Annotated in this window: 46 protein-coding genes (1 of these 46 running past the window's edge); 28 read left to right on the plus strand and 18 right to left on the minus strand. The window is 64.0% G+C overall.

From position 1 onward, the window contains the following. The 8 genes from HTS88_RS17010 to HTS88_RS17045 form a co-directional block, all read left to right on the plus strand. Window positions 1–528: aminotransferase class V-fold PLP-dependent enzyme (locus tag HTS88_RS17010; protein ID WP_174180412.1), on the plus strand; the 528-nt coding region annotated here is incomplete at its 5' end. Between the two features lie 205 nt (window positions 529–733). Then, complete coding sequence (gene mnmA, locus HTS88_RS17015) at window positions 734–1,870, plus strand: tRNA 2-thiouridine(34) synthase MnmA (protein WP_174180414.1); 1,137 nt, start codon at window positions 734–736, stop codon at window positions 1,868–1,870. Between the two features lie 227 nt (window positions 1,871–2,097). After that, window positions 2,098–3,732: an ABC transporter substrate-binding protein gene (locus HTS88_RS17020; protein ID WP_174180416.1), complete on the plus strand. Its 1,635-nt coding sequence runs from the start codon at window positions 2,098–2,100 to the stop codon at window positions 3,730–3,732. 142 nt (window positions 3,733–3,874) lie between these two features. After that, a complete protein-coding gene (locus HTS88_RS17025; RefSeq protein ID WP_174180418.1) occupies window positions 3,875–4,966 on the plus strand; it encodes an ABC transporter permease in 1,092 nt (363 codons plus the stop codon). A gap of 2 nt (window positions 4,967–4,968) precedes the next feature. Next, window positions 4,969–5,982, plus strand: a complete 1,014-nt coding sequence (locus HTS88_RS17030) for an ABC transporter permease (protein ID WP_174180420.1) — start codon at window positions 4,969–4,971, stop codon at window positions 5,980–5,982. Next, entirely contained in the window at window positions 5,979–7,703 is a 1,725-nt protein-coding gene (locus tag HTS88_RS17035; protein ID WP_246256394.1) for an ABC transporter ATP-binding protein, read from the plus strand. The genes HTS88_RS17030 and HTS88_RS17035 overlap by 4 nt, the downstream gene beginning before the upstream one ends. Window positions 7,704–7,808: 105 nt before the next feature. After that, window positions 7,809–8,216, plus strand: a complete 408-nt coding sequence (locus HTS88_RS17040) for a chorismate mutase (RefSeq protein WP_066277345.1) — start codon at window positions 7,809–7,811, stop codon at window positions 8,214–8,216. A gap of 2 nt (window positions 8,217–8,218) precedes the next feature. Next, window positions 8,219–9,286, plus strand: a complete 1,068-nt coding sequence (locus tag HTS88_RS17045) for a uroporphyrinogen decarboxylase/cobalamine-independent methonine synthase family protein (RefSeq protein ID WP_174180509.1) — start codon at window positions 8,219–8,221, stop codon at window positions 9,284–9,286. A 27-nt stretch (window positions 9,287–9,313) separates the two neighbouring features. Here the strand turns inward: HTS88_RS17045 and HTS88_RS17050 are convergent, their stop codons facing one another. From HTS88_RS17050 to HTS88_RS17075, 6 genes are read right to left on the minus strand one after another with little or no spacing between them, the layout of a single operon-like run. Further along, window positions 9,314–10,027, minus strand: coding sequence for a DUF4166 domain-containing protein (locus HTS88_RS17050; RefSeq protein ID WP_174180422.1), 714 nt, complete (start codon window positions 10,025–10,027; stop codon window positions 9,314–9,316). A 45-nt stretch (window positions 10,028–10,072) separates the two neighbouring features. Beyond that, window positions 10,073–11,365: a DUF58 domain-containing protein gene (locus HTS88_RS17055; protein WP_174180424.1), complete on the minus strand. Its 1,293-nt coding sequence runs from the start codon at window positions 11,363–11,365 to the stop codon at window positions 10,073–10,075. After that, a complete protein-coding gene (locus tag HTS88_RS17060) occupies window positions 11,365–12,360 on the minus strand; it encodes an AAA family ATPase (RefSeq protein ID WP_174180426.1) in 996 nt (331 codons plus the stop codon). The genes HTS88_RS17055 and HTS88_RS17060 overlap by 1 nt, the downstream gene beginning before the upstream one ends. After that, window positions 12,357–13,550 carry a DUF4350 domain-containing protein gene (locus tag HTS88_RS17065; protein WP_174180429.1) on the minus strand — a complete coding sequence of 398 codons (1,194 nt, stop codon included), beginning with the start codon at window positions 13,548–13,550 and terminating at the stop codon, window positions 12,357–12,359. The genes HTS88_RS17060 and HTS88_RS17065 overlap by 4 nt, the downstream gene beginning before the upstream one ends. Then, on the minus strand, window positions 13,547–14,209 hold the full coding sequence (locus HTS88_RS17070) for a DUF4129 domain-containing protein (RefSeq protein WP_174180431.1): 663 nt from the start codon (window positions 14,207–14,209) through the stop codon (window positions 13,547–13,549). The genes HTS88_RS17065 and HTS88_RS17070 overlap by 4 nt, the downstream gene beginning before the upstream one ends. Next, window positions 14,199–15,209: a DUF7847 domain-containing protein gene (locus HTS88_RS17075; RefSeq protein ID WP_174180433.1), complete on the minus strand. Its 1,011-nt coding sequence runs from the start codon at window positions 15,207–15,209 to the stop codon at window positions 14,199–14,201. The genes HTS88_RS17070 and HTS88_RS17075 overlap by 11 nt, the downstream gene beginning before the upstream one ends. A 573-nt stretch (window positions 15,210–15,782) precedes the next feature. Between HTS88_RS17075 and mtrA the strand changes: the two genes are divergently transcribed. The 7 genes from mtrA to secA all read left to right on the plus strand — a co-directional run bounded on the left by mtrA (window position 15,783) and on the right by secA (window position 26,038). Next, window positions 15,783–16,457 carry an MtrAB system response regulator MtrA gene (gene mtrA / locus HTS88_RS17080; protein ID WP_174180435.1) on the plus strand — a complete coding sequence of 225 codons (675 nt, stop codon included), beginning with the start codon at window positions 15,783–15,785 and terminating at the stop codon, window positions 16,455–16,457. A 139-nt stretch (window positions 16,458–16,596) separates the two neighbouring features. Further along, window positions 16,597–18,342 (plus strand): MtrAB system histidine kinase MtrB, encoded by a 1,746-nt coding sequence (gene mtrB, locus HTS88_RS17085; RefSeq protein WP_217432689.1) that lies wholly within the window; start codon window positions 16,597–16,599, stop codon window positions 18,340–18,342. Then, on the plus strand, window positions 18,339–20,057 hold the full coding sequence (locus HTS88_RS17090; RefSeq protein WP_174180438.1) for an LpqB family beta-propeller domain-containing protein: 1,719 nt from the start codon (window positions 18,339–18,341) through the stop codon (window positions 20,055–20,057). The genes mtrB and HTS88_RS17090 overlap by 4 nt, the downstream gene beginning before the upstream one ends. A gap of 225 nt (window positions 20,058–20,282) precedes the next feature. After that, window positions 20,283–21,083, plus strand: a complete 801-nt coding sequence (locus HTS88_RS17095) for a ComF family protein (RefSeq protein WP_174180440.1) — start codon at window positions 20,283–20,285, stop codon at window positions 21,081–21,083. A gap of 144 nt (window positions 21,084–21,227) precedes the next feature. After that, window positions 21,228–21,953 carry a ribosome hibernation-promoting factor, HPF/YfiA family gene (hpf, locus tag HTS88_RS17100; protein WP_104184996.1) on the plus strand — a complete coding sequence of 242 codons (726 nt, stop codon included), beginning with the start codon at window positions 21,228–21,230 and terminating at the stop codon, window positions 21,951–21,953. 32 nt (window positions 21,954–21,985) lie between these two features. Next, window positions 21,986–23,215, plus strand: a complete 1,230-nt coding sequence (locus HTS88_RS17105) for a winged helix-turn-helix domain-containing protein (RefSeq protein ID WP_174180442.1) — start codon at window positions 21,986–21,988, stop codon at window positions 23,213–23,215. An 84-nt stretch (window positions 23,216–23,299) separates the two neighbouring features. Beyond that, on the plus strand, window positions 23,300–26,038 hold the full coding sequence (gene secA / locus HTS88_RS17110) for a preprotein translocase subunit SecA (protein WP_174180444.1): 2,739 nt from the start codon (window positions 23,300–23,302) through the stop codon (window positions 26,036–26,038). 89 nt (window positions 26,039–26,127) lie between these two features. Here secA and HTS88_RS17115 read toward each other — a convergent pair whose 3' ends face one another. Both HTS88_RS17115 and HTS88_RS17120 read right to left on the minus strand, forming a co-directional pair. Next, window positions 26,128–26,625: an Rv3235 family protein gene (locus tag HTS88_RS17115; RefSeq protein WP_174180446.1), complete on the minus strand. Its 498-nt coding sequence runs from the start codon at window positions 26,623–26,625 to the stop codon at window positions 26,128–26,130. 50 nt (window positions 26,626–26,675) lie between these two features. Continuing rightward, window positions 26,676–27,647 carry a LysM peptidoglycan-binding domain-containing protein gene (locus HTS88_RS17120; RefSeq protein ID WP_174180449.1) on the minus strand — a complete coding sequence of 324 codons (972 nt, stop codon included), beginning with the start codon at window positions 27,645–27,647 and terminating at the stop codon, window positions 26,676–26,678. Window positions 27,648–27,743: 96 nt separating this feature from the next. Here HTS88_RS17120 and HTS88_RS17125 point away from each other — a divergent pair, with 96 nt between their 5' ends. After that, complete coding sequence (locus tag HTS88_RS17125; protein WP_174180451.1) at window positions 27,744–28,316, plus strand: hypothetical protein; 573 nt, start codon at window positions 27,744–27,746, stop codon at window positions 28,314–28,316. A gap of 40 nt (window positions 28,317–28,356) precedes the next feature. Here the strand turns inward: HTS88_RS17125 and HTS88_RS17130 are convergent, their stop codons facing one another. Beyond that, window positions 28,357–28,572: a helix-turn-helix domain-containing protein gene (locus HTS88_RS17130; RefSeq protein WP_045729765.1), complete on the minus strand. Its 216-nt coding sequence runs from the start codon at window positions 28,570–28,572 to the stop codon at window positions 28,357–28,359. Window positions 28,573–28,720: 148 nt separating this feature from the next. Here HTS88_RS17130 and HTS88_RS17135 point away from each other — a divergent pair, with 148 nt between their 5' ends. Genes HTS88_RS17135 through HTS88_RS17150 form a run of 4 tightly spaced genes read left to right on the plus strand, consistent with a single transcriptional unit; the run spans window position 28,721 to window position 37,075 of the window. Then, window positions 28,721–29,365, plus strand: coding sequence for a hypothetical protein (locus HTS88_RS17135; RefSeq protein WP_174180459.1), 645 nt, complete (start codon window positions 28,721–28,723; stop codon window positions 29,363–29,365). Beyond that, window positions 29,362–30,669 carry a CpaE/TadZ family protein gene (locus HTS88_RS17140; RefSeq protein WP_174180461.1) on the plus strand — a complete coding sequence of 436 codons (1,308 nt, stop codon included), beginning with the start codon at window positions 29,362–29,364 and terminating at the stop codon, window positions 30,667–30,669. Before HTS88_RS17135 ends, HTS88_RS17140 begins: the two co-directional genes overlap by 4 nt. A 57-nt stretch (window positions 30,670–30,726) precedes the next feature. Next, complete coding sequence (locus HTS88_RS17145; protein WP_174180463.1) at window positions 30,727–35,580, plus strand: NAD-glutamate dehydrogenase; 4,854 nt, start codon at window positions 30,727–30,729, stop codon at window positions 35,578–35,580. A 28-nt stretch (window positions 35,581–35,608) separates the two neighbouring features. Beyond that, a complete protein-coding gene (locus HTS88_RS17150; RefSeq protein WP_104184989.1) occupies window positions 35,609–37,075 on the plus strand; it encodes a sensor histidine kinase in 1,467 nt (488 codons plus the stop codon). A 117-nt stretch (window positions 37,076–37,192) separates the two neighbouring features. Here the strand turns inward: HTS88_RS17150 and HTS88_RS17155 are convergent, their stop codons facing one another. Then, window positions 37,193–37,441, minus strand: coding sequence for a WhiB family transcriptional regulator (locus HTS88_RS17155; RefSeq protein WP_015937605.1), 249 nt, complete (start codon window positions 37,439–37,441; stop codon window positions 37,193–37,195). Window positions 37,442–37,671: 230 nt separating this feature from the next. Here HTS88_RS17155 and HTS88_RS17160 point away from each other — a divergent pair, with 230 nt between their 5' ends. Then, window positions 37,672–38,160 (plus strand): hypothetical protein, encoded by a 489-nt coding sequence (locus HTS88_RS17160; RefSeq protein WP_400511300.1) that lies wholly within the window; start codon window positions 37,672–37,674, stop codon window positions 38,158–38,160. On the opposite strand, the gene HTS88_RS17165 is transcribed toward HTS88_RS17160, so the two are convergent. Then, window positions 38,121–42,341, minus strand: coding sequence for a helicase HerA-like domain-containing protein (locus HTS88_RS17165; RefSeq protein ID WP_174180468.1), 4,221 nt, complete (start codon window positions 42,339–42,341; stop codon window positions 38,121–38,123). The two genes, HTS88_RS17160 and HTS88_RS17165, sit on opposite strands and share 40 nt — an antisense overlap. A gap of 269 nt (window positions 42,342–42,610) precedes the next feature. Here HTS88_RS17165 and glf point away from each other — a divergent pair, with 269 nt between their 5' ends. The 4 genes from glf to HTS88_RS17185 are packed head-to-tail and all read left to right on the plus strand — an operon-like array spanning window position 42,611 to window position 47,420. Next, the gene (gene glf / locus HTS88_RS17170; RefSeq protein ID WP_174180470.1) at window positions 42,611–43,798 is read left to right on the plus strand and encodes a UDP-galactopyranose mutase; all 1,188 of its coding nucleotides are present in this window, start codon (window positions 42,611–42,613) and stop codon (window positions 43,796–43,798) included. Next, entirely contained in the window at window positions 43,795–45,816 is a 2,022-nt protein-coding gene (locus HTS88_RS17175) for a glycosyltransferase (RefSeq protein ID WP_174180472.1), read from the plus strand. The genes glf and HTS88_RS17175 overlap by 4 nt, the downstream gene beginning before the upstream one ends. Then, window positions 45,813–46,694: an ABC transporter permease gene (locus HTS88_RS17180; protein WP_174180474.1), complete on the plus strand. Its 882-nt coding sequence runs from the start codon at window positions 45,813–45,815 to the stop codon at window positions 46,692–46,694. Before HTS88_RS17175 ends, HTS88_RS17180 begins: the two co-directional genes overlap by 4 nt. Then, a complete protein-coding gene (locus HTS88_RS17185) occupies window positions 46,695–47,420 on the plus strand; it encodes an ATP-binding cassette domain-containing protein (RefSeq protein ID WP_174180476.1) in 726 nt (241 codons plus the stop codon). 366 nt (window positions 47,421–47,786) lie between these two features. Here HTS88_RS17185 and HTS88_RS17190 read toward each other — a convergent pair whose 3' ends face one another. Together HTS88_RS17190 and rfbA are read right to left on the minus strand one after the other, a co-directional pair. After that, complete coding sequence (locus HTS88_RS17190) at window positions 47,787–49,784, minus strand: DUF6541 family protein (RefSeq protein WP_174180478.1); 1,998 nt, start codon at window positions 49,782–49,784, stop codon at window positions 47,787–47,789. Between the two features lie 54 nt (window positions 49,785–49,838). Further along, window positions 49,839–50,702, minus strand: coding sequence for a glucose-1-phosphate thymidylyltransferase RfbA (rfbA, locus tag HTS88_RS17195; RefSeq protein ID WP_174180480.1), 864 nt, complete (start codon window positions 50,700–50,702; stop codon window positions 49,839–49,841). 82 nt (window positions 50,703–50,784) lie between these two features. Between rfbA and HTS88_RS17200 the strand changes: the two genes are divergently transcribed. After that, complete coding sequence (locus tag HTS88_RS17200; RefSeq protein ID WP_174180483.1) at window positions 50,785–51,867, plus strand: acyltransferase family protein; 1,083 nt, start codon at window positions 50,785–50,787, stop codon at window positions 51,865–51,867. Between the two features lie 306 nt (window positions 51,868–52,173). On the opposite strand, the gene HTS88_RS17205 is transcribed toward HTS88_RS17200, so the two are convergent. From HTS88_RS17205 to HTS88_RS17225, 5 genes are read right to left on the minus strand one after another with little or no spacing between them, the layout of a single operon-like run. Next, window positions 52,174–53,073, minus strand: a complete 900-nt coding sequence (locus tag HTS88_RS17205; RefSeq protein ID WP_174180485.1) for a glycosyltransferase — start codon at window positions 53,071–53,073, stop codon at window positions 52,174–52,176. 11 nt (window positions 53,074–53,084) lie between these two features. Continuing rightward, a complete protein-coding gene (locus tag HTS88_RS17210; RefSeq protein WP_343045003.1) occupies window positions 53,085–54,179 on the minus strand; it encodes an NAD-dependent epimerase/dehydratase family protein in 1,095 nt (364 codons plus the stop codon). Between the two features lie 25 nt (window positions 54,180–54,204). Beyond that, window positions 54,205–55,092, minus strand: coding sequence for a glycosyltransferase (locus HTS88_RS17215; protein ID WP_174180490.1), 888 nt, complete (start codon window positions 55,090–55,092; stop codon window positions 54,205–54,207). Between the two features lie 3 nt (window positions 55,093–55,095). Continuing rightward, window positions 55,096–55,536, minus strand: a complete 441-nt coding sequence (locus tag HTS88_RS17220; protein WP_174180493.1) for a DUF2304 domain-containing protein — start codon at window positions 55,534–55,536, stop codon at window positions 55,096–55,098. A gap of 3 nt (window positions 55,537–55,539) precedes the next feature. Then, window positions 55,540–56,298 carry a glycosyltransferase family 2 protein gene (locus tag HTS88_RS17225; RefSeq protein WP_174180495.1) on the minus strand — a complete coding sequence of 253 codons (759 nt, stop codon included), beginning with the start codon at window positions 56,296–56,298 and terminating at the stop codon, window positions 55,540–55,542. A gap of 216 nt (window positions 56,299–56,514) precedes the next feature. On the opposite strand from HTS88_RS17225, the gene HTS88_RS17230 reads away from it, so the two are divergent. Together HTS88_RS17230 and rfbB are read left to right on the plus strand one after the other, a co-directional pair. Further along, on the plus strand, window positions 56,515–57,321 hold the full coding sequence (locus HTS88_RS17230; protein WP_343045004.1) for a glycosyltransferase: 807 nt from the start codon (window positions 56,515–56,517) through the stop codon (window positions 57,319–57,321). 9 nt (window positions 57,322–57,330) lie between these two features. Then, window positions 57,331–57,671: the beginning of a dTDP-glucose 4,6-dehydratase gene (gene rfbB / locus HTS88_RS17235; RefSeq protein WP_174180499.1), read on the plus strand. The gene runs 658 nt beyond the window's last position; only the first 341 of its 999 coding nucleotides appear in the window; it begins with the start codon at window positions 57,331–57,333; its stop codon lies off the right edge, out of view.

A 57,671-nucleotide genomic window follows, 5' to 3' on the forward strand; every position in this document is an offset into this window, starting at 1 on the left:
GAACGGGACGTCCGCTCGGGCACCCTGGACACGGCGTCGATCGCGGCCTTCGCCGCTGCCGCTGAGAAGGCCGCCGCCACCCTGGGCACCGAGTCCACACGCATTGCGGGCCTCCGCGACCGGCTGATTGACGGTGTCCTGGAACGGGTTCCGGAAGCCGTTCTGCGCGGTGCTGCCGGAAACGGCCGGCTCCCCGGCAACGCGCATTTCACTTTTCCCGGCTGCGAGGGCGATTCCCTGCTGTTCCTGCTGGACCTGGCCGGCGTAGAGTCATCCACCGGTTCGGCCTGCACGGCGGGTGTACCCAGGCCCTCCCACGTCCTGCTGGCCATGGGCCTGGACGAGGAGACGGCGCGGGGCGCTCAGCGGTTCACCCTGGGCCATGCCTCGGTGGAGGGCGACGTCGACGCCCTCCTGGCCGCGCTGCCTGACGCCTATGCCCGGGCCAGGCAGGCGGGGATGGCCGGGCACGAGTCCAGCATCCAGACCGCAGGAACGCTTGCGCGCCGGGCCGCCAACGGCGGCTGACGGAGCCGTGCCTGACGGGGCTCTGTGCTGAGGCCGTAGAATAGACAGTCAAGGATCGTTTCCGGGAGCCTGCCTGCCCTAAGAATCAGACCAGGAATCAGACCAAGAATCAGCGCCGGGACCCAGCGTCCCCATCCAGCGCAGCCAGCCCGCGCACGTTCGCCAGCACCGGCCCGGAGCCGGGAAAACCCGAGGGAAAGCCACCATGCGAGTTCTAGCAGCCATGAGCGGCGGAGTCGACTCCGCCGTCGCCGCCGCCCGCGCCGTCGAGGCGGGGCATGACGTCGTCGGCGTTCACCTGGCGCTCTCGCGCATGCCCGGCACACTCCGCACCGGAAGCCGCGGCTGCTGCACCATCGAGGACTCCCGCGACGCGTGGCGGGCCTGCGACGTCCTTGGCATCCCGTACTACGTCTGGGATTTCTCCGAACGGTTCAAGGAAGACGTTGTCCAGGACTTCATCGATGAGTACGCCGCCGGCCGCACCCCCAACCCCTGCATGCGGTGCAACGAGCGGATCAAGTTCGCCGCGCTCCTGGAAAAAGCCATCGCCCTGGGGTTCGACGCCGTGTGCACCGGACACTACGCCAAGGTCATCGAGGATGCGGACGGTAACCGCGAACTGCACCGGGCCGCTGACTGGGCCAAGGACCAGAGCTACGTCCTGGGCGTCCTGACGCACGAGCAGCTTAAGCACTCCATGTTCCCGCTGGCCGACACACCGTCCAAGGCCGAGGTCCGTGCGGAGGCTGAACGCCGGGGACTCTCCGTAGCCAACAAGCCGGACAGCCACGACATCTGCTTCATCCCCGACGGTGACACCGCCGGATGGCTCGCCGAAAAGATCGACATGTCCACCGGGGACATCGTGGACGAAACCGGTACGAAGGTCGGCGAGCACCCGGGCGCCAACGCCTTCACCGTGGGCCAGCGCCGCGGCCTGAAACTGGGCACTCCCGCCGCCGACGGCAAGCCCCGGTTCGTCCTGGAGATCCGCCCTAAGGAAAACAAGGTGGTAGTGGGCCCGGAGGCCCTGCTGGCCATCGACGAGATCCGCGGCATCAAGGTCTCCTGGGCAGGACTGCCCATCGCCGAGGTGGGGACGGGCGCGGAGTTCGACTGCCACGCCCAGGTCCGTGCCCACGGCGACCCCGTGCCCGCGACGGCCCGCATGGAAGCGGCAGGTGACGACGCGGGTGCCGCCGGCCAGCTGGTAGTGCGGCTCACCACCCCGCTGCGGGGAGTGGCTCCGGGCCAGACGATTGTCCTCTACCAGGGCAGCCGGGTGCTGGGCCAGGCGACCATCGACGCCGCCCGTTCGCTTCAGCGCGCCGAGCTCTAGGACAGCGTGTCCCCAACACCGCCCCGGTTCCGCCGGGGCGGTGTTGTTGGTTGTGCGTGGCCGCCAGGGGGAATCAGGTAAATTTTGTGTCTCAACTCACAAAATGGTCCGGGATGAGTGTTGACTCTCTGATTGAATCTAGGCATCAGCACCGCGCGCTTCCCGCCTGAGCAAATGCACCCATCAGCGGTCGGCGGGCGCGCACTCATCGAACAGAAAGTTCTTAGATGACGAAGAGCAACAAAGCACTGCACGGCGCAATCGCGCTGGCAGGCATTTCCGCCCTCGCCCTGACTGCCTGCACGGGCCCCTCAGGCGGCGGCGGTGGAACCTCGACCGGCGATGCCGGGGGTGGCGCCATCACGTACGGCACCACGGACAAAGTGGTCACCCTGGACCCGGCCGGATCCTATGACGGCGGATCCTTCATGGTCATGAACCAGATCTACCCGTTCCTGCTCAACTACAAACCCGGCACTGCAGATGCCACCCCGGACATCGCGGAGTCCGCCTCCTTCACCAGCCCCACCGAATACACCGTGAAGCTCAAGCCCGGCCTGAAGTTTGCCAACGGCAACACGCTGGACTCTTCGGACGTCGTGTTTTCCTTCAACCGCGTCAAGACGATCGACGACCCCAACGGGCCGGCGTCACTGCTCGCCAACATGGAAAAGATCGAGGCTACGGACGTCAACACCGTGGTGTTCACCCTTGCAGCCGGAAACGACCAGGTGTTCCCGGGCGTGCTTGCCTCGAACCCCGGTCCGATCGTGGACGAGGAAGTCTTTCCGGCGGACAAGATCATGGACGACGACGCCATCATTGCGGCCAAGCCGTTCGCCGGCCAGTACACGATTGAAAGCTACAAGAAGAACGAACTGGTCAGCTTCAAACCCAACCCGGACTACCAGGGGCTGCTGGGTGCTGCGTCCAACGACGGAGCCACGCTCAAGCACTACGCGGACCCGAACAACCTGAAGCTCGATGTCCAGCAGGGTAACATCGACGTCGCCGGGCGCATCCTTACCGCCACCGACGTCGCAGACCTTGAAGGCGACGACAAGGTGAAGGTCCACAAGGGCCCGGGCGGGGAACTGCGCTACATGGTCTTCAACTTCGACACCATGCCGTTCGGCGCGAAGACCCCCGAAGCCGATCCTGCCAAGGCCCTTGCCGTCCGCCAGGCCATCGCCCACCTCGTTGACCGTGACGTCATTGCTTCGCAGGTCTTCAAGGACACCTACACCCCGGTCTACTCCTACGTGCCCAAGGAATTCGAAGGCGCAACCGAGCCGCTGAAGAGCCTCTACGGCGACGGCAGCGGCAAGCCTAGCCTGGACAAGGCAAAGCAGGTCCTGGCCGATGCCGGCATCACCTCGGTGGTTGACGTGAAGCTGCAGTACACGGACCGCTACGGCACGTCCGCGGCCGACGAATACGCACTGGTAAAGGAACAGCTCGAAAAGTCAGGGCTCTTCACCGTCGACCTCAAGTCCACCGAGTGGACCACCTACACCAAGGAACGCCGGGCGGACGCCTACCCCGTGTACCAGCTGGGCTGGTTCCCGGATTATTCGGATGCGGACAACTACCTGACGCCGTTCTTCATCCCGGGCAACTTCCTCGGCAACCACTACGAGAACCCGGCCGTGACGGAGATCGTGAAGAAGCAGCTGGTCACCACGGACAAGGCTGAGCGGAGCGAACTCCTGGGCCAGGCCCAGGAAGCCATCGCCAAAGACCTGTCCACGCTGCCGCTGCTGCAGGGCGCCCAGGTCATGGTGGCCGGAACGGATGTCCAGGGAGTCGAAAAGACCCTCGATGCCTCGTTCAAGACCCGTCTTGGTGTGATGTCCAAGTAGGTCCACCGAACCATCCGGCTCTGACCGCACAAGGGGCGGGACACGGTGCACCTGTTGCCAGGCGCCCGTGTCCCGCCCCGCGTGCTGGACGGGATGTGGTGCCGGCCCGCAGCGGGCACCGCAAAGACAACCTGAGGTACCCATGACGACATTGATCGACGCGCCACCAACTGACGCGGACGGACTACTGCCGCCCGCCAAAAAATCATCCGACGGTGGACTGGGACAGTACATCCTGGTCCGTTTCCTGCTGATCTTTCCCACCATCTTCATCCTGGTCACCATGGTCTTCTTCCTGATGAGGATCACCGGCGACCCCATCACCGCAGCCATGGGAGGGCGCCTTCCGGCGGACCAGCTCCAGGAGCGGATCCAGGCGGCCGGCTACGACCGGCCCATCCTGGTCCAATACTTCGAGTACCTCGGCCAGTTGGCCACCGGCAACTTCGGCCGGACGCTCACGGACAACCGCGCCGTCTCCGAAATGCTGACAACCTACGGCTCGGCCACCCTGGAGCTGAGCATCAACGCACTGCTCGTCGCCCTCGTGGCAGGTATTCCGCTGGGCATGGTGGCGGCGCACCGCCGGGACAAGGCACCGGACGCCGTCCTGCGGGTCTTCGCCATTCTTTGCTACGCGACCCCCGTGTTCTTCGCCGGCATGCTGCTGAAGCTGACCTTCTCGGTCTGGCTCGGCTGGCTGCCGGTGGCAGGGCGGGCCAGGACGTCCAGCGAACTGGCCTTGACGTCACTGGAGGCGCCCACCGGAATCTACTGGCTGGACGCACTTCGAAGCGGCAACATGGCCGCCCTGGGAGACGTCATGGCCCACGCCGTCCTGCCCGCGGTGGCGTTGGGGCTGCTGACAGCCGGCATCTTCCTCCGCCTTGTCAGGACCAACGTCATTGGCACCCTGGGCAGGGACTACATTGAGGCCGGCCGGTCCAGGGGCGTCAGCGAATACCGCCTGGTCACCAAGCATGCCTACAAGCCCGCGCTGATACCCATCATCACGGTGATGGGCCTGCAAATAGCAGTGATGCTCGGCGGGGCGGTCCTGACCGAGAAAACATTCGAATGGAAAGGCCTCGGATTCCAGCTCGCCAACTACCTCACGGCCCGTGACTTCGTGGCCGTGCAAGGCATCGTGGTGCTGCTCGCCATCATCGTGGCCATGACCAACTTCATCGTGGACATCATTGCCGCGCTGATCGATCCCCGCGTGAGGTACTGAGCATGAGCATCCCGGCCGTTCCCGTCCCGATGGAAAGTCCACGGGCTCCCTGGTACCGCCGCCTGCCGGTGGTCTCACACTTCAACAAAAGCGTCGGCCTCCAGCGCGGCATGCTGGTGGCCGGACTGGTCCTCACAGGCCTGTTCGTCCTGACGGCACTTTTCGCACCACTGCTGGCACCCTACGGTTTCTCCCAGCTTTCCGACGCCGACGGCAACTTCCCCACTCAGCAGGCCCCGGGCGGCAAGCACCTGTTGGGGACAACCGTGGGCGGTTATGACGTCCTCTCGCGGGTCATCTGGGGCGCGCAGACGGCGATTCTGGTGATCGTCGTCGCCGTGTCCATGTCCATCGTCATCGGCGTTGTCCTTGGCCTGGTCAGCGGCTACCTTGGCGGGTGGCTTGACCGGATCCTGGTGGTCATCGCCGATGCCGTGTACGCCTTTCCCTCGCTGCTGGTGGCCATTGTCATGGCCATCGTCATAAGCGGCGGACAATCCAGCCTCATCGGCGGCATCTTCGCTGCCGGCACTGCCATCACGCTGGTCTTCATCCCGCAGTATTTCCGGGTCATTCGGGCGGAAACCGTCCGGTTGAAGGCCGAGCCGTTCGTCGAGTCAGCAAAAGTGGTGGGAGCGTCCAACATCCGCATCATGACCCGCCACATCTACCGCAACGCCACCCGCACCCTGCCGCTGATCTTCACCCTGAACGCCTCCGAAGCCATCCTCACTCTGGCCGGCCTCGGGTTCCTGGGCTTCGGCATCGAACCCAGTTCCGCCGCCGAGTGGGGATTCGACCTCAACAAGGCGCTCGCCGACACCACGTCAGGGATCTGGTGGACGGGCCTGTTCCCCGGCCTGGCCATCGTGCTGACCGTAGTGGGCCTGACTCTGGTGGGCGAGAGCATCAACGACCTGAATGATCCGCGCCTCCGCGGCCGCAAGAGCACGGGCGGCAGTTCCCCGGCGCCGGCGGACAACGCCGCCATCGCAACCGAAGTGAGGGCATCATGACCGTCAATATCGATCCATTGTCCGGGCGGAGCCCCAACGGAGAGCCCGACGACGGCCGTCCCGTTCTCGACATCGACCACCTCCAGGTCACGTTCGCCACGGACGGCGGTCCGGTCCAGGCAGTCAAGGACGTCAGCCTCGAGGTCAGGAAGGGGGAGGTACTGGCGATCGTGGGGGAGTCCGGATCCGGCAAGACTGTCACAGCCAAGACCATCCTGGGCCTGCTCCCGGAAACGGCCAGCAGCTCCGGGGCGGTGCTGATCAACGGAGCAGACGTGATCAGCGTCAGCGCCGCCCGGCTGCGCCAGATCCGGGGCCGGGACGTTGCCATGGTGTTCCAGGAACCGTCCACCGCGCTGAACCCGGTGTTCACCGTGGGCTGGCAGATTGCCGAAGGCATCCGGGCGCACACCGGAAGCGACGGGAAACGGGTTTCAGCCAAGGAGGCCAAATCCCGGGCCATTGAAGCGCTGCGCAAGGTGGGCATCCCCGATCCGGAACACCGGGTCAACTATTACCCCCACCAGTTCTCGGGCGGGCAAAAGCAGCGGGTGGTGATCGCCGCGGCGCTGGCCCTGAACCCCGGGCTGATTGTCGCCGATGAGCCCACGACGGCCCTCGATGTCACGGTGCAGGCGGAAATCCTGGAACTGCTCAGGGACCTGCGGGACAAGTACGGCACGTCCATCGTGCTCATCACGCACAACATGGGGGTGGTGGCGGACCTCGCCGACCGGGTGGTGGTGATGTACCAGGGCGACGTGGTGGAGGAGGCTCCGGCCCGCACCCTGTTCGCGGAACCGCGGCAGGACTACACCCGCAGCCTCCTCGGCGCGGTGCCGCACCTCGGACGGAACTCCGCCTCCGAGGGACTGGCCAGCCGGGCCCACCAGGAGGAGGAAGTCCTGGTGGAGGCCAACAACCTGTCCATCGAATACCCGGGGAGGCTGGGAACACCGGCTTTCAAGGCGGTGGACAGGGTCAGCTTCACTCTGTCCAGGGGCGAAGTGTTTGGCCTGGTGGGGGAATCCGGCTCGGGGAAGACCACCATCGGGCGGGCCATCGCCGGCCTTAACAGGACCACTGGCGGCAGCCTGAAGGTGCTGGGATACGAGATGCTGAACCTCAAGGAACGCACCTTCAAGCCGCTCCGCAAGGACATCGGCTTTGTGTTCCAGGACCCGGCGGCGTCCTTCAACCCCCAGCTGACCATTGGGGACTGCATCGCCGAACCCATGGTCATCCACACGAAGCCAAGCCCGGCGCAGGCGCGCAAACGCGTAGGCGAACTGCTTGAATCAGTCCAGCTCCCGGCGTCGTACGCGGGACGGTACCCGCACGAACTGTCCGGCGGCCAGCGACAGCGGGCGTCGCTGGCGCGGGCACTGAGCCTGAATCCCCGGCTGTTGATCGCCGATGAGCCGACGTCCGCACTGGATGTTTCGGTGCAGGCCAAGGTCCTGGAACTGTTCAGGGACATCCAACAGGAGTTCGGCTTCGCCTGCCTTTTCATCAGCCACGACCTCGCGGTGGTGGACACGCTGTCCTCGTGGGTCGGCGTCCTCTACAAGGGCCGCCTGGTGGAGCAGGGGATCGGCAGCCAGGTGATGGGAAACCCGCAGCACGACTACACCCGGCGGCTCATCGCGTCCCTGCCCGTGCCCGATCCGCAGGAACAAGCGAAACGGAGGGAAGCGCACCGCGCCCTGCTGGGCATCTGAGCGGCAGCACGCAGCGCAGCGTCGGAGCCCGAAGCGCCGGTGCCGGATACCGGCACCGGCGCTTAACACCCGGGTGATTCCGGTGCCTGCCCATAGACTTGAACCATGACGCAGCACAACCTTCACACTCCTGATGCCGATGACTACGACCCCTCAGCCAGTTCTCTGGCGGACCAGGTGGACCAGTCGGTGATGGCTGAACTGCTCTCCATCCGTTCAAGCATCGACAACATTGATGCCACCCTGGTCTATCTGCTGGCCGAGCGCTTCAAGGCGACCCAGAAGGTGGGCTTCCTCAAGGCGGCCCACCGGCTGCCCGCCGGGGATCCCGGCCGCGAGGCCGCGCAGATCGCCAGGCTGCGCCGCCTCGCCGAGGACGCCCACCTGGACCCCGCCTTCGCCGAGAAGTTCCTCAACTTCATCATTGGGGAAGTCATAAGGCACCACGAGGCGATCGCCGAAGACCACGAAGCTGCCTCGGGCCAGCACCCGCAGGCGTCAGCCCTCGCGTGAGCATGGTCGAGAGGCAAGAAGCCCGTGGCGGCGCCTCCTCACGGGCGACCGCTCCGCCGCGGGAAGTGACGGCCACTGCGCTGGGACCGTGGCCGGGCGAGGACCCCGTGGAGGCCGCCCGGATCATCCGGGGCGAACTCGGCAGCCCGCACCTGCCCTTCCTCGCCGAACTGCCGGACCGCGGAGTTGGTTCCGATGCCCTGGGCCGGACGGCCAGCCTCCTCGCCGAGCTGGCCGTTGACGTCCAGCCCTACGGGTGGCGGCTGGTTGACCGTCCCGGCAGGGACTTCCGCCGCGCCGCGTCAGCCCTGGCCACGGACATCAACGTCCTTGCCGATGTGGCCGGAGCGGAGGAAAATCCTGCCGCCGAGATCAAGGTCCAGCTGGTGGGACCCCTGAGCCTGGCGGCAGGGCTTCACTTGCACAACGGCGAGCGTGCCCTCCTCGACTACGGCGCCCGGCGGGACCTTGCGGACTCGCTTGCCGCCGGTGCGGGCGGGTATCTCTCCCGGGTGGCAGCCGCCGTGCCGGGTGCGCGCCTGGTAGTCCAGGTGGACGAGCCGGAGATCGCCGCGGTCCTGGCCGGCACCATTCCCACCTCCAGCGGCTACCGCACCCTCCGGGCGGTGCCGGCGTCTGAAGCACGTGAATCGTGGCGGCTGGTCCTTGACGCCTTGCGGGCCGCGGGTGCCGCCGAAGCGGTGATCTCCGTTCCCGAGGTGGAAGCGCCCTTCGAACAGATCCTGGCTGCCGGCGCGGACGGCATAGCCGTTCCGCTGAAGGCTTTGACCTCCCGGCAGTGGGAGCAACTGGCCGGAGCGGTGGAATCAGGCTCAAGCCTGTGGCTCGGCGCCGTGGAGGCAGCCGGCGGTCCGCTGCCCAAGGTCGCCGAGTCGGTGGAGGCCGTGTGGCGGCCCTGGCGGCAGCTGGGCCTTCCGGCACACACCCTTGCCTCCATCCGGGTGACACCCTCCGCCGGGCTTGCCGGCGGCTCGCCGTCGCAGGCCACAGAAGTGCTCGGCAGGCTTACCCGGCTTGCGGACGGGCTGAACCAGCTCGCCCAGGGCTAGCCGGCGCGGCCCCGGCCGGCGGCGGCGTCAGACCCGGTTTTCCCAGCGGTCCGGCTGCGCGTACCGCGGCAGGAAGCTGTGGGCCGAGCTGCCGCCGGTGTAGGGGCGCAGCCGGTAGTCGAAGCTGCCGGCGTAGACCAGGACCAGGCCGATCTGCGGCTGGATCACCTTCACCTGGATCCGGTGCTTGCCGGCGGGACCTTCTGCCGGGTCCCACCACTGTTCTGCGTAGGCTTTGGCGTCCAGGGCGGCAGGAAGGGGGAAACGGAGGGGGCCCAGGAGGAGCCGTGAGGCTTCCGACACGCCCCGGAGCCGGCCCTCCGCCGTGACACTCAGGTTCAGGTCGGTGACCAGCCGCCGGTACCGGCCTACGTAATCCACCAGCTGCGGCGCGCCGTTCCTGAGGGTGGCGCTTGTGGTGTCCTGGAAGATGCGGGTGCGCCCCGGAAACCGGATCTCACGGCGGGCCGTGAGGCTGGAACGGCCAAAGGGGTCCTGGTGGGCGTGGTTCTCGATGCGGAACGGAATGTTTTCGCCGTACTCGGGGAAGAAGGCTTCCTCGCCGCTGGTGAGCCGCAGCAAAGGCCGCAGCCATTCCTGACGGCAGCCCACGACGTCGAACGTTCCTTCACCCACGCCGTAGCGGCCCGAGCCCGGCACCAGCGAGAAGTACTCCTGCAGCTCAGGCTGCAGGCGCGAAAAGTCCGCGCCGAGGGCCTGCTGGTAGATGGGAACGTTCATGGGGACCTCCTGCTGGGAAAGCGGCTGGAACAAGGTGCTGTGACCTCACAATGTACCGGCAGCCTTGAGCCTGATGTACATGTCAGCGAGCCGCGGCGGCAACTGGTGGGGTTCGGCGTCCACCACTGACACACCGTGCTGCCGGAGCTCTGCGCTGATCGCCGCACGCTGCAGGAGAGCCCGTTCCGCCGCCGCGGCCCGGTAGACACCCGTGGCGTCGCCGCGTACTCCCAGCATGGTTCCCAGCTGCGGGTCCCGGACCGCCGCAACCACCACCACGTGCTGCCGGGCCAGCTGGGCCGCGACGGGAATCAGGCCCTCCTCGGGCGCACCGCCGTCCAGTGACGTGAGCAGCACAACGAGGGACCGGTGCGCGGAAACGGCGCGGACCTGCGCCGGGACTGCCGGCCAGTCCATCTCAATGAGTTCGGCCTCAAGCGGTGCCATGGCCTGGACCAGCTGGCCCAGGAGGTTCCCCTGCCCGGCGGACCCGGCCCTGGCGCGGGTACGCCGGTCAAAGGCGAGGAAGTCCACCCGGTCTCCGCCCCGCTCCGCGAGGACACCCAGCAGGAGGGCCGCTTCCATGCCCGTGTCCAGGCGCGTTTCGTCGTCGATCCTTGCCGCCGACGTCCTGGAGGTATCGAGGACCATGACCACACGGCGGTCGCGTTCGGGCCGCCAGGTGCGTACCACCACCGCGGACCGGCGTGCCGTGGCCCGCCAGTCAATCGACCGGACGTCGTCACCCCGGACATAGTCCCGGAGGGAATCGAACTCGGTGCCCGCGCCGCGGATCTGGACCGCGGCCTTGCCGTCGAGCTCGCGCAGTTTCCGCAGCTTGGAGGGCAGGTGCCTGCGGGAGTGGAAAGGCGGCAGCACCCGCAGCGAGCCGGGGCTATGGATTGTCTTCTGGCGCGCTGCCAGCAGCAGGGGGCCAAACGAGCGGAGGGTGGCGTGCGGTGCCCGGAGGTCACCCCGCCGGACGGGACGCAGCCGTACCGTGACGCGCCTGCTCTCGCCGGCCGGAACCTCAATGTCCTGTACGGCGTTCTGTGCCCCCGCCGAGGGCTGCCAGGCGTCGCGCAGGACGCCGCGGAGCCGGCGGCCGCCGTCGTTCCGGACCGTGAGCACAGCATTCACGGCCGCGTGCAGGGTGACGTTTCCGGGCTGTGTGCGCAGCAGGCTGACCGTCCGCAGCGGCGCCGCGGCCAGAAGGTCGACGGCGGCAAGGGCCGCCAGTACCCCGGACACCAGCAGTACCGTTCCCCAGTCGGGCAGCAGGAGGACCGGCACCACCCCCAGCAGCACCAGCAGCACGAAACGCCCGGAGATGGCCATCAGCGGGGAACGGGAACGGAGGCCAGGATGCTGCCCAGCACGTCATCCACCCGGACCCCGTCCATCTGGGCTTCCGGCTGAAGCGCTACGCGGTGCCGCAGGCAGGGGAGCGCAAGGGCCTTGACGTCGTCAGGGGTCACAAAGCTCCGGCCTGACAGCCAGGCCCAGGACCGGGACGTGTTCAGCAGGGCCGTGGCCCCGCGGGGAGAGACTCCCAGCAGGAACGACGGGGCCGAGCGGGTGGCCCGCACCAGATCCACGATGTAGCCGATGATTTCAGGGTCCACCGCCACCGACGCCACGGCCTGCCGGGCTTTCGAGAGGTCTGCCGCACCTGCTACTGCCCGGACCCCCGCAGCCATGAGGTCACGCGGGTCAAAGCCGGCAGCGTGGCGCCGGATGACCTCCATTTCGTCCTGGCGCCCGGGCAGCGGCATGGTCAGCTTGAGCAGGAAGCGGTCCAGCTGCGCTTCCGGGAGGGGATAGGTCCCTTCATACTCAACCGGGTTCTGGGTGGCAGCAACGAGGAACGGTGCTGGCAGCGGCCGGGACACCCCGTCCACGGAAACCTGCCGTTCCTCCATGGCCTCGAGCAGGGATGCCTGCGTTTTGGGCGGCGTCCGGTTGATTTCGTCTGCCAGCAGGATGTTGGTGAAAACCGGCCCTTCACGGAACGTGAATTCGGAGGTGTGCGAGTCGTAGACCAGGGATCCCGTGACGTCTCCGGGCATCAGGTCCGGGGTGAACTGCACGCGCTTCGTGTCCAGGCTCAGCGCTGCCGACAGGGCACGCACCAGCAGTGTTTTGGCGACGCCCGGGACACCCTCCAGAAGCACGTGGCCCTGGGAAAGGAGCGCAATCAGCAGTCCCGTGACGGTGGCGTCCTGCCCCACCACGGCCTTGGCCACCTCGTGCCGCACGTCCAAAAGGGCCTGCCGGGCTGAATCATGATCCATGTGGTCCAGGACCCGGGGGCTGCTGCCTTGCTCGCTCATCGGCTCTTGACTTCTTTCTCTAGGGTGTCCAGCTCCCGGGACCAGGCCACAAGCCTCGCCTCGGTGCCGGGACGTTCGTTGATAAGTTCGCGGAGCTCCCTGACCGGCTTGCCGAGGAGTCCGGCAGCTGCGTCGATAACCTGGTCGGCGGTGGCTCCTGGCCCGGTCCGCAGGTGCCCGGAAAGCCGTACCAGCGCGCCGGCCCGCAGGTTGTCCCTCGCCTGGTCCACGGCGCGGGAGTCCTGATAGAGCCTCGCCCGGCCCTCTGCCGTCTCCGCTGCCTTGACCACGATCGGCAAGGGCTCAAACACCAGCGGGCCCAGGCGCCTGCCGCGCCAGGCCATCGCCGCCAGGGCAACCAGGACGAGCCACGGGCCCAGGAAACGCACCCAGTCGGGGGCCAGGTCGTCGAGGCTTGCGGGGCTGCCCCCGGTGTCCAGGTCCTCGAGGGCAGGGATGTACCACACAAGGTCCGGGGACGGGCCGAGCGTCCGGATGGCCAGGGCGGCATGCCCCAGGCTGTCCAGCTGTCCGTTGCTGAAGACGGCGGTGCTGCCCACCACGGTGAGCCGGCCACCGTTGCCGACGGCAACGAGCCCTGCGCTGGAGCCGTCCGGCCGGTAGCAGGTCGTCCCGCCGTCGTACAGGAAGCCGGACTCCCCGGAAACTGCACCTGCGGCCTGCGGGTCAGGCAGGCTGCAGCCGGGCTCCAGCACTGGAGACGCGTCCGGCACCACCCCTGCCTGCCGGATGCCGGCGTCGAGTGCGTCCAGGGTCTGCAGCCGGGGCGACACCACCACCACCCGGTGGGCGGACGCCGCCAGGCTGCGGAGGCGGGGCCCGTCCAGGAAGCCGTTCCTGTCGTACAGCAGCAGTGTGGGCGAAGAACCGGCCTCTAGTGCCGCCATGGCTGCCCCGTAGTTTCCTGCATCGTGGACAGCTACTCCGTGCCGGCCCAGGATCTGCGCCACCGCGCGGGCGCCATCGGGGCCGGCGTTGTGGACCGACATTGGAACGGCGTCGCCCTTGGGACCGAGCTGCGCCCAGAGAACCAGGACCAGCGCGGCAGCCACCACGGCGGCACAAGCCACAAAGGCACGGTGACGCCGGACCCACCCTGTCCTGCGGACGGATGCCTGGTCCGCATCGGTGCCTCCGTACACCACGGAAGCCGGAGCCGCCCCGGTCATGGCAGTACCGCCGGGCGCGGTGCCTCATGGTCCTGGTGGTCCGGGCGGCGGACGGGCTTGAGGGCTTCGAGCGCATCATCCAGGCTGGCCATCGCCCGGTAGTCGCCTGCGTCCGCCGCCCTGTTCCCGTAGCGGATGGCATCGAAAGTCACCGCCGCCCTGTCCAGGCGCTGCGCTTCGGTGCTGAAGGGAAATGCCAGGTCCCGGGCCACCTCATCGGCTGTCCGCCCGGGCTGGGGTTCCAGGATGGTGCGGTCCTCGGCAGAGCGGACAAGCGCCCGGAAGCGGTCCACGACGGCGTCCGCCCACCTTCCAGCCGCCGCGGACATTTCCGCGCGCTGCCGGTAGTCGGCGGCCGCCAGCACGCCCTCGGGCTCGAACACCTCCCTGGCCTTCCGGGCCCTGGGGTTCAGCCGGGGCTTGGCGATGATCACCGCGGCAGCGATGATCACGGCGATCACGACTCCAATGACGGGGCTTGGCACGGTGCTGCCTGCGTCCGCCGACCCGTCCAGGGTTGAAAGCCAGTCCAGGAAGTCCTCCCACAGCGTTTCGATCCAGCCCGGGGCAGCGTCGCGGTATTCAGGGTGTGAAAGCTCCTCTGCGGCCCAGCGGCGGGCTTCTTCCGCCCCGGGCAGCACCGGGGGTTCAGCGGCCATCCGGCCATGCCCCCGCCGCAGGCCCGGTGCCGGGGCTCCAGCCACCGGGGTAGCCTCCGGGCCGGGCTGCCGCCTGGCCGCGGCCCGGGATGCCGTCCGGATCCGCGCCGGACTCCATCATGCGGAGCAGCGAAATATCCAGTCCGTCCTTTCGCATGCGGAGATCCATGTAGATCAGCGCCATGACAGATGTCTGGAAGGCGTAGCCCAGCGCTCCGGCAAGTGCACCGAGCACGGCGGTGATGATGCCGACCGCGACGGCGATGGCCACGTCCTGTCCGGCGCCGCCGTGCGGCGACAGGAAGTCCGCCATCAGCGGGGGTACAAGGCTCACCGGGATCATGACCACCTGGCTGATGATGCCCACCATGATCCCCACCACCACGGTGATGCCAAGGATCCGCCACCAGTTGGCCCGGGTCAGTTCCCAGGACCGGCGCAGGGCGTCCAGTGCACCCAGCTCCTCAACCACGACCGCGGCCGGGGCCACGAGCAGTTTGATGTAGATCCATACGGCCAAGGCGACAAAGCCGAGGAACAGGGGGATGAGCAAAAGGACGCCTATCCGTTCCATGCTGGCTATCAGTGCGACGGCGGCCGCTGCCGGGACGAGGATGGCAAGCAGGCCGGCAAGCATCAGCAGTCCCGCCAGCCGCATCAGTGCCCAGACCCGCGGCCGCGCAAGGACCCACATCTGCTTGAAACCGGTGGGGCGGTTCAGGATGGACCGCGCCACCGGCACCACCATGGCGCCCTGCAGGACGGAGGCGATGAAGATCGTCAAAACGGAAACCAGCACAATGGCGGCAACGAAGCCCAGGCCCAGCGCTGTGAGGTCGGCGGGGCTGGCGCTCTCCGCCCAGGCTTCGATGGAGCCCATCGATGTGGCTGTGGCTGCTGTAAGGACTGCCGTCAGGATGGCGGCGAGGGACTGCGCCAGCAGGGAAGCGCCCAGCATGGCCTTGGCATTCCGCCTGATGGTCTGGAACGAACCGTCCATGATCTCCCCGAACATCAGGGGGCGCAGCGGGACGATGCCCGGTTTGGGCGGAGCAACGTATTGTGGCTGGCCGTACGGGCGGCCCGGATGGGGATACCCGGGGCCGGGGGAGTTCGTGCCCTGGGCGCCCGGGTATGGCGGGCCAGGCTGATCCCAAGGCCGCTGCCACACCGGTGGCCCCCAAGGTTGCTGCTGATCCGCCGGCGGTGGCCAGCCTGGCGGCCGCTGCCCGGCCGGCGCACCCCATGGGCGCTGCCGATCCGCCGGCGGCGGCCAGCCTGGCGGCTGCTGCGCCGGTTGGTGCCCTCCCGAAGGCAGGTCCTGCTCCGGAGTCTGCCCCCATGCAGGCAGGCCCGGGCCTCCGGTCTCCTCCGCGTCGGAATCCTTTGACACGATGTTCCTTCCCCCATCCAGTCCGCCGTCGGCCTGGCGCCGGCTTCGCAATCCCGGCGTGGCGCTGGAAACGTCCGGCGTGGCACCAGCCTATAGTTCCGGCGTCGGGCATCCTAGCGCTCCGCCATGCCGGAGGGCGCTGAACAGGACAAAGCCATCCTGATAAGGGAATATATAACTATGAAGGCACGCATTCTGGTGGTAGACGATGATGAAGCGCTGGCCGAAATGATTGGAATTGTCCTCCGCAATGACGGCTTCGAGCCGGTCTTTTGCGCGGACGGCGCCCAGGCGCTCGACGTTTTCCGGTCATCGCGGCCGGACCTTGTTTTGCTGGACCTCATGCTTCCGGGCGTGGACGGCATCGAGGTCTGCCGGCAGATCCGGGGAGAGTCGGATGTTCCCATCGTTATGCTCACCGCCAAGTCGGACACGTCCGACGTCGTCCGCGGACTTGAGTCCGGCGCCGACGACTACGTGCCAAAGCCCTTCAAGCCGGCTGAACTGGTGGCGCGCGTCCGCGCGAGGCTCCGCCCCGGCGACCAGAAGGCCCCGGAAACCCTCCGCATCGCGGACATCACCATCGACGTCGCCGGACACACGGTCAGCCGGGGCGGCGACCGGATTTCGCTGACGCCCCTGGAGTTCGACCTCCTGGTGGCCCTGGCACGGAAACCGTGGCAGGTGTTCACCCGGGAACTGTTGCTCGAACAGGTCTGGGGCTACCGCCATGCTGCTGACACGCGCCTGGTGAACGTCCATGTCCAGCGGCTCCGGTCCAAGATCGAGCAGGATCCGGAAGCTCCGGAAGTCGTGTTGACGGTGCGTGGTGTCGGCTACAAAGCAGGGGCCTGAACCCGCGGCACAGGACGGTGCGCCCGGTGAGGGCGCGCCCGCTCCCGCGGGCAACTCCGCCGCCGGACATTCCGGCGGGGCCGGCCTGCCCCCTGGGCCCGAACACACCGACGCCGCCAGCGCCCGTTTCCGGGACCTGATGTTCCGCGCCCATCTCTGGCAGCGGCGCGCCCTGATCGTCAGCCTGCGTGTTGCACGGCTGGTCAGGACCGGATTCCGGCGGTTCCTGCCGGCGCTGCGCTTCATCGGCCGGTCCCTTCACCGGCGGTGGCGCCGGTCGCTGCAGTTCCGCACTGTCCTCACCACACTCCTCCTGGCCGTCACTTCGTTCGCGGTTGTGGGTGCCTATCTGTCCAACCAGATCGCCAACAACCTTTTCCAGGAGCGGCTGGCGCAGGCAGAGTCTGAAACCAGCTACCACGTCAAGCAGGTCCAGGACACGTTCGACGGCGCGCAGGTCACCGACCAGGCCAGTGTCATCACCCTGGTTTACGACACCCTCAACGCGGTGGAAGGCCGGGGTTCGGTCATCCAGCGCAGGTATGTTTTTGAGGCCATGCCGGAACAGACCAAGCCCAGGAACCGCTGGGTCGAATCCCGGGCCTCGGACCAGCTGACAGTGAGCGTCATCCCGCCCGAACTGCGCAAGGCCGTGCAGGAGTCGGGGAAGGACCAGTATTGGGCCTCCACCGTCATTCCGGTGGGCACCGAAGACCGCCCCGGCATTGCGGTGGGCAACAAGGTGACGTTTAACGGCACCGTCTACGAGCTGTACCTGATCTACGACCTGAATACCGCGCAGCAGACCCTGGATGAGATCCAGAGTGTCCTCTGGGCCGGCGGCGCCGTGCTGGTCCTTCTGATCGGCGCCGTCGCCTGGTACGTCACCCGCAACGTCGTCAGCCCGGTCAGCCACGCCGCCATGGTGTCGGAGAAGCTCGCTGCCGGCCAGCTGCAGGAACGGATGGTGGTCCGGGGAGAAGACGAAGTTGCCCGCCTGGGTGCATCCTTCAACCACATGGCAGCCAGCCTCCAGGAGCAGATCACCCAGCTGGCAACCCTTTCGCAGATGCAGCAGCGGTTCGTCTCCGACGTCTCCCACGAACTGCGCACACCGCTGACCACAGTCCGGATGGCGGCGGAAGTCCTGTATGACGCGCGCCACGACTTCGACCCCATTAACAAGCGCTCCGCAGAGTTGCTCTACAACCAGGTTGAGCGCTTCCAGTCGCTGCTGTCGGACCTGCTTGAAATCTCCCGCTTTGATGCCGGTGTGGCAGTGCTCGATGCCGAAGCCGAAGACATCCTGCAGGTTGTCGCACATGCCATCGAAGGCGCTGCCCCGGTAGCCGCGGAATACGGTTCGGAGATTGTCCTCAGGGCACCCGAAGGTGCCATCATCGTGGAGATGGACGCACGGCGCATCGACAGGATCCTGCGGAACCTGATCCTCAACGCAGTGGAGCACGGCGAAGGAAGGCCTGTCACCGTCACGGTCGCAGCCAGCCAGACCGCCGTCGGAATTGCCGTCCGGGACCACGGCATCGGAATGGCGCCCGCAGAGGCAGCGCGCGTCTTCGACCGTTTCTGGCGGGCCGACCCCGCCCGCGCCCGCACCACCGGCGGCAGCGGCCTTGGCCTGTCCATCGCCATGGAGGACACAAAGCTGCACAACGGCTGGCTCCAGGCATGGGGCAAGAAAGGCAGCGGCGCCAACTTCCGGCTGACGCTGCCCCTGCGCCAGGGGGAAGAAATCGACAAATCGCCGGTCCAGCTCGAGCCGGAGGACATCGTGATGCCCGGAGAGCCGGGGACCAGCAACATGCTGGTCCTGGGAACAGGCGCGCCGGCCGGAACGGGACCTGCCCAGGAGGAGAGAACATGACGGGCCATGCCCGCCGACAGGCGAAACTGTCCGCTTCCCTGCTGGTCCTCCTGCTCGTCCTGCTGGCCGGCTGTGCCAGAATCCCCACGTCCGGGCCGGTGGGCAAAAGCAGCGAGGGCAGCGCAGGGAACCTCAGCGCGCCGGTGTTCCTGCCGGCCGCGCCACAGCCGGGCGCCTCGCCTGAGACCATCATCGATTACTTCTACCGGGCAGGCAGCGGCTATGAAGACGACTACGCGGTGGCGCGGCAGTACCTGACGCAGGCCTCTTCCGTGTCTTGGAAACCGGACCAGCGTGCCCTTGTCTACCGGGAAGCGCGGGTGGTGGCAACCGGCACCGAGAACGTCTACAACTATGAGCTGGACGTCGCCTACACCGTGGATGCTGACGGGATCGCCACGCAGTCACCGGAAGGAACGATTGAAAACATCCCGGTGACCGTCACCCAGGTGGACGGTGAGTGGAGGATCTCCGCCATTCCGGACGGCACCGCCATCGCGGAGGAAACCTTCAAGGTCATCTACGGCGCATTCCCCATCTACTTCTACGATCCCTCTTTTACGTTCGCGGTCCCGGATGTGCGCTGGTTCATCAAGAACAAGACGGTCAAGGCGATGACCAGCGCCTTGCTGGCCGGACCGGCTCCCTACCTGCGCGGCGCCGTCGCAAGCGCCTTTCCCTCCGGCATCAAGCTGGCCCGCGAGTCGGTCCCGGTGGTTTCCGGTGCCGCTCAGGTTGACCTCACGGCCAAGGAACTCATGGAGACGTCGCCGGAGGACCGGCTGCGGATGCAGATGCAGCTGACATTGACGTTCCGCAGCCAGCCCGACGTCGTCAACGTCGAGCTGCGCGCCAACCAGGACCTGGTCCGGGTGGAAGACGACGGGTCCGTGCTTCCGCCGGTGCAGGACAAGAACGTGCCGTCCCGCCAGATTGCCATCAGCGGCAACGACCTGGTGCGCTACGAAAACAACAGGGTTTCACCGCTGCCCGATATGCAGCCCGTGTCCTCCCTCAACCCGAGGCTTCCCGCAGAATCTCCCGTGTCGCAGTCGGCTGCCTTCCTCAATGACAGCCGGACCACGCTGTACAGCATCAGCCCGGGCCAGCCGGCCAGGGCACTCACCACCAGGAGTACCCTGAGCCGGCCGTCCTTCGGCCTCAATGAATGGGTCTGGTCGGCCGGCCCGGGAGGCTCGGGGGACACCGAAGTGGTGGCTTACCGCCCGGCCGGTATCGCAGAGGGGGCCACCGTACCCTCGGTCACCCTGACGCCGGCCTGGCTGGCCGGCCGGACTGTCAAAGAGTTCCGGATTTCGAGGGAAGGGGTCCGTGCGCTGGTGATTTCGGAGCAGAACGGTAAAACCCGGGTCCAGGTGACCGGCATTATCCGCGGCGGCGACGGGACACCCCGGGAGCTGACGCCGCCCATTACCCTGGCAACCGGCAGTGACCCCGACCAGGGCGCGTGGGTCACCGATACGACCATCGCGGTCATGAAGGGCTCAGCGGCGTCGAACGTCACGCCGGAGCTGCTGTCACTCGCCTCCGGGCAGCCGCAGCAGCTGGCGCCCTGGCCGGGCCTCGTTGCCTTGAGCGCCGGGAACGGGCCTGAGGACATTTATGCCCAGTCGGCAGAGGGCATCTTCCAGCGCCTCGGCAACGGATGGTCCCCCCAGATTAAGGGCCCCACCGACCCCTCATTTCCAGGCTGAGGCCCTGTCCCGGCAGCTGGGCCGGGTCCGGCCTTCCGGGATTTGTCCACATACGGCAGCTGGGTGCTGTGATGGCACCGCTACCGGGTGGAAAGTCAGGGAGTGGCCACCAGAACAGGATTGCCTGACAGGGCAGCGGTACCTGTTCGGCTGGACCCCGACCTCACCCCGCCTCCCTGGTTCAGCGCCAGGCACAGGGCAGACCACGGCAACACAGTCTTTCGCATGCTGGATCAGCTCGCGGGCGCGGGGGCGGACCTGCTTTCCCTGGCAGTTCCCGTGGACTGCGTGTGCTGCGGCGCCGAAGACCGGGCGCTCTGTATCCGGTGCGACCGCCACATCCGGCGGCTCACCGCGTCCCCGTTCCGTGCGGAAAGCGGAGCCCCCGCGCTGATGGACGTGGCGGGGACGGTGCTGCTTCCGGTGGTGGCCGCCGGCGTGTACCGCGAAGAGCTGGCCCAGGCGCTGCTCTCCTTCAAAAGGCATGGGCAGCACCAGCTGAAGGGAAGCCTGGGACGAGCTCTGGGCGGAGCGGTCCGGGCGGCTACGGAGGGTTCGAGGGATTTCCTCCTGGTCCCTGTCCCCACCAGTACCAGGGCATATCTGAACCGTGGCTTCAGCCCCGTCCAGCTGCTCCTGCGCGGCGCGGCAGGCCGGCTGCCGGGGCCGGGTGTTGCAGACGTCCTCACGAAGGCACGCGGACCAGGACTGCAGCTGCCCGGCGGGCAAAAAGGCCTCGGCCGGGGTGCCCGGGCGCAGCGCGTGCGCGGTTCCATGCGGGTCCGCCGGCGGTTCCGGAACAAGGTCGCCGGATACCCCTGCATCATCATCGACGACGTGCTGACCACCGGAGCCACGCTGGCTGAGGCAGCCCGGGCCCTCCATGCGGCCGGGGCGCAGGTGGCGGGCGCCGTTGTGCTCGCGGCGACACGCCCGCCGGATGCCGATGGCTGCACCGCCGCACCCGCGCAGGCCCGCGGAACCTGCCATGACTTAGAAAAAAATAAACCGGGAAAGGATGAATAACGGGTGCCTATGAACTAACGTCGGTGGTGGGTACCAAGAACAGAATGTACCTTTCGATGGCGGCTCGGAGAGGGGCTCGACTGTCAGGCAGATCGGCCCAGGGAAGCGCCGCCGTCGTGTCACCGAAGTCATTTGGAGGGCACCATGGAGTTTATGATCAGCGGACGAAATCTGACAGTTTCAGACCGGTTCCGCGAATACGCCGGGGAAAAAATCTCGAAAATCGAATCGCTTGGGGACAAGGTCCAGCGGGTCGATGCGAAAGTCTCCAAGGAGACCAATGCCCGGCAGACCGGCGATCAGCTGACCGTTGAGGTGACAGTCCTGGGCAGGGGGCCCGTGATCCGCGCTGAGGCCAGCGCCGCTGACAAGTTTGCAGCATTCGACCTCGCCTACAACAAACTGCTGGAACGGCTCCGGCGCGCCAAGGACCGCAAGAAGGTCCACCATGGACGGCACACACCCAAGGCTGTCCGCGAAGCTACCGCCTCCCTCGAACCCGCCAGCCCGAACGAGCCCCTCTACGTCGAGGCAAGCCACCGGAACGAGGCCGTGGCCGCCCCCGAAGACAAGTCTCCCTATGATGTGGACAACGACATTCCGGCCGGCAATTCCCCGGTCCTGATCCGGCGCAAGGTCTTTCCCGCCGCTTCCCTCTCCCTCGACGACGCCGTGGACAACATGGAACTTGTGGGCCACGATTTCTACCTCTTCGTCGACAAGGCCACCAACACGCCGTCCGTCGTGTACCGCCGCCGCGGCTGGACCTATGGGGTGATCACCCTGGACCACGAGTGCGAACCCGGAGACACCGTGGTGGAGGAAAAAGTCCTTGCATACCGCTCGGACGACACCCCGGCCAACGCCTAGGCTGGTGAAAACCATCAACAGAGAGGACTGATGTGCCGGCGACGCTGAGCCTGGACCAGGCACGGCGGATCGCTTTGGCAGCGCAGGGACTCGACAAAGGACGGCCCGCCGGCCCCGTGACATCACGGACGGTGGGCCGCACCTTTGCCCGGATCCAGCTCGTCCAGATCGATTCCGTCAATGTGGTATCCCGGAGCCACTTCCTTCCGTTCTTTTCCCGGCTCGGCCACTACGACCGCACGATCCTCCAGCGGATGTCCGCCGTCCATCCTCGGCGCATGGTGGAGTACTGGGCGCACGAGGCCAGCTACATCCGGCCGGAACACTATGCAGACCTCCTGTTGTGGCAGAAACGGACCTGGGTGGGTGCGTCCCGCATGGACCCCGGGCTTCGTGCCGACATCACCGGGCGTATCCTCGACACCCTCGCACGGTCCCGCCCCCTGACCGCTGCTGAGTTGACTGCCCGGATAGGCCACGTCGAGGAAACGCAGACGGCGAACTGGGGCTGGAACTGGAATGCCGTGAAGAGGGTGCTGGAACACCTGTTTGAGGACGGCACGGTCTGCGCTGCGTCGCGGACGGAACAGTTCGAGCGCAGGTACACGCTGGCTGCCAAGGTGCTGCCGCAGCTTACCGTCGGGGAAGCAGGCGCCGACGCCAGGGCCGGGGCGATGCACCGCCTGATCGACGCCGCCGCGCAGGCCCATGGCATCGGAACCGTGCGGTGCTTCGCGGACTACTTCCGCACGCCCGTCAAGGCGGCAGCGGACGCCGTCGCGCATCTTGTGCAGCAGGGAAGGCTGGAACCGGTGACCGTGCCGGGCTGGGACCGCGCCGTCTTCCGCCACGCTGACGCAACTTTGCCCCGGCGGGCCACGGGCCGCGCGCTGCTGAGCCCCTTCGATTCACTGGTATTCGAACGCCGGCGGCTTGAAGAGCTGTTCGGCTTCCACTACCGGATCGAAATCTATACTCCTGAGAACAAAAGGCGGTACGGCTACTACGTCCTTCCCTTCCTCCTCCGGGACAGGATCGTGGCGCGGGTGGACCTCAAGGCTGACCGAAAGGCAGGAAAACTTCTGGTGAGGTCCTCCTTCGCCGAACCTGGCGCCCCGCCGGACACCGCCGTCGAACTTGCTGCAGAGCTCCGCCTCATGGCCGGCTGGCTGGGCCTGCCAGAGGTGGAAGTATTCCCCGTTGGCGACCTGGCCGGCGGCCTCGCACGTGCCGTACGAACCGAAGCGGACTATCCGCTCTGAGGGAACAAACGGGCACCTCGGCGGTGTCTCTCCCGTAGACTAAAAACGCCAGAATTCGGCGGCAACGACTGGGAGCATCTTCACGTGGCATCACTTATCGAAAAACTTCTCCGCACCGGTGATAAAAAAACCCTCCGGCAACTGCGGAACTATGCCGACTCCATCAATGCCCTGGAAGATTCGTTCAAGACGTTCACGGACGCCGAACTCCGGGAGGAAACCGACCGGTTGAGGGAACGGCACCAGGACGGTGAGAAACTGGATGACCTGCTTCCGGAAGCGTTCGCCGCCGTCCGGGAAGCTTCCTCGCGGACCTTGGGGATGCGCCACTTCGATGTCCAGATGATGGGCGGCGCCGCCCTGCACCTGGGCAACATCGCGGAAATGAAGACCGGTGAAGGCAAGACCCTGGTGGCGACCGCTCCCGCCTACCTGAACGCTCTCACCGGCAAGGGCGTCCATGTGATCACCGTGAACGACTACCTCGCCGAGTACCAGTCGGACCTCATGGGACGTGTCTACCGTTTCCTTGGCCTGAGCAGCGGGTGCATCCTCTCGAACCAGGATCCCGCAGTCCGTCGCCAGCAGTACGCCGCTGACATTACCTACGGCACCAACAACGAATTCGGGTTCGACTACCTCCGCGACAACATGGCCTGGGACAAGAACGAGCTTGTCCAGCGCGGACACCACTTCGCCATTGTCGACGAAGTGGACTCCATCCTCATTGACGAAGCCCGCACGCCGCTCATCATCTCCGGGCCGGCGCAGGGGGACACCAACCGCTGGTACAGCGAATTCGCAAAGGTGGTCCTCCGGCTTCAGCCTGACAAGGACTACGAAGTCGACGAAAAGAAGCGTACCGTCGGCGTCCTGGAGAGCGGGATCGAGAAGGTGGAGGACTACCTCGGTATTCAAAACCTTTACGAGTCCGCCAACACACCGCTCATCGGGTTCCTTAACAACGCCATCAAGGCCAAGGAACTTTTCAAGCGGGACAAGGACTACGTCATCCTGGACGGGGAAGTCCTGATCGTCGACGAGCACACCGGCCGCATCCTCGCCGGCCGCCGCTACAACGAGGGCATGCACCAGGCGATCGAGGCCAAAGAAGGCGTCGAGATCAAGGCCGAGAACCAGACCCTGGCCACTGTGACGCTGCAGAACTACTTCCGTATGTACCAGAAGCTTTCAGGCATGACCGGTACTGCCGAAACCGAGGCAGCGGAATTCATGAGCACCTACAAGCTGGGCGTGGTGGCCATTCCCACCAACCGCGACATGCAGCGCATCGACCAGCCGGACCTGGTCTTCAAGAACGAAACGGTTAAGTTCGACGCCGTGGTGCGGGACATCGCCGAACGCCACGAAAAGGGCCAGCCGGTCCTGGTGGGCACCACCAGCGTCGAGAAGAGCGAATACCTGTCCCGCCTTCTTGCCAAGGAAGGCATCCGGCACGAGGTCCTCAACGCGAAAAACCACGCACGTGAAGCTGCCATCGTCGCCCAGGCCGGACGTAAGGGCGCCGTCACGGTGGCAACCAACATGGCCGGCCGCGGTACGGACATCATGCTCGGCGGCAACGCTGAATTTACCGCCGTGGCCGAGCTTGCCAAGCGCGGGCTAGATCCTGAGGAGAACTCCGAGGAGTACGAGTCCGCCTGGCCGGCAGCACTCGAAGCTGCCAAGCAGTCGGTCAAGGACGAGCACGAGGAAGTCCTGAACCTTGGCGGACTCTACGTTCTGGGAACCGAGCGCCACGAATCACGCCGCATCGACAACCAGCTTCGCGGACGCTCCGGCCGCCAGGGCGACCCTGGCGAGTCGCGCTTCTACCTGTCGCTGACCGATGACCTCATGCGGCTCTTCAATTCCGGCGCCGCGGAACGGCTCATGAACAGTTCCGTGCCCGACGACGTCGCCCTGGAATCGAAGCTCGTATCCCGGGCTATCGCCTCAGCGCAGGGCCAGGTGGAGGGCCGCAACGCCGAACAGCGCAAAAACGTCCTGAAGTACGACGACGTCCTCAACCGCCAGCGTGAGGCAATCTACAGTGACCGGCGGCGGATCCTTGAAGGCGACGACCTGCACGAGAAAGTCCAGTTCTTCGTCGAAGACACTGTCACCGCGCTCATCGACGCGGCAACGGCAGAAGGCAACGGCGACGACTGGGACTTCAACCAGCTCTGGACTAACCTCAAGACCCTGTATCCCGTGAGCGTCACGCCGGAGGAGATCATCGAGGAGGCCGGCGGCAAATCCAGGCTCACGGTGGAGTTCCTGAAGGAGGAACTGCTCTCCGACGCGCGGCTGGTGTACCAGGCGCGGGAGGAGGCCCTGGGCTCGGAAAGCATGCGCGAACTTGAGCGCCGCGTGGTCCTCTCCGTCATTGGCCGTAAGTGGCAGGAACACTTGTATGAGATGGACTACCTCAAAGAAGGCATCGGGCTGCGCGCCATGGCCCAGCGTGATCCGCTGGTGGAATACCAGCGTGAGGGCTTCATCCTGTTCCAGGGCATGATGGAAGCCATCCGGGAAGAAAGCGTCGGATTCCTGTTCAACCTCGAGGTTGAAGTCACGCCCGCCCAGGACGTGGTGGTCGCGGACGACGCCGGCGGACACACCGAGCATGTGCAGCCGCAGGTTCACGCTGCCGGGCTCGAAGCGCCGGAGAAGCCGGCCCAGCTGCAGTACACTGCCCCCAGCGAAACCGGTGGAACGCAGACCCGGGTGGAGACACGCTCCTCGGGCAGGTCGGGAAATCCGGCCAAGGCGGCAGCGCAGGACGCGGCCAAACGTCCGGCAAAGAAGAAGCGCCGCTGACGGTGGAGTGAGCCGCCAGTGGCGGCTTGGATCAGGATCGTGAGGGCAGGGCCGGGAACAGTGTTCCCGGCCCTGCCCTCTGTTTCGTGTCAGCCGATGACAAGTTCGGTCACCCGCCACACCTGTTTGCTCCGCTCCAGCCGGACGGCTACCGCACGTGCGCGCACGTCGTCCACCACCACCGCGCTGCCTTCGTAGACGCCATCGCGGACTTCGCAGACGCGGACGGAGCGGACCGTGGAGTTGCGGTGAAGCCGGGCGAGCGCCGGATTGCCGGTCCGGGTAATTTCCCGCCTAATCAATGCCGCCCGGTGCTGCAGTGCGGCAAGGCAGCGGGGGTCAAGTCGTCGTGCGAGCTGATGGATCGGCCTGATGCCGGCGAGGACTTCCATTGCCGCCTGTACTGTGCCGCGGGTGATCGCGCGGACTTCCGCCAGGGGGTCGACCGGGCGCAAAGGTGCCGGACCTCCGTCGCGGAAAGGCACCGCTGGCGCAGTTGCAGACTGCGCGTGGGATGGCTGGTCCGGCTCTGCTGCTCCGGAAGCAGTCCTGTCCCGAACGGCATGTAGTGGTGTTGCTGCAGTCATTGGTCTTCCCCTTACTGTGTTGGCATCTGGTCCGGGCTGGGCTAGTGGCGTTAAGCCGGCGGCGGCTGAAGAATTTGCCCCGGAAGCAGGACATCGGGATCCTGTCCGATGACTCCCCGGTTGGCCTCGTACCAGCGGGGCCATTGACGTGCGATGGCCACGTCCGAAACGCCGGGTCCCAAATGACGGGCCGCTATGTCCCACAGGGTGTCTCCGGCGTGGACGGTGACAGCCTCGTCCCGGTGGCCTGCATCCCCTTCAGCGGCACGGTGGGCCGGAGCCGCGAGCATTCCCGGGTCTGTGACAGGTATGGCAGGCTGCCAGCCGGGGTGGAAGGTTGACGGGGGAGTTGCTGCCGGCGCTCCAGCCGGTTCCGGTAGAGGGGCCTGTTCCGGTGCGGTGGACGGCTCCGGTTCAGCGGCCTTTTCCGGTGCGGTGGCGTTTTCCGGTGCGGTGGTCAGCGGCACACCGCTGGTCCGCGGGGTATGGCCCTGAGTAGGGGCTGCGCCGGGTGTGCCCGCTTCCCCTCCTGGGGGTCCTTCGGTGGCAGCGACGGCAGGAGCCGAGGAGGATTGTCTTTGCGTCGGAGCCCATTCAGGCCCCGGGCCGGTGACTGCGGCATGGGCTGCCGGTCCAGCCAGAAGGTGGACGGACAGTGTGCCCAGTACCAGCCTCTGCATGAACGCGGGCGAAAGCCTGCGGGTGGCTGCTGCGGCGCGGGGACGGCCCTTCCGCTCAAGAATGGCCGTGACGGCAGCGGCTGCCAGTGACAGGATCCACCACGCCACAATGCCTGCGCCGGCAGCAGCTGCGGCTACTCCGAGGAGTTCCTCGACTCCCGCTTCCTGTTTCCGGGCGGAAGCGTCCCCCAGCTGCCTAAGGAGGCCTGACCCGATGAAGCAAAGAGTAAGGCCCAGGAGCAGCACACCCAGCGCTGTCAGGAGGTCAGCGGGCCGTCCGGCAGCCTCTGCCTCGGCACTATCCGCCTCGTTTGATGTAGTTTGATGCAGTTTGGTTTGCATAAACCCAGTTTGCGGTCGATGATCGAGATTTGTCCATACGCTGGAGAGATGTTTCTTCGGGTTGACCGCTCTCCTGCGCCGCCCTAGTCTGGCGCAATGCGCTGGGATTCCCTTTTCAACGACATGGAAAGCCAATTTGCTGAGTCGGAGCGGTTGGCGCTTGATGCCGAAATCAATGAGCGCACCCGGGCTGAGATGGTCACTGCAGAGCTCGCGGACAGGCTGCGGGGCGCGCTTCGCTGCCGGCTCGCCGCTCATCTCGACTGCGGGGAAGTTTTCCGGGGCACACTGAGCCATGCAGGCGCGGATGCCCTTGTGCTGGACGAGGAGCAGCACCAGGTTCTTATTCCGTACGCATCGGTCACGTGGTACGAAGGGCTGGGCCGGATGGCGGTGGCAGAGCCGTCACAGGTGCGCAGGGGTATTGGACTTGCCCACGCTTTGCGCGGTCTCGCGAGGGACCGCGCCGAACTGTCCCTAACACTAAGGGGGCAGGGTTCCGGGCCTGTCAGACTCACGGGAGTGATTGACAGGGTGGGGAAGGACCACCTGGACCTGGCCGTCTACACTCCAGGGGAGTCCCGCCGCAGTAGCCAGGTCAACCAGGTATCTGTCATCCCCTTCGCGTCCCTGGCAGCCATCAGGTCCAGGCGGTCCGGCGAACTTTAGTGGCCTTATCCGCTGGGCTGGTGAAGAAACAACGCGGGCTTCAGACGGACTTGGACTTCGACTCCTGGATCATCCGGCTTGCCTCGGCGTAGCGCTCCTCGATGTATTGTTCGAGCATCTTCTCTTCCACGCGCCACTGACCCCTTCCGCCAACCTGGATGGCTTTCAGTTCACCACTGCGGACCAGTGCGTACGCCGCCGGAGAATTGATCTGGAGCTGCTCGGCGACATCTGCGAGCGTAAGGAACCTGGGCATGCTTCCATTTTGCCATCGAATGGACGCAGGTGCTGCCGTTATCCACAGTTTGGCGTGGTTTGCAGTGATGACTTTTGTTCCTGCTTCCCGCCGGTAACAATGAGGGTGACACGGCGAGCAGGGCCGGCTTACAGGGGGAGAAGACGAGATGGTGCCTGAAGTATCTGCCACAGCGGCAAGGCTGAAGCGGCCGTCCTGGAAGGATCCCCGGCTGCTGGCGGGTATCCTCCTGGTCCTGGTTTCCGTGGCTGGTGTGGTTTTCCTCGTCGGCAGCGCGGACCGGACAACGGAAGTTTTCGCAGCACGGGACGGTATCGCTGTCGGGGAGCGGCTGACCGAGGAAAATGTGGTGCGCGCGAAGGTGCGCCTGGGTGACACGGAGAGCCAGTACATCACGGCGGAGTCGGGGCTCCCTGAGGGCGTCGTGGCGGTTCAGCGGATCGGAAGGGACCAGCTGGTTCCCCGTGCCAGCCTTGGCGCGGTGGATGAACTCGACCGAAAGCCGGTAGCGCTCTCCATCGATGAAACCCTCCCGGCGCAGGCAGTAGCAGGAGCCAGGGTGGACGTCTGGGTTGCCCAGCCGGACGCCCGCAACGGTTTCAGCGAGCCGAAGCTCCTCCTGTCAGGTGCAGAGATCGCGGAGGTGACGGCCGGCTCAACGGCACTGGGGTCGTCGAAGAAAACCGTCCTGATGGTGCTGGTGGAGGACAGCCACATGCCTGCGCTGCTGGGGGCCCAAGCCAACGGGGCGAAGATCGCGGTGGTCTGGAACCCGGGCGGCGGCGCCAAATGAGTATTCCGGTGGTCACCGTTGGCCAGAGCCGGGAAGATCTGGTCGGAGGGCTGGAACGGCTGCACGGGCCGGTCACCGTGGTCAGGAGGTGTACGGAACTTCCCGAACTTCTTGCCGCATGCCAAAGCGGGCTAGCGCGGGCGGCGGTCGTAGCGGAAGGGTCCGAAGGGCTGACGTCCTCGCTGGTGGACCGGCTCTCAGCTGTTGGAGTGGCCATTGTTGCCTTGACGGACAACGCCGATGAAGCGGCGAGGCTGCGGGCGATAGGGGTAGCTTCCGCGGTGACCGGCGTGGAGTCCGCTGTTCTGTCGGACCGGATTGCCGAGGCCGTGTCCCAACTGTCGGGATCGGGACCACGCACTGCCCCCAGGAGCAGTCCGGCCGATCCGGGCGAAGCGCTGAAGCCGGTCCCGGATGAGCCGTCTCCCGGCCCGGATGAACCCGGGCCGGGGAGGATCATTGCTGTCTGGGGTCCTGCTGGGGCGCCCGGCCGGACCACCCTGGCTGCAAACATGGCAGGCGAGCTGGCGGCGGATGGGAAAAGAGTGATTCTTGTCGACGCTGACAGCTATGGCGCCAGCATTGCAGCCGTGCTCGGGCTCCTCGATGAATCCGCTGGACTGGCGCAGGCCTGCCGCCTCGCGGACCAGGGCCTGCTGGATCGGCAGGCCCTGGAGAAGATTGCAGCCCCGGTGGCCACCAAGTCCGGTACTTTCAGGGTGCTCACGGGCATCACCCGCGCGGACCGCTGGACGGAACTTCGCGCCTCAGCCCTCGCGCTCGTCCTTGACCGCGCACGGGACATAGCTGAAATGGTGGTGGTGGATGCCGGGTTTTGCCTTGAAGCGGATGAGGAGATCAGCTTCGACACGATGGCGCCGCGCCGGAACGCGGCAACGCTGCGGTCCCTGGAGCTGGCCGACACGGTTTACGCGGTCGGCGCAGCAGATCCGGTCGGGGTTCCACGGCTGGTGCGCGGTCTCGCCGAACTGGAAGAGGCTGTTCCCGGTGTTTCGCCCATTGTCGTCCTGAACAGGGTGCGTGCTTCCGCCGTGGGCAGGGGGCCGGAACGCCAGTTGAGGGACGCGTGGGAACGGTATGGCCCGGCGTCCGCACTGAAAGGGTTCCTGCCCCACGACGCTGCCGCTGCGGACGCGGCCCTCCTCGGAGGCTCACTCCTGCTCGAAGCTGCCCCCGATTCCCCGCTCCGCCACGCCATCCGGGAACTCGTTTGTGCACCCGCCCAACAAAAAAGAAAATCCTCTGTCTTTTCTTCCACAGCAAGGCGCCGGGTGAAGGACTAGGCTCGCCATAAGAGCTGCAATGGTGCAGCAAATATTTCGTGATGGAGGCGTTTGTCGATGTCGTCTGGATCCAGCGTGGAGGATCAGCCCCTTTCCATTGAAGGCGATGAGAGTTTCATTGGGGACTACTACCAGCACCTAGCCGAAGAGGACGCCCGGGCCTACCCGCGGGACGTGCTGGTGGCACGGGCGGACCATCACCGGGACGTTGCCTCGGTCCGGCAAAGGGGCGAGGCAAAAATCGCCATCATGGACGAGGAAGACAGCAGCGTCGTCTTCGTTGTCACCGATGACATGCCGTTCCTGGTCGATTCCGTGAACGCCGAACTTGTCCGGCAGCATGCCGCCATCAAGCTGGTAATCCACCCACTGTTCGTGGCGACGCGCAACCGGGAAAGCGGCGAGCTTACAAAGGTCAACAGGGTCCCCGCGCACCTCGGGATATCCAGCGGTGACACGGCTGCCATGCCCAGCCTTTCGCACCTGATTGCCCAGGGCGAAAATGCCTCCCATATGGAGTCCTGGATCGCCGTCGAGATTAACCGTGTTTCCAAGGAGGCAAAGGCAGCCCTCCTTGAGGGCCTGGAACGTGTCCTCAAGGATGTCCGCGCCGCTGTCGAGGACTGGCCGAAGATGCGTCAGAGGGCCATCCAGATTGCTGAAAGCCTGGATCAGATCGCAAACCCTGCACAGATCGCGGAGCTGCGGCAGGCGAAGGACCTTCTGCGTTGGCTTGACGACGGGAACTTCACGTTCCTTGGCTACCGGGAGTATGACCTGGTGAACGTCGACGGCGAAGACGTGCTGGAACTGCGTGACAACAGCGGCCTGGGGCTGCTTCGGGATTCTGAGGATTCGCCGCACATCCAGCACCTGACGGATACAGGCCGGAAGAAAGCGCGGGAAAAGCGCGCCCTGGTCATCACCAAGGCAAATTCCAGGTCAACCGTCCACCGTTCGGCGTACCTGGACTACATCGGGGTCAAGAGCTTCGACGCCGAGGGCAACGTCAATGGGGAGCGCCGCTTCATTGGACTCTTTGCCACCAGCGCCTACACCGGCTCCGTCCGGGACATTCCCATCGTGCGGGAAAAGGTGGATGCAGTGCTCAAGAGCGCCGGCTTCCCGCCGGACTCCCACTCGGGGAAGGACCTGCTGGGGATCCTGGAAACCTACCCCCGGGATGAGCTGTTCCAGATCGAGATCCAGGACCTGGCCGCAACGGCCCTCGGGATCCAGAAGCTGCAGGAGCGCCGCCGCACCAGGCTCTTCCTCCGGCCGGACATCTACGGAAGGTTCATGTCCGCCGTCGTGTACCTCCCCAGGGACAGGTACACCACCAACGTCAGGCTCCGCATCGAGCAGGAACTCCGCGAAACGTTCCAGGCTGTTTCCATCGACTACGAGGCCCGCATGACGGAGTCGGCGCTGGCGCGGCTGTTCTTCCGCATCCGGCTGCCCAAGAATGCGGACTTCAGTGGCGTGAACACCGTGGAACTTGAGAAGCGGCTTGTCCGAGCCGCCCGTTCGTGGAGCGAAGGCATCGCAGAGGTGCTGCGCGAGAGTCGCGACGTTCCCGAGGCGAAGGAGCTTGCCGCCATCTGGTCCGAGGCATTCCCGGCCAGCTACCGCGTGGACTACGAAGTGGAGGACGCCCTCGAAGACATTGCGCGCTTCGAGAAGTACGGCGCCGCCGCGGAACGGTCCGAGGGTACTGTGCAGGAGAAGCCCGGCGTCCACGTCTACCTTCCGGAAGGGGCGGGTGCAACGCTGGAGGAAGACGCACGCGTCAAGCTCTACATGCTTGAACCCAAGAGCCTCAGCCAGATCCTCCCGTACTTCCATAACCTTGGCCTGGAAGTCCTGGACGAGCGGCCGTTCGAGATTGAGACCGCGGACAGCCGCGACTTCTTCCTGTATGACCTCGGCCTGAAGTACCCGGCCAAGGTGGATCCGCTCTCAACCGGGCAACTGCTGGCCGATTCCTTCGGCGCGGCAGTCACCGGTGCATCCGAATCGGACAGCTTCGACCGGCTGGTCCTGAGGGAAGGCCTGCAATGGAGGCAGGTCACCGTGCTGCGGGCCTATGCGCGGTACATGCGCCAGATGGGCAACACCAACTCGTTTGGGTTCATGGCAGACACCCTCCTGGCCAACCCGAGGGTTACGAAGGGGCTCAACGCCCTCTTCGCTGCGCGCTTCGACCCGTCCCTGAGCGACGACGAGCGGGCCGAGGCGCAGGCCTCTGTCCGCAGGGATCTGGATGTTTCCATCGAGAAGGTGGCAACGCTCGACGCCGACAGGGTCCTGCGAACGTTCGTGAACCTGATCGAGGCTACGCTGCGGACGAATTACTACCAGGACAGGACGCACCTGAGCTTCAAACTCGATCCATCACAGATCGAGGGCCTGCCGTTCCCGCGCCCGATGTTCGAGATCTGGGTCTACTCGCCGCGCGTCGAGGGTGTCCACCTCCGCTTTGGCAAGGTGGCCCGCGGCGGGCTGCGCTGGTCCGACCGCCGCGAGGATTTCCGCACCGAGATCCTCGGGCTGGTGAAGGCCCAGACGGTAAAGAATGCGGTCATCGTGCCCACTGGGGCCAAAGGCGGGTTCTTCGCCAAGCAACTGCCGGACCCCACTGCAGACCGTGCCGCGTGGATGGCGGAAGGAATCGAAAGCTACAAAACCTTTATCAGGGGCCTGCTGGACATCACTGACAACCTGGTCACCGAGGGTGACAGCGAAAAGCTTGTGCCGCCGTCGGACGTTGTGAGGCATGATGACGCCGATTCCTACCTCGTGGTGGCTGCGGACAAGGGCACCGCGACCTTCTCGGACATCGCCAACGGACTGGCTGCGGAGTACGGGTTCTGGCTGGGGGACGCGTTCGCGTCCGGCGGCTCCGTGGGGTACGACCACAAGGCTATGGGCATCACCGCCCGCGGCGCCTGGGAGTCGGTGAAGCGCCACTTCAGTGAGCTCGACCTGGATACCCAGACCCAGCCGTTCACCGTGGTGGGCGTGGGTGACATGTCCGGCGACGTGTTCGGCAACGGCATGCTCCTCTCACGGCACATCCGCCTCCTCGCCGCGTTCGACCACCGGCACATCTTCCTCGATCCCAACCCCGACGAGGAAGCCTCTTTCGTGGAGCGGCAGCGGTTGTTTGAGCTGCCCCGGTCCTCTTGGGATGACTACAACAAGTCGCTGATCAGTGAGGGCGGCGGCGTCTTTGCCCGTCAGGCCAAGTCCATTCCGGTATCAGCCCAGGTCCGTGCCGCGCTTGGCCTGCCGGCCGAAACAACCGAACTCAGCCCGCCGGAACTCCTCCGCGCGATCCTCCTGGCCCCCGCGGACCTGCTTTACAACGGCGGCATCGGTACGTACGTGAAGGCGAGCACCGAAACGAACGCGATGGTGGGGGATAAGGCCAACGACGCGATCCGCGTCGACGGCCGGGACCTGCGCGTCAAGGTGGTGGGCGAAGGCGGAAACCTCGGCATGACGCAGCGTGGGCGCATTGAAGCTGCTCTGCAGGGCGTCATCCTGAACACTGACGCCATCGACAATTCCGCCGGCGTTGACTGCTCCGACCATGAAGTGAACATCAAGATTTTCGTGGACCGCATGGTGGCGGCGGGGAAGCTGTCGCCCGAGGAACGTGCAGGCTTCCTGGCGTCGATGACTGACGAAGTGGGCCGGCTGGTTCTCGAAGACAACATCGACCAGAACATCCTGCTGCTGAATGACCGGACCAGGGTGGCCGAGTGGAGCCCCAGCTACGAACGGCTGATGGACTGGCTGGAGAAGAAAGCCGACCTGAAGAGGGACCTTGAGGCGCTTCCCACTACGGCGACCCTGCAGGAGAGGCTGCAGCAGGGGCAGGGACTGACGTCACCTGAACTCTCGGTGCTGGCAGCATACGCAAAGATCGAGCTGGCAACAGCGCTGCGGGAAAGCGACCTCGCCGACGACCCCTGGTTCAGGCAGACGCTGCGCGCCTACTTCCCCGCGCAGCTGCGCGAACGCTTCGATGCCGAGCTGGACACCCACCCGCTCCGCCGCGAAATCATCGCCACGGTGGTTGCCAACGACATCATCAACCTCGGCGGCATTACGTTCGCCTTCCGGGTGATGGAGGAAACGTCCGCCAGCGAAGTGGCCGTGGCCAAGGCGTTTGTTGCTCTAAGGGAGGTCTACGATCTGGACACCATGGTGGGCGAACTGAACAGCCTCCCGGCGTCCTTCCCCACGGAGCATTGGAGCACCGTCCACCTGGACATCAGGCGGCTGCTGGACCGGGCTGTCCGCTGGCTCCTGGGACAGGGAACACTGTCGCGGCCCATCGCAGACGTGGTATCCGAGTTCAAACCGGTAATGGAACCCATGCGCGGGCGCCTGCTGGACTACCTGCGCGGCGATGACCGGGAACGCGTGGCCAGCTGGCTGGAAAACGCACGCGAGTGGGAGCTGCCGGAAGCTCTGGCCCTGCGCTGGGCAGAGCTTTTCGAAAGCTTCGTGCTGCTGGACATCGCCAAGATCGCCCACGTGCGCAAGGACCCGGTGGAAGAGATCGCGGCCGTTTACTACACGGTCTTCAACCGGTTCCATGCAGATTCATTGCTGGAACGGATCAGCAGCCTTCCCCGGCAGGACAGGTGGCAGGCGCTGGCCAGGGCTGCCTTGCGGGATGATCTGTACTCCACCATCTCGGACATGACGACGGCGGTGCTGGATGCCACTGCCGCCGCCGACTCGCCGGAGTCGCGCCTGAAGGACTGGGAAGCCCGGAATGCCGAGCAGCTCACCAGGGCGAAGAGCATGTTCGATGAGGTGAATTCGCTCGAGGCCGACGATATGGCTTCACTGTCGGTAGCATTGAGGCTCTTGAGGTCAATCGTCCGACGCTAGCAAGTCCGGCGTCGAAAATGGAGGTGCAGTGGCAATCTTTACGGACCCTATCAGGGAACACGCTGATTTTGGGCCGGGCGATGCCGAATGGCTGCACCTCCTGGTGGGGGACTGGCAGATGGTCGCGGACCTTGCTTTCGCCGACCTGGCCCTGTGGTTCCCCCACCCTGAGCTTGGCTATGTCGCGCTCGCCCACGTGCGACCCTCCACCACGCACACCGTGTTCCACGGGGACTTCGTGGGGGAGGGCATCCGCTCGGACCTGCAGCCTCTTGTAGATAAGGCGTGGAACAGCCGTTCCATCGAGCGCTCAAGCGAAACCAACTGGAGCAGCGATATGGCCCTCCGCGTGGAGGCCGTTCCCATGGTCCGCAACGGCCGCACGCTGGCGGTGGTCACCACCCACATGGACCTCTCCAGCTCGCGGATGCCTTCGCGTCTTGAACTGACCTACCGGCAGTGCGCATACGACCTCCTCCGGATGGGCACCCTGGGCCTGTGGCCGGACTTCGCCTCGCCCACAGGTTCCCGGCGCGGTGCACCCCGGGTTGGGGACGGGCTCATCCGGCTGGATGCGGAGGGAATCGTGCAGTACGCGAGCCCCAACGGAGTCTCTGCGTTCAGGCGGCTCGGAGACGGGGAGTCCTTGGAGGGCCGCTCACTGGCCGAGGTGACCGCCAGCCTGCTGAAGGACCGCCGCATGGTGGACGAGACGTTGCCCCTGGTTGTTACCGGGCGGATGCCTTGGCGCAGTGAAATCGAATCCCGTGGCGTGAGCCTTTCCCTGCGCGCCATTCCGCTGCGGGATGAGCAGCAGCGGTTCGGTGCACTGGTCCTGTGCCGTGATGTGTCGGAGCTTCGCCGGCGTGAAATGGAGCTCGTGACCAAGGACGCCACCATCCGCGAGATCCACCACAGGGTCAAGAACAACCTGCAGACTGTGGCGGCGCTGCTGCGCATGCAGTCCCGCCGCATGGTCAGCGACGAAGCAAAGCAGGGGCTCGAGCAGGCCATGCGCCGGGTGGCCACCATCGCGCTCGTCCACGAGACACTGTCCCAAGGTCTCACCCAGAGCGTTGACTTCGACGAGCTGATCGGGCGCCAGTTCCGGCTGTCAGCTGAAGTCGCCTCGCCCTCGCAGCAGGTGAGGACGGAACGATCCGGCACCTTCGGCGAGTTGCCGAGCGATCTTGCCACCCCGCTGGCACTGGTCATCAATGAACTCGTGACCAATGCGGTGGAGCACGGTCTTGAAGGCAGGGCCGGGACCGTTTGGCTGATTGCTGACCGGTCTGAAGGGGATGACGGTGAGGAGCTCACCGTCACCATTGCCGACGACGGCGTGGGCCTTCCGGATACGCCCCACGTTGAGGGACTTGGCCTTCAGATCGTACGGACCCTGGTGACAAGCGAGCTTGGCGGGACTATCCAGTGGCGGCCCCGGGAAGGTGGCGGCACCGCAGTGGAGATCCGGATCAGCCTGGCAGGCAAGTAAGCCGGGCGCAGGAGCTGTTGGCCGCCTGGACAGCACGCTGCTGCGCCAGACAACAACAGCCCCGGCGACAACCATTGGGGTTGCGGCCGGGGCTGTTGTTTGTGGCTTGAGGTGTGCCTAGGAGGCGCGGCGGGCGCGGGCAGCGCGGCGCTTCAGCGCCCGGCGCTCGTCTTCGCTCATGCCGCCCCAGACGCCTGCGTCCTGGCCCGACTCCAAAGCCCACTGCAGGCACGTATCCACAACGGGGCAGCGCCGGCAGACACTTTTTGCTTCTTCGATCTGCAGAAGGGCTGGCCCCGTGTTCCCGACGGGGAAGAAGAGTTCAGGGTCCTTTTCGAGGCACGCTGCGCGGTTACGCCAATCCATGCTGATCAGTTGCTCCATTTCTGGGAAGAGCCCTTGTGAAATTATTCACTAGTGGCTACAAAGGAAAAGGGCCCGGCAGGGCCCCCTTGGTCATCTGAATCAAGCCTGTCATGTTAACGACGTGTAAACAAGAGGTAATAACGCTTGATATCCGCGGAAAGCTGAGCGATACATCACACTTGCGCTGATGGCCCCGACCACTGTCCGACTATGTCCGGTAGGGTGCCAGTGTGTCAAGACCCCCGAGAAACCCAACGAACCCCCCGTCCTCTTCCGAGGAACCCGGCCAGGGGCCGCAACTATCTGATGGGGCTGCCCAGGGTCCCCGGCCGCCGGCTGTGATTGCCGTGACCCTGGTGGTTGCCGCGGAAGCGACGGCCCTCCTGCTCGCTGCCTGCTGGTATGGGTACCAGTTGGCCGTCGGGAGCCCAGTCCTGTCCTTCTGGGGAGCGGTTTTCACCCTGGGGTTACTGCTGGTATTTTCGGCGTGGCTGTACGCGGTCGCCGTCTATCTTTACCGGGGCTACCGTTGGACCCGGGCCGCTGCCCTCGTAGCGCAGCTGTTTGTTTTGACCATCGGGTTCCCTGCTCTCAGCAGTGGCCTCGTGCTCGCCGGCCTCGCGATGCTGCTTCCTGCGGCAACCGCGATTGTGCTCCTTTTCCACAACAGAGTGATCAGCTACGCCTCCCGCGCCGGAGGATCCACACCGGCGCTGTGACCGGAATCCCCGTCGCGTCGCGGCACGCCCGCCCAGGCCACTTGAACCGCCGAGGACTTCCCACGGGCAATCAGCACACCCCTGCCTGCGGGCGGATTAGGTTCGATCTCAAAGCGGACTCCGAAGAGGTCTCCCTCCGACGTTGACCGCGGGGACAGCAGGAGTCCAGTCCCGGTGGCCCGCGCGTCCATGGCCAGCGGGACGCGCTGGATCAGCAAAGGACTGTAGTTCGCTGTGAAGACAACTGCATGGCCCAACGCGTGCGTGTCAGAGATGTCCCTCAGGGGCCCTGCAGCCAGAAGGTCGATGTCGTCCACCAACAGCACTGCTTTTCCAGGCAGTGTTCCCTCCCTCGCCTTCTCCAGGGTTCCCTTCCATAACTCGCCGGGGTCACTCACCCTGCCTGGGTGAATCCATCGGTCCGCACCGGCGTTCAGCGTTTGCAGGGCCCGCAGGAAGTTCGTTTTACCGGACCCGGGTCCTCCCAGGACGGCAAAGATGCCCCCCGGCGGGACGTGCACAAAGACGGGGTCCAGTTCGTCGCCGCCGACGCCGAATAGCACATTCCGCGGCATGGAAGGACAGGCATCCCGGCGCCTGGGAGCAACTTGAACCACAGCGGGTATCGATAGGCCTTCCGGCAAACCCGGCCTGGGCTGCCCGGCATCGTCTGTCCCGGTCCCCACTTCATGCGTGACGGCATTCCTGAATGACGACTGTCCCCGCTCGGCTTCGGGTCCGGAATCCTCCGATCGACGCGCTGCCGCCCTGACCTCCGCGGCTGTTACCAGGGCGGGCAGCGGCTCGACCCGGAAGGGCCGCTTCCCGGGCTGCTGCGTCCCGCTCCTGACTTCTCCGGGGCCGTGGGGCCAGGAAAAGTCAGGAGCGGGCTCGTAAAGCTGGCACACAGACGCGGTGCCGCAGGCGATGGAGCCAAACGCTACTCCTCTGCCCTTGACCGCGTCCGTGGACGGCATCCTTGGCCACGCTGTCCTGCTGTCCTCGTGTGAACCGGAGGGGAAATAGATGCGGTTGGGCAGGGACCCGCAGAACCTCGCGGTTACGAGTTCCCGCTCTCCGGAGATGATGACGGTAATACCCGCCCTGGCGCCGTCGCGGACAAGATCCTGCACCAGTTCCTCGGCCCAGGCCAGCGGGCCGGCCCGAAACGCGGAGACCCAGGAACCCCACCCGGAGATGGCGAGAAGCAGCGGAACGCCCCCATGGTCATTCCGGCCCAGCCGGGCAGCCATTTCCCGGCCCAGCCGTTCCAGGACGCGGACTCCGCGCCGCAGCTCATGCAGCCCTGTGTGGGCTCCGGTCCGCGGGTGCGTTGCCAGCCCGTTGAAGGCCGCGGCCGCGTCCAGGAAATAGCAGTGTGTTTCTTCCTCATGTTCTGCCACGCCGTGGACCGCCAGCTCGAGGGCTTCGGATGCTCCTGATACCGGACTTCCTATCAAAGCAAGATGCCCGTCTTTGGATGGGGTCCAGACCAGCGGTCTGATTGCCTGCTGGTGGGGCACATCGAGCAGGCCCAAAGCAATGGCCGGCCCTTGTGTCCCGCCAGGTTCCGGGAGCACCCCAGCGAGACCTGATGCGGGCCGGGCGGCTTTGAGCGGCAGCGGAGGGGATACCGGACGCCGGGGTGCAGGCCCTGACTGCGACGCCCAAAGATGCCGGACCATCGCAACGAGAGGGGCTGCTGCCTGTGCCGGAGTCCGGCCCGGGACGTCTGGTCCTGCGAGGTTGTTGTGGTCGCGGGCCGAGAGGAAACCGGTGGTGAGCTGAACCGTGACTTCATCCACGTCACTGTCGGGTGCGGGGAGCACGGCGGATGCAGATTGGAACTCCTGGGGCGGCTCCGTGCCTCGGGCAAGGAAAGCGCGGCCCGGCGTGCTGAGGCTTATTCCGGCAGCGGCCTTGGTATTGAGGATGTCGTGGGACTCCAGGTCGGACTGGACCCGGAGCGCGATGCTGGAAGTAACGTTTGCCCGGATATCGGCGGTCAGTGCTCCCTGGGGCCGCTGGGTGGCCATGACCAGGTGCAGGCCAAGCGAGCGGCCGATGGACGCGATGCGCATCAGTTCGCGGAGCGCTTCGGGGGCGTCGTCCACGAGCATGCGGAACTCGTCGATGACAATGACCAGGTGGGGAAGGGGACGATCCCCGGAGGCTGGTGTTTCCCGGTAGGCGGCAAGGTCCGGAACCTGTGCAGCGGCGAGGATTTGCTCACGAAGCCTGATTTCGGCCGTAAGTGAGGTGAGCGTCCGTTCGAGCTCATGGGCGGACAAATCGGTCAGGACGCCGACGCAATGGACCAGCCCGGCCAAGGGGCCGAGACCGGCGCCGCCCTTGAAATCGACAAAGAGGAAATTCACCCGGTCCGGCGGATGGGTGAGGGCCAGTGCCAGCACCAGCGTGCGGAGAAGCTCCGACTTTCCGGAGCCCGTTGTCCCTGCCACCAGCAGGTGCGGGCCATCGGTTTGAAGGTCCAGGACCAGGGGGCGCCGCTTCGCCTGCATCCCCAGGGGGACTGCCAGAGTTCCTGCGCGGGCAGGCGAGTTCCAGCGGGCAGCGGTGTGGGCGGGGGAAGGCGGCAGCAGTTCACCAAGGGTACAGGCGGAGGGAACTGCGTCTTCCGTGCGGTTGAGCAGGCCCGGGAAAGCCGCCAGTCGTCTGCAATAGCTGCTGAACACGTCATCGGGAGCCAGATCGGGGACGAACGTAACCTCCCTGCCCGGTTCCCTCAGGCGCGATTGCCGTTCGGTCAGCTCTACGTCGGAGATGCCGGGTGGGCTGTCAGCCGGAGAAAACTCAAGCACTTGCCAGTTCTGCCGAGCCGCCGTTTCGCGAAGCCCTGCCTCATCCTTTCCTGGGGCGTCAGTCAGCAGGAGGACACCGTGGTCAAAGTCTCGAGTGAAACCGCCGGTGATCGCGCGCAGGCACGCCTGCCGTGACAGGGTCAAAGTCACGGCCGGCAGGAACCGGGCAGGCAGGGGAAGGCTACCCGGGCGGCCGCAGATCACTATGCGTGTTTTGCGTCCCGCTGGATACCCGGCAAGTTGCATCACGAGTGATCGCAGCATTCCCTCCAGCATAGTTCGGGGTCCCCGCAGGGTGGTGTGGCTATGCGCCGGATTCAACATCACGGGCACTTCCCCCACAGACGGAATGGCGTGGTGGGCGGTCCCTGATTCAATTTTCACGTTGGCAGTTTGGGGCGCCTGTCCGAGCCGCAGCCACGCCCTGCCCTCAGCGCGTCCTGTCTGCGGCGGAGCCTCCTGGGCGTGGGCCGCAGCAAGCACCAGCAGCGCCAGTGACGGACCGGCGCGCTTCCGCCGCTTCTGGTCGTCCAGGACCGCGGCGCTGATCCTTTTGGTGAATTCGCGCCTCTGGTGGCGCCCGGAGGCCACCGGGATAAGCACGGATACGGCCGATACCGCCGCGAAAGCCAGGAACATCCACATGCCCGTAAAGACTGCGAGTCCGACGCCGATGGCCAGGGGGAGCACTGCGGTAAGCCAAAGAATCCCGCGGTTGGCGGACTCCTGATGGCCCGCAACCGTGAGGGGATCCCGGACTGAAGTTCCGGCGTCGGCAAGTGCCTTGTCCGGGGCATCCAGGAAGACCAGTGACATCGTCGAACTGCCGCAGCGGATGGAGGAAGCCGTGGAGATCAATGCATGGCGGACCCGTTCGCCGTCGATGTATGTGCCGTTGGCGCTGCCCAGATCAATGATCATGATGTCTTTTTCGGTTACCACCAGGCGGGCATGTTCCCTGGAAAGTTCGGGGTCAGGGATCACGATGCGCGTATTGCTTCTGCCGATGGTGTAGCTTCCGCGCTGCAGGGGGACTAGGGTGCCTGCTCCCGCGCCGCTGTGAACGGCCAGGGCGATGGGGGCAGCGCTATCGGAGGCGGGCCGTCGCCGGGATCTCCGGTCAGCGGGGTGGCTTCCGCCGTCTACCAGGACGGCGCCCGGGACAAGGGGCGCCGTTCCGAGGCTCAGGGAACACAGGTCCTCCCCGCCAACAAAGACGGCTCCCGCGCCGAACGTCTTCACAAGCTCAGCGTGGATCCTCTCACCGGACGTGCCGGGCGGGGCCGTGACAGTAAGTTCCAAGGGCGGTCCGGGCTGCGGCGACTGCGGGCCTCGGACCAGTGTGCAGTGAAGCGTCATGGGTGCTGATCCTTTGGTGCCTTTGCACTCACGCTAGCCAGAGGTGCTGAAGCTGCGTCACTCCGTGATGTCCCTATGTGGATAAGTTCCCTTGGCGCGCCGCGCAGAGAGGCTGTGGACCGTCTCGGTGCCCTGCCGGGCCCCAGGACTGCCCGGCGGGCCGAGGGTGACATGCAGCCCGATTCGACGGGCGCCACAGTCCCTCGGGTAGGCTAGAGCAGCAGACAATGCGCACCATTGCGCTGCCCGCATTCAAACCAGGAGATTTTGTGACCGCTGACCTCGTCATTGTAGGGTCCGGCTTTTTTGGCCTGACAATCGCAGAACAGGCCGCTACCGAGCTCGGCTTGAAGGTCGTCGTCATCGACCGCCGCCACCACATCGGCGGCAATGCATACAGCGAGAAGGAAGAGCAGACCGGCATAGAGGTGCACAGGTACGGTGCACACTTGTTCCACACGTCCAATGAGCGCGTGTGGGAGTACGTCAACCGGTTCACCACCTTCACGGACTACGTCCACAAGGTGTACGGCGTGCACAAGGGCGAGGTCTACTCCCTCCCTATTAACCTGGCCACCATTAACCAGTTCTTCCGCGCCAACCTCACCCCCGGCCAGGCGAGGGCACTCATTCAGGAACAAGCCGGCGAACTCGCCGGTACCGACCCGCAGAACCTGAATGACAAGGGTATCCAGCTGATCGGCCGCCCGCTCTATGAGGCTTTCATCAAGCACTACACCGGCAAGCAGTGGCAGACGGATCCCAAGGACCTGCCCGCAGGCATCATCTCCCGCCTGCCGGTGCGTTACAACTACGACAACCGGTACTTCAATGACAAGTACGAGGGCCTCCCCACGAACGGCTACACGGCCTGGATCGAAAAGATGGCAGAACACCCGAACATCGACGTGCGGCTGAATACCGACTTCTTTGACGAGTCGCACGAGTACAGCAAGAACAAGGTTGTTGGCAACATCCCCGTCGTCTACACCGGGCCGGTTGACCGCTACTTTGACTACGCCGAGGGCGACCTCTCGTGGCGCACCATCGACTTCGAAGAGGAAGTCCTCGATATCGAGGACTTCCAAGGCACGTCAGTGGTGAATTACAACGACGACGACGTTCCCTACACCCGGGTTATCGAGCCCCGCCACTTCCACCCGGAGCGCGACTACCAGACGGAAAAGACCGTCATCATGCGTGAGTTCTCGCGATTTGCAGAGAAGGGCGACGAGCCGTACTACCCAGTCAACACATCCGCAGACAGGGAGCGCCTACTCAAGTACCGCGACCTCGCTGCAGCAGAGAAGGACGTTCTGTTTGGCGGTCGGCTTGGCACCTACAAATACCTGGACATGCACATGGCCATCGGGTCGGCGCTGAGCATGTTCGATAACAAGATCCGGCCGCATTATGAAAGCGGCGCAAAGCTCGAAAGCGGAGGCGTGGACGCATGAGTGTCTCAACCGAAAGCCCAAAGAACACGACGGCTGCTGCGGACAGGGTTGCCTCTGAACGATGGGACACACTGCAGCGGGTGATTCTACCGAGTGCAAGTCAGATGGACACGGTTCCCCTCTACATGGATATGGGGACTGCTACCGGCATTCAACTGCCCACCGTGGGGGACCGGGACGGTAAGCCTGCAAGTGCCCGGACAATTAGCAGCCCGACAAAGGAAGCCCACGTAGAGGACTTCCTTTCCCGGCATTCGACGTCCGTCCGTGCAGGCGAGCGGGTATCGTTTGGCAGCTACTTCAATGCATTCCCTGCCAGCTACTGGCGGCGCTGGACGACCGTGGACAAGATTCGGCTCCAGGTCCGGACTCAAGGCACGGGTTCAGTCATCGTGTATAAGTCCAATGCCCGGGGCTCTCTGCAGCGCGTGGACACGCGCCGTGTCGAGGGCATTGCCGAGAACCACTTTGAGCTTTCCCTCGCGCCCTTCGGAGACGGCGGCTGGTACTGGTTCGACCTTCTCGCCGGCACGGAGCCGCTCATTATGCTCGACGCAGAGTGGCAGGGGCCCGCTGCGGAGAAAAAACCGGGATCTGTCACGCTTCAGATCACCACTCTTAACAAGACTGACTTTTGCCTCAACAATCTCCGCCTGCTTGCCGAGAGCGAGGAAGCGCTCGAGCATGTCCAAGAGATCCTTATCGTCGATCAAGGCACCCAGAAGCTTGCAGAGGCAGAAGGCTTCGACGACGTTAGAAAGTCGCTGAACGGTAAACTGCGCATCATCAACCAGACCAACCTCGGCGGGTCCGGCGGGTTCGCCCGGGGCATGTTTGAAGCGGTGGAAAACGGCAGCGACTACGTTTTGCTCATGGACGATGACGTCGTCGTGGAACCTGAAAGCATCATCCGCCTCCTGACGTTCGCCGATCGCTGCAAGACGCCCACGCTCGTGGGCGGCCACATGTTCGACCTGTACAACCGGACTGTGCTGCACACCTTCGGCGAGATTGTGAACCCGTATAGGTTCCAGCCGTCCCTGCCCAGCGAGGACATGATTCTGGGGCACGACTTCATGTCCTCAAATTTGCGTCAAACGTCCTGGCTGCACCGCCGCTGCGATGTTGATTACAACGGCTGGTGGATGTGCCTGATCCCAACCGAGGTGATCCGGGAGATCGGACTTTCTCTGCCGCTGTTCATCAAATGGGACGACTCTGAATACGGCCTGCGCGCCAAGGCCCACGGTTATCCGACGGTTTCGCTTCCTGGCTCCGCCGTATGGCATGTCTCCTGGATTGACAAGGACGACCTTGTTGGCTGGCAGGCGTATTTCCACGCCAGGAACCGGGTGGTGGCGGCTCTCCTGCACAGCCCCTACGAATTCGGCGGCCGTGTGATCAAGGAGTCCCAGTACGCCGACGTGAAGCATCTGGTGTCGATGCAGTACGCAACAGCAGAGGGACGCCAATGGGCGCTGGAAGACGTCTTGAAGGGCCCGTCCTCTCTTCCGGAGTTGCTTGACACGAAACTGCCTAAGATCCGCGAGATGATGTCAGGACACTCGGACTCTGTTTTCCGTCCCGACCCGGAGGACTTTCCCTCGCCGAAAATGGACAAACCGCCCCGCCGCGGTCATGGACCCTCGCAGCCATCGAAGATCACCTTGTTGCCATGGGCAGCAAAGACCGTTGTCCGGCAGTTGGCAAGTCCCGTCAAAGGCAGTACCGCCGAGCGGCCCCAGACCACGGTTGCCCACCAGGACAACCGCTGGTGGCGCATGGCACAGTACGACAGTGCCGTCGTCTCGAACGCCGAAGGAACCGGCGCGTCCTGGTACCGGCGCGATCCTAAGCAGCTTCGGAAGATGTTGGCTGAGAGCGCCCGGGTCCACGCGGCCCTCCTCAAGGAGTGGCCCGCGCTCAGCAAGAAGTACAAGGCTGCCCTGCACGATCTCACCTCCATTGAATCCTGGAGGAAGACGTTCGAGCAGCACACCCAGAACGAGATCAAGTGAGCGCGATTTCTCCAAGCGAACTAACCACGCCCGGCCTTGGGAGCGGCCTGCGCGATGTAAGACAGTCGAGCTTCCTCCTCAAGCTGTTGGTGCGTAAGGAACTCAAGGTTCGCTACCGCGGTTCGGTTCTCGGACTGTTGTGGTCGTACGTCAAACCTGGCGTGCAGTTCGTCGTTTTCTACGTGGCACTGGGCGTTTTTCTTGGGCTGGAGCGCAGCCCAAGAAACCCCGACGGCCTTGCAAACTACGCCGTCTATCTTTTCTCCGGCATAGTTTTGATCAACTTCTTCTCAGAAGCCCTAGGAAATGCCGCAAGGTCAATCGTTAATAACGGGAACCTGATCAAGAAGATCTACCTGCCGCGGGAGCTCTTTCCTGTGGCTTCGGTCTGGGTATCAGCAGTCCACTTTTTCCCGCAGTTGGTAGTGCTCGTAGCTGGGTGCATCATCGCCGGTTGGCAACCTAACTTCTTTCAGTTGCTGGCCGCTGTGGCCGGATTCCTCATTGTGGGGCTGCTTGCCACAGGTTTGGGGCTGCTCTTCGGAGCCGCCAACGTCTACTTTCGCGATTCGGAAAACCTTGTGGACATGTTGTTGATGGTGGCTACTTGGGCTTCGCCCGTTATGTACGCATGGACCATGGTGCAAGAGAAGTTGGGCCCAGGGTGGTTTGCCGTTTACCAGGCCAATCCGATCACCATCGGGGTCGAACTGTTCCACTACGCCTTCTGGTTCCCCACCACGGATGGCTCGGCTGCGATGCCCCCTGATCTCTTCAGTGTGTGGCTGCCTGTGGGCCTCGCGGTCTCCTTGGCAGTAGTCACGCTGGGCCAATTCACCTTTCGGCGCCTCGAGGGCCGTTTCGCGCAGGAGCTGTAAGTGGTCAACGCAATAGAAGTTTCCAATATCAGCAAGCAATTCGTGCTGCGGCACACCCGCTCGATCAAGGAAGCAGTGGTGTGGCTGGTGAAAGGCCGCAAGGGCGACCTTTCGGAGAAGTTCCATGCCCTGAAGAACGTGACGGTCGAGATCAAGACCGGAGAAACTGTGGCACTCCTGGGGTTGAATGGATCCGGGAAGTCTACATTGCTGAAACACATCTCGGGTGTCATGCTGCCGGATACGGGATCGGTCAAGACAAGGGGGAGGGTAGCCGGCCTCATCGAAGTCGGGGCTGGTTTCCACCCGGACCTTTCCGGCCGGGACAACGTCTTCCTGAATGGGGCCATTCTGGGAATGACTGAACAGCAGGTCAAGGACCGGTTTGATGACATTGTCGAGTTCTCTGAAATTGGTCAGTTCATCGATACTGAGGTCAAGTTCTATTCCTCGGGTATGTACCTTCGGCTGGCATTCTCAGTCGCTGTCCACACCGATCCGGAAGTATTTCTGATTGACGAAATCCTTGCCGTAGGCGACGAGCCGTTCCAGCGGAAATGTATCGATAAGATTCAGGAACTGGCCCGCGACGGGAAGACCCTCGTCGTGGTAAGCCACGACCTCGATCTTGTCTCCCGGATTTGTGAGCGTGGAATTCTCTTGGAGCACGGCAACGTCAAGTTTGATGGTTCCATTCATGAAGCAGTTGCTCTTCTGCGGTCTTGAGATCAGTAACGTTGTGAAATGAGGTCGCCCGATAATGGGCGGCCTCTTTTTTGATCGTCCCGTCGTGGAGCCGGCTTATTGAGGAGCATGGGGGCACAAGATCTCTGGTGTTTGATGGTTTTTGACTACCTGCGGGTCCGCCGGGCATTCACCCCCCGCCCAACCGTCATCCCGCAGGGTCGATGGCGACGCCGATGAGACCCGGCAACTCATCGATGTTCTGCTGCTCCTCATCTACGTCTAATGAGAACCTCGTCGACCATGCGGCGACCCGGTCCTCGCAGCTTCCGTATCCAGGTTTCAAGACCGGGTTCGCCCGGGCGCCCAGGCCCGTCTACCCATTCGGGGTCCCTGTAAACGCTCCTGTTACGGGCAGGCGGTGACTTCGTACAGTTTCGCTTCGCCACGTTGGGCCCGGAGCGTAAAGCCGGGAGTCTCGTCGGGAATGTGAAGTCCGGCGAAGCCGTGGTTTCCCCCATGTACTTCGCGGGTGCCAAAGTCAAGCACATAACGCACGTTGTCCGCCGCGGCTGCGCTGCACACCTCAGGGTCAGTGCTTGCTTCCCTGAACTTGTCGTTCAGAAGCTCCACGGATTTCGTGTATGTCGTCAACGTGTGCTTGGACGTTGTATTACGGTCGGCCAGGGCGAAAGCCATGGCTCCTCCCGTCCATGGGTTCACCGCTATGGTTGCCTCGGGCGGCACGATGGCGTCCAATTCTTCTATAAGCGCCATCTCATCCGCGCTGACCAGTGCGGAATCAGCTGTAGTCACATAGTTCGCCCTTGCTGAGGCTATGGATGCCCTGAGCGGCAGCGTTTGAAGCACCATAAGGACGCCCAGCAGCGCCAGTGGGACAAGAACAGGGACGACGAGACGAGAGTCTGTAAACCGGGGCGGAAGGAAAGTCAGTGAAGATCGCCGTTCCACCCACAGATGTTGCAGCTTGCCAGCCAGCCAGCCCACACCGGCGGCGGCCAGCGGCACGGCTGCAACCGGAAGCAGGGCTGCAAGGCGGTAACTGTCGTTGTACCAGACTCCCGTGAGGGCATCGCGGTCCTGTCCGGCCGCCCCTGCCGAGACGACAACAAAAAGCACGGCCACAACTATGAAGGATCCAAGCAGCCATATGCGTTGGTGTCGCCGAAACATCACTACAACACCGGTAATCAGAAGGATACTCACTGCAAACGCTGGTGGCCTTTGCATTGCCGAGTTAGTGATGACCTCCCCAATTGCCTGGCCCGGCGTTTGGAACGGTAGCCAAGTGGCGGCGGCCGCGGGAGGACGGATGTAATTCCACATCACCACGATGACGCCAAGAATCCCGAGCAGCCCCACTCCCATGACGGCTGTCCGCCCATGGCCATTGTTACTCCGATACCGCAATAAGAAGAACCGGAGGAAGGAAACCAACAGAATGGGAATGGAGACAGCCAGGAGGGACATCAGCCCGTTCGGATGTGCAATGGCAATGCCTGTCGCCGCCATTGGCGCCAGTACATAGCGAGCCAGCACGGGGTGATCTGTTCTATCGCTGATACCAAAAAAGATCGCAACTGTCGCCAGAGCAGCCGGCAGCATGCTGATGGCAAGAAAATTCGGGTAAAGCACGCCAAAGTCCAAGAGAAGCAGCGGGAATGAACTGAACCCCGCAGAGAGTACACCTGCGGCAGCGACCGCATAGGCGTTGGGCCCGATGGCGGTCCGGGCAAGGAACATGCAGCCCGCCGTCCACACGGTCGCCGCTATGCACAGGTTCAGCACATTAACGGCAACGCTGATCGGTGACCCCGTCACCTGTACAAGGAGTGATGCCAGCCCGTGCCAGGCTGCCGGGTAGAAATATGGTGGACTGTCGCCGGAGGTCATGCTTGAAAGGCTCAGCGAGGATGCATTCCCGGTGTCAAGGACATACCGGATGGCATTTAGATGAAACACGTTGTCGAAGGTTTGGGAGATGTTCTCCGGTCGATCGAAGGCTTTGTAAAGCTGGAAGGCGATCGATGAGGAGCCGGCGAGGAATCCGGCCGCAGCAATGGCAGTGGCCTTCGTCGGCGTCCGGAACGTCCAATGGGGGACCAGGTTCATGCCGCTCTTTCCCCTGCGCTCCAGCACCATGCGCATCACAAAAAGTGCCCCGGATATGAGCGCCGTTGCCACGATGACGGGGAGAGGCCCCCAGCTTACGCCAGCCAATGGCGCTGCTATGGCTGTAACAGCGACAACACTGATGGTCAACACAGGGGCGACGGCTAGGTACCAGAGGCGTTGAAGACCCAAGGCAGCGACAATGAACAGCCCGGGGATAAACAAAAGGGCAAGGCACGCAAGGATGGCGGGCACGGTTGAAAACCAACTCATTGAGAAGCTCCACTCAAACAATACGACGGCACCTTAGGCGCCGCCCGGAAAAGCCTAGTTCTCCAAGAGGCCCAAGAGATAGCTGCCGTAACCGCTCTTGATGAGCGGTTCTGCGCGGTCGCGGAGATCCTGGTCCGTCAGGAACCCTTGGCGCCAGGCAATTTCCTCTGGAGCGCCGATTTTAAGGCCCTGCCGGTTTTCCACCGTGCGGATGAAGTTGGACGCATCGCTCAAATCATTGAAGGTACCGGTATCCAACCAAGCCGTACCGCGGGGGAGGATCTCCACCTGCAGGTCACCGCGCTGAAGGTATGCCCTGTTGACGTCAGTTATTTCGAGCTCCCCTCGGGGCGAAGGCTTTAGGTTTCGGGCGATGTCCACAACGTCATTGTCATAGAAATACAGGCCCGGCACTGCGTAGTGGCTTTTGGGCTTCTCCGGCTTTTCCTCAAGTGACAGGGCCTTGCCCTCATCGTCGAATTCCACCACGCCGTAGGCCTTCGGATCCTTAACCCAGTAGCCGAACACAGCGCCCCCCTTTATGTCGGAGTGCCGCCTGAGCTGGGTGCCCATGCCCTGACCATAGAAGATGTTGTCACCGAGCACGAGGGCGACCGTCTCATCGCCGATGTGGTCAGCGCCGAGAATGAAGGCCTGCGCCAGTCCGTCAGGAGAGGGCTGCTGCACGTAGGTAAGGTTAATACCGAACTGGGAACCGTCACCAAGCAGCCTCTGGAACTGGTCTGCGTCGTGTGGTGTGGTGATGATGAGAATGTCGCGGATACCGGCCAGTATCAGAGTGGAAAGCGGGTAGTAAATCATGGGTTTGTCGTAAACCGGGACCAGTTGCTTGCTGATGCCAAGGGTGATCGGGTGAAGCCGGGACCCAGTTCCACCGGCCAGAATAATTCCACGCATGGTACCCATCCTCCCGTACCCGTACCCGAGACGCCAAACGCTATACAATGGACCGTCCGACCACCCTAAAGGAAGCAACGGTTTGAGCCTGTCCACTCTGCGACCCACGGTCATCTCATCACCGGTGCTGGGGCGGCCCCTCGATCCAAGAGCCAACAGCCTGAACCTCATCCGGCTCGTCCTTGCCTTGGCGGTTCTTTTCGCCCACAGCTGGCACATCGTCGGTGCAGGCCACGGTCCGACTTTCCAAGGCGAGAATCTGGGCGGTTGGGCGGTAGCCGGCTTTTTCGGGATCAGCGGGTACCTGATTACGGCCAGTAGGTTCGGTAACCGGATAGGTCCCTACCTGGTTCACAGAGTGGCACGGATCTTTCCGGCATTCATCGTGTGTCTCGTGGTGATGGCCTTTGTGTTCGCTCCGGTCGCTTACTTGGTACAGCGGGGCAGCCTGGACGGATTCATGTCCACGCCCACCACGCCCCTCAACTCGGTTTTTGCGAATCTGTCCCTTCGGATCGTCAGCTACGACGTTGCCGGTACGCCCGCAGGGGTCCCCTATCCGGGAGCCTGGAATGGGTCGCTTTGGACGTTGTATTTCGAGTTCATGTGTTATCTGCTCGTTGCGTTACTTGGATTCCTGCCCATGGTCCGGAAATCTCCGTGGCCAATCATCGCGGCGTTTATCCTGAGCGTTCTCCTGTGGGCCAATATGGAAATGCTAAGGCCCCTCATGCAGTCAAACACGGACTTTGAGTTGGCTGCCAGGTTGATCCCGTACTTCCTGGGGGGAGCTGTGGTTCAAGTCCTGAGCCCAAGAATCGGCATTCATCGGGTCGCAGGTCCGGTGGCCGTCTTGATTGCAGCGGCGTTTATTGTTTGGGTCCCAGGCTTCGGAGGCCAGCTGGCAGCGCCGTTCATCGCCTACTCGCTGCTCTGGATTTCCACATGGTTGCCCCAGCCCGTCATCGTCTCCAAGCATGACATCTCCTACGGGGCCTATATCTATGCCTTCCCTGTGCAGCAGATGCTGGCGGTCTTTGGGGCCCACCACTGGGGAGTCTGGTGGTTTACCCTTGCTGCGACCCTCCTTACCGTTCCTCTGGCCGCTGCCAGCTGGCGTTTGCTGGAAAGGCCCATCATGCGCAGGGCGAAGAAGAGCGCTTAGCGATCCCGGTCCTGAACAGGGCAGAAGGGGAAGACCGGGCTTTATCCCATCCCTGCTGCAGGATAATTACGACCAAGGGGCGAGCATGAGCAGTTGTCCTTCCACTGCCGCTCGTTGCAAGCCGAAGCCAGTTGATTGCCTGCGCGAACGTAAAAGGACAAGATGTCCGGCAGGAAAGGAACCACTGCGATCACAGCGACAGGCGAGGTAACCAGCAAGGCGCAAGTCACTTCTGACATCAGTAGGAGATAACCGGGGTCGCTGAAGGGGACAGCGGCGGTTCAGTGGGATGGCTCGGCGAACCTCTTAGCCGGCACGGCGCTGACCTGTCCTGCCTGCGAGGCCATCGCTTATTCCGGCCACCGCGTGGGACAGACGCTCCAAACGCCCCGGTGCCAGCAGCGTCACGATCGCCAAGTGGCGGTAGTCTGCCAGGAATCCTTTCAGGGCCCACCATGGCTGACCGCGCCAGTACTTCCGCGAAAGGAGGATGCGGTTCCTGAACAGGTAATAGTAGCGCCAGGAAGCGGCGGTCCGCACTTTTACCGGAACGCCGCGAAATGACAGGTCGGCACCCAACAGACGCGCCGTGGTCATGTTTCCCAACGTGTGGTTCAGCGCCGCATCCGGAGCAATGACAGCGTTGAACCCCGCAGACTGGCACCGCAGAAAGTATTCAGTGTCCACTCCGTCGATGAATAGATCGCTTTGGAATGTCCCTAACTCCTCCAGAACCGCAACGGGCAGGAGCAGCCCCGATTGTATGGGTTCCCCTCCCAAGGTTATGCCGTTCCGCACGCCGGCACGGCGGGTCGGAAGGCCCCTGATGGAAGCCGGAGCAACCATGCCTACCTTTACGCCTGCTTCTTCCGCCTTTTCGGCCCCTGCCTCAAGAGCAGCCACGTAACCGTCGTCGAGCAGGCTGTCCTGGTCCATGGTGAGGATATAGCGGGGACGTGCCGGCGAGGCGAGTGCGACTGCAATTCCGGCGTTCAGGGCCTGGGCAATTCCGGAGTTGTCGTTGAGCCTCTCCACGGTACAGCCGAGGTCCCTTAGCTCCTGGAGGATATGACTGGGATCCTGGGGACTTCCATCGTCGACAATGACTACCTGGGTAACTTGGGAAAGCAGCGCGGCCGCGTTCTTCAGAATGTGCTCGTCAGGATTAAACAGGCTGACTACGGCGGTGGTTGCTGTGGACCTCATATGCTCGCCGGTCAGGCGGGCTGAACGTCTGGCTGGGCATCAATCCAGTTAGCCAGCCGTTCGATGCCTTGGGCCAGACTGTACTGTGGACTCCACCCCAGGACCTTCTCAGCGGCGGTAATGTCGGCCCATGCGTGGCGGACATCCCCCTGCCTGTACTGGCCGGTGACGTGCGCGGCAGGTGCGTTATAGTGCTCGGCTATAAGTCTGGCGGCAGTGCCAATTGTTTGGAACTCTCCGGAGCCAATATCCATTGGCTCCCCCTGGACAGTTGGAGAGACGGCGGCGGCGACGATAGCCGAAGCAACATCGTCGATGAGAATGAAGTCACGGCGGACTTCTCCGTCTTCATACAGCGGAATTGATTTCCCGCCCATTGCCATCCGGCAGAACAGGCTCATGATGCCAGTGTATGGATTGATCAGGGACTGGCCGGGCCCATAGACATTCTGGAGCCGAAGGATGACCGTCTCCACTCCGTAGGACTTGGCCCAGGTTTGAAGCACGTGTTCCTGGGCCAGCTTCGTTGCGCCGTAAACGCTGACCGGCGCCGGGAAGACGTCCGATGCCTTCATGGCAACGGGGGAGGCCCCCGGGAAATCCCACTGCGCCTTATCGAGCGTTTCGCTTGTCCGCTGGCCAGGATAAAAAGTGCGTCCTTCAGCGTCCATCCAGGCACCTTCTCCATAAACTGCACGGCTGGAGGACAGTACGATACGCCGGGGCAGTTTGGCATGGCGGTTGAGGCCGTCCAGAAGTTGGGACGTCCCAACCACGTTTACATGGGTATGCCGGGTGGACTCCTCCAAGGACTGCCCCGTTCCGGTTTCGGCAGCCAAATGGATCACGACGTCGGGCGTCACTTCCCGCAGGACCGAATCCCACGTCTGCGCCTCGGTGACATCGGCGACGATAAGTTCCGCTGCGAGGTTCAGCTGCGGCGGCCGTTCTCCTGTGCTATGTATCTGTGGGTGGAGGTTGTCGACCACAACCAGGCGGTCAAATCTCTGGGCCAGTTCATCGGAGATAGCGCAGCCGATAAAGCCGGCACCGCCTGTTACCAGAACAGTGCCGCCAGGGCGGGCGGAAGTTGCAGAGGTAGTCACGTGGGACCTTTCGTAGCTGGCGGCGTTACTTGCCGAAGGTGTGTCGGACCAAAGCCTTGACGGCAGCGGCGTTTTTGCCGAGGACGGCCTTGGGAAGAAGTGACGCCGCATGGGCACGGGATGTCAGCCTTAGCTGTGCGGCCCGGGCGGCCTTATTCCATCCCAGCTCACGTGCCTGTCCCGCAGCGACAGCGAAATACTCGCGTTCACCGGCAAACCTGGAGCCGTCGACAAGTTTGGTGGATGAGGCACTGTTTGAGTGCCGACGGTATTTAAAGCAAACAGTGGGCTCGATAAGGAGTTGGTCCCCGTTGTAGACCATGTCCATGATCAGGGCGAGGTCCTGGATAATGGGGAATCCGTCCCGGAATTGCACCTTGCGGATGTTGTCAGTCCGGAAAGCAAGCGATGGCCAATAGAGCCAGTCACCGTGCATAAGGTTGCTGGCAATCGCCTCGCCCGAGATGAGTCGCCGGCCGTCGCCGCCGGGCTTGATGACCCTCTGCTTGACAGTGTCCACCAGTGTTGTGACGTCGCGGCCGTCTTCGTCAATGACCTGGACCCCCGGTTGAATAAGGGCAGCCTCCGGATATTGTGCGTGGGCCTGGAGGATGGTGAAGACGTAGTTCGGGAGCAGCACATCGTCACACCCGAGGATAACCAGCACATCTTCTGTAGCCATAGAGACGCAGGTGCGGTAGTTCTCCGTTATTCCCGCGTTATGGTCCTTGCGGACGTAACGGACACGGTCATCCTTTATGGCCATCATAAAATCGTGTATTTCCATGGTGGGATATGCGTCATCCACCACTGTGAGGAGCCAGTCATCGGAGTCCTGCGACAGGACACTTTTAACCGTTTCCTTCATGTATTCCGGGTCGCCCCAGTACGGAATAAAAATATCCAACGGCATGAGTCAGTTCGAACCTTTGTCTCGTAGATCGGGCTTGGCTGCGGGGTGGTGGTTGTCCGGAGATGTCGCAATAGAGTCCGACGGCCCCATCATGGGCCGTGACTGGCGGTTGTCCAATTCCTCTACCTGCACGCGCAGAATCGCAACCTCCTCCGCGAGCGTCCGTGTTTCGTCTTCAACGACGGATATCTCCCAGGAGAGGTGTAGGCACACTCCGAGCAGCATCAGAATGCTCATGGCGAACAGCAGGTTGGAGGGCAGTTGCACCCCGACAAACTCCGCAACGACATTGAGCATGCGGGGGAAGGCTGCCAGAACAAGGGTCAGTACTCCGACGATCAGCCAAAGGACGGCGTACTTCTCCCGGAGCTTTTTCCGCCGGAGCATTTCGACGACCAAGCCAACAATTACCAGGGCAAGCAGGAAGGCAGCGATATTACCCATGCTTTAGGCACCGGTCGCATAAGGTGACGTTGGGCCACTTTGAGCCAGATGGGAACGCTTACGGGTCAGGGCAAACAACAGGGCAAACACCGATCTTCCAAGGTATATGGCGGCCTTCGCGGGATTGTGGCTGGGCTTCCCGCCCTGGCGGGCACGCATTTCCACTGGCACCTGGGTGACCGTGCAGCCGGAACGGATTGCAACGACCAGGGAGTCAATAGTGTCGCCAAGGTACTCGGCCGGATAGTGGTCCAGGTACTGATCCATGGCGCGCAGGTTCGCTGCCCGGAAGCCGCTGGTGACGTCGGTCAGGCGCGTCTTGGCAAGCCCGGAAATCACTTTCGCCAAGAGTTGCATGGCCCATTTCCTTGGGCCTGTGACTTTATAGTCGCCGCGGTCTGCAAACCTGGCGCCGATAGAGATGTCGGCTTGCGACAGTCCCTCGAGCACTTCGTCAATGCTGCGGGGATCGTGTTGGCCATCCGAGTCCACCTGAATCACCTGCGCGTAACCGCAACGCCGGGCGTACTTAAAGCCTGCCCGCATGGCACCGCCCACGCCGAGGTTGAATGGCAAGTTGAGGACCGTCGCCCCGGCGGCCGCAGCAACAGTCGCGGTGTTGTCCGTAGACCCGTCATTGACTACAAGGACGTCATACCGGGGGTCTGTGTTGAGAACTTCCCGCACGGTGTTACCGACGGCTTCCGACTCATTCCAGGCAGGCATGATCACCAGGACGCGCGGATGGGGGGTGGATTCCATGGTGTCCAAACTATATCAACTTCGTTCTGTTGATTCGGCGCCGATGCCTGTTCCTGCACGACGGGGCGGCTGAGGAAACCGCCGATGCCACGAGTTACGCAATGGGGCCTCAGGGCGGTTCAGCCGAAATCCCAGGCCGTGCAGCCTAAGATGGGACGGGCTCTCCAAAGACATGCCGGCGAGCCAGGAAGTACTCCCGCATACGGAAGGAGCAGGGTGGAGACCAACCCAACTGGCATCCCGTACCACGCCGACGGGCAGAAGATCCGTGCGAGTGTTTGTCTTGCAAGTTACCGTGGTGCGCGTTACATCACGGAACAGCTTGAGTCCATACTTACTCAGCTTGGTCCGAATGATGAATTGGTCATTGTGGATGACGAGTCTCCGGACGACACCGTGGAGCAGATCAAGACCTTTGACGACGGACGGATCCGCCTCATCGAGGCCCGGCTCAACCAGGGCTACGTGAAGTCATTTGAACAGGCTGTCCTTGCTGCCCGTGGAGAGTACATCCTGCTGTCTGACCAGGACGACGTTTGGTTGCCTGGGCGGCTGGAACTGATCGTCGACGCACTTCAAACCTCACGCGTTGTCGCTTCCAACTTCGACGTGCTTGGAGACGGTGCGCGCCCCAATATTCCACGCCTGCGCCACGAGGACAGCCGCCGGCACGCTGCCAATATATTCGGCATCCTGGTGGGCTACCGTGCTTACTACGGATGCGCCATGGGGTTCCGCCGCGATGTGGTCCCACTGTTTGCCCCGGTTCCCCGTTATCTGGTGGAGTCCCACGATCTATGGCTGGCAATCTGCGGCAACCTGGCAGGTTCTATCCGCCATCTGGATGAGTCAACCCTGCTCCGGAGAATTCATGACGACAATGCCACCCCCAGGAGCTGGCGCTCCCTATCCGCCATTGTCAGGGCCCGCATCATGCTGCTCCGGTGCCTTGCCGTGGCGTGGGGCCGGGTTCGACGGTCACAAGGAAGCGGATCTGAGGAGAAGGCCATTGCCAGCCGGTAAGCTGAGGGGATGCAGAATCTCCTTGTGACCGGCGGTGCCGGCTTCATTGGCTCGAATTTCGTCCACTACGTCCTGGAAAATACTGGTGACCACGTCACCGTGCTGGACAAGTTGACGTACGCCGGCAACCTGGAATCTCTGCGGGATCTTCCCGAGGACCGCTTTACGTTTGTTGAGGGAGATATTGCCAACGCCGAACTGGTGGACGGACTGGTTGCGAAGGCAGACGTTGTGGTCCATTACGCGGCGGAGTCACACAATGACAACTCGCTGCATGATCCCCGCCCCTTCCTTGATACCAACATCATTGGTACCTACACGCTGATCGAGGCTGCACGGAAGCACAACAA

It is taken from the genome of Pseudarthrobacter oxydans (genome assembly GCF_013314975.1).
Lineage (GTDB): Bacteria > Actinomycetota > Actinomycetes > Actinomycetales > Micrococcaceae > Arthrobacter > Arthrobacter oxydans.

Coding starts and splice junctions, on each gene's coding strand:
- mnmA (WP_174180414.1), top strand. CDS start 734: ATGCGAGTTCTAGCAGCCATGAGCGGCGGAGTCGACTCCGCCGTCGCC.
- HTS88_RS17145 (WP_174180463.1), top strand. CDS start 30,727: ATGTCGTCTGGATCCAGCGTGGAGGATCAGCCCCTTTCCATTGAAGGC.
- HTS88_RS17090 (WP_174180438.1), top strand. CDS start 18,339: ATGACGGGCCATGCCCGCCGACAGGCGAAACTGTCCGCTTCCCTGCTG.
- HTS88_RS17065 (WP_174180429.1), bottom strand. CDS start 13,550: ATGACCGGGGCGGCTCCGGCTTCCGTGGTGTACGGAGGCACCGATGCG.
- HTS88_RS17140 (WP_174180461.1), top strand. CDS start 29,362: ATGAGTATTCCGGTGGTCACCGTTGGCCAGAGCCGGGAAGATCTGGTC.
- HTS88_RS17040 (WP_066277345.1), top strand. CDS start 7,809: ATGACGCAGCACAACCTTCACACTCCTGATGCCGATGACTACGACCCC.
- hpf (WP_104184996.1), top strand. CDS start 21,228: ATGGAGTTTATGATCAGCGGACGAAATCTGACAGTTTCAGACCGGTTC.
- HTS88_RS17075 (WP_174180433.1), bottom strand. CDS start 15,209: ATGGACGGTTCGTTCCAGACCATCAGGCGGAATGCCAAGGCCATGCTG.
- HTS88_RS17050 (WP_174180422.1), bottom strand. CDS start 10,027: ATGAACGTTCCCATCTACCAGCAGGCCCTCGGCGCGGACTTTTCGCGC.
- HTS88_RS17125 (WP_174180451.1), top strand. CDS start 27,744: ATGCGCTGGGATTCCCTTTTCAACGACATGGAAAGCCAATTTGCTGAG.
- HTS88_RS17215 (WP_174180490.1), bottom strand. CDS start 55,092: ATGCCGTTGGATATTTTTATTCCGTACTGGGGCGACCCGGAATACATG.
- HTS88_RS17070 (WP_174180431.1), bottom strand. CDS start 14,209: ATGGCCGCTGAACCCCCGGTGCTGCCCGGGGCGGAAGAAGCCCGCCGC.
- HTS88_RS17190 (WP_174180478.1), bottom strand. CDS start 49,784: ATGAGTTGGTTTTCAACCGTGCCCGCCATCCTTGCGTGCCTTGCCCTT.
- HTS88_RS17030 (WP_174180420.1), top strand. CDS start 4,969: ATGAGCATCCCGGCCGTTCCCGTCCCGATGGAAAGTCCACGGGCTCCC.
- HTS88_RS17045 (WP_174180509.1), top strand. CDS start 8,219: ATGGTCGAGAGGCAAGAAGCCCGTGGCGGCGCCTCCTCACGGGCGACC.
- HTS88_RS17035 (WP_246256394.1), top strand. CDS start 5,979: ATGACCGTCAATATCGATCCATTGTCCGGGCGGAGCCCCAACGGAGAG.
- HTS88_RS17175 (WP_174180472.1), top strand. CDS start 43,795: ATGAGTGTCTCAACCGAAAGCCCAAAGAACACGACGGCTGCTGCGGAC.
- HTS88_RS17020 (WP_174180416.1), top strand. CDS start 2,098: ATGACGAAGAGCAACAAAGCACTGCACGGCGCAATCGCGCTGGCAGGC.
- HTS88_RS17135 (WP_174180459.1), top strand. CDS start 28,721: ATGGTGCCTGAAGTATCTGCCACAGCGGCAAGGCTGAAGCGGCCGTCC.
- HTS88_RS17055 (WP_174180424.1), bottom strand. CDS start 11,365: ATGGCCATCTCCGGGCGTTTCGTGCTGCTGGTGCTGCTGGGGGTGGTG.
- mtrA (WP_174180435.1), top strand. CDS start 15,783: ATGAAGGCACGCATTCTGGTGGTAGACGATGATGAAGCGCTGGCCGAA.
- HTS88_RS17225 (WP_174180495.1), bottom strand. CDS start 56,298: ATGGAATCCACCCCCCATCCGCGCGTCCTGGTGATCATGCCTGCCTGG.
- mtrB (WP_217432689.1), top strand. CDS start 16,597: ATGTTCCGCGCCCATCTCTGGCAGCGGCGCGCCCTGATCGTCAGCCTG.
- HTS88_RS17130 (WP_045729765.1), bottom strand. CDS start 28,572: ATGCCCAGGTTCCTTACGCTCGCAGATGTCGCCGAGCAGCTCCAGATC.
- HTS88_RS17120 (WP_174180449.1), bottom strand. CDS start 27,647: ATGCAAACCAAACTGCATCAAACTACATCAAACGAGGCGGATAGTGCC.
- HTS88_RS17025 (WP_174180418.1), top strand. CDS start 3,875: ATGACGACATTGATCGACGCGCCACCAACTGACGCGGACGGACTACTG.
- HTS88_RS17220 (WP_174180493.1), bottom strand. CDS start 55,536: ATGGGTAATATCGCTGCCTTCCTGCTTGCCCTGGTAATTGTTGGCTTG.
- HTS88_RS17155 (WP_015937605.1), bottom strand. CDS start 37,441: ATGGATTGGCGTAACCGCGCAGCGTGCCTCGAAAAGGACCCTGAACTC.
- HTS88_RS17115 (WP_174180446.1), bottom strand. CDS start 26,625: ATGACTGCAGCAACACCACTACATGCCGTTCGGGACAGGACTGCTTCC.
- HTS88_RS17060 (WP_174180426.1), bottom strand. CDS start 12,360: ATGAGCGAGCAAGGCAGCAGCCCCCGGGTCCTGGACCACATGGATCAT.
- rfbA (WP_174180480.1), bottom strand. CDS start 50,702: ATGCGTGGAATTATTCTGGCCGGTGGAACTGGGTCCCGGCTTCACCCG.
- HTS88_RS17095 (WP_174180440.1), top strand. CDS start 20,283: ATGCTGGATCAGCTCGCGGGCGCGGGGGCGGACCTGCTTTCCCTGGCA.
- HTS88_RS17205 (WP_174180485.1), bottom strand. CDS start 53,073: ATGAGGTCCACAGCAACCACCGCCGTAGTCAGCCTGTTTAATCCTGAC.
- HTS88_RS17165 (WP_174180468.1), bottom strand. CDS start 42,341: ATGACGCTTCACTGCACACTGGTCCGAGGCCCGCAGTCGCCGCAGCCC.